Below are 48202 nucleotides of genomic sequence, written 5' to 3'. Positions count from 1 at the left end.
CACCTACGCAGGAAACCGCCAAGGGAGTCAAAGGCGATTTTTCGATAACCAGAGAGGAAACCGCTGCCATTTGCCATTCCCATCCGAAGGATAAACAATTTGAATCGATCCCAGGATATGGCGAACATGAAGCTGTTTTGCTTGGATATCCGAGCTACATAGTTAGAAACTCGGTTTATGGCGTACTTGAAATCGACAAAGGCCAGTTCCAGTACAGGATACTAAGAGGCACACTGCCCCTTAATGATCTTCGGAACATCCAGAGCCGTCTCAATCAATTTCAGAACCGACTAAGTCCGTAGAAGAGCCCGGAAACAAGCTAACGGAGGTCACATGAAAGCCGCTTTTATCATACTACTAGGCTTGTCCCTCTCCGGCGTAAACATAGCGAGCGCCGTCGCCGAAACCAATGAAGAAAGATTATCCACACAGATCCTTAGGGATCCCTCTCCAGCCATTGCGAGACGGGTATCGATTAGCGGGCGCCTGCAATGGAGCAACGAAGACAGGAATCTCTATCCGACTTGGGCGGGCACCCCGGCGCCTCGCGATTACTGCCTCCCAGTACTCATAAACCAGAAAGATGACTTGACGAGCGAGGCAGCCGAAAAACTTAGCGGGAAGAACGTTAAAATCTACGGAATAATTTCTTTCGTTTCTTCGGACGCAGATTCAATCTCGGTAAATTCCTGTAAGCAGTTGGGCATACATGTAATACACATGGAAGCTGTCAGCGATAAATAGAGCGGTAGCCGCAGAGCCTCAAAGGCGCCGGCAACGGGGTCTGAATCGCTCAGGAATCCATAGACATTTCGCAGCCATCTTTAAGGCCCCGGCAACGGGGCTTTTTTCTTGTAGGGCATCCCGGCAACAAAGCCAATATCGCGCCAACATTCGTTGCTGCCAGCAAGCATGTTGACCGGGAACACCTTGTCACCAGGGCAGTGCGATATAAAAACCGGGTCAGAGCACCTTTCCGTCTAGCCCCTGTCGGAAGCCCTCTGACCCGGTTCGCAACGCTGTCGGAAGCCACTCTGACCCGGTTCGCACGGTTCGCACGGTTCGCAGAATAGTTCGCTCATGACTCTCGGCATACTCAATGCTCGACTAAGCCCTCGGGAAGCAGCATGGGTAGGCTGAGCAAAGCCGGATGGTTGTTCCTTGCGATTATTTTGCTTTCGTTGTTTTACGGATCATGCCGCTCGGTAGCTGCCCTGGATAAGGGCTATTCGTGGAGCGACATGGATTGGAATCGGGACGGCAACACGAGCCTGTCCGAGTTTTTATCGGCCGGTGATGTCGGCATGCGGAAAACCAAACGCTACGATCGCGACTGCAAAGAGTATTTTTCCTACAAGGACGGCTTGCCGATCAAGACGGTTTGCCTGGACTAGCTATGGTTTCATGATCCCCATTGCGGACCGGGGGGCCGCGCAAACCTTGAGTGTCTCGACTGGTGTTCAACGCCGTAATTCGGCATCGAGCTCATTCAAGAGTTCGCTGAAGCGTCCGCGACCTTGAGCCGGAGACGGCAGGCGTCGCAGGACGTTACGTACCGCGGGCGATGCGAGGTTCGCGGCCCAGTGCAGTTGTTCGTTGCCGACATCCGTGTCGTTTCCGGCTTCGAGTTCGAGGGCGAGCGCTTGGTGGACCGCCGCGCCGAGGACATGTTTGACCTGGTGCGGGGAGGCGAGGGGATGCAGATAAGCGGCGGCTGCCGCGTGGCTGGCCGCATGCGCGGCGTTGGCTGCGGACGCATCCTTGGTTTCGCGAGCGGCCGCGTAAGCGGCCCAGGCGCAGGCGCGCAAGGTCGCCTTGCGTTTGTCGCCCGCGGCAAACGCTTCCGCTTCCGCTATGGCGTCGCGCGGGCGTAGATCGTTCGGGCGGGCGGCCTCGAAGATCGGCAGCACGCGTCGGGCGCAGGCCGCTGCGAACAGCGCGATCTGCCGGAGTTCGTCTTCGCTGAGCGGTATTTCGATTTTGCCTTTGGCGCTCACCGAGGACTTCTCCTGCCGCGTGCCGGCACGGGTGGCGCCGAGTCTTCGTTGTTCAAGCCTAAAGCTCATGCCGAGTCTCGATGCATCGAGGGACCGGGAACGCGGTGTGGATCTGTCGCTCAGGCAAAGCTCCAAGGGAGCCTTCACGCCGCCGCGCGGGCCTGGCGCAGGTGCGCGGGTCTTGCGACCCGCTGCCTCGGCGCTTCCCGGCTGCCAAGGACGAGTGTTGCCGGCGCCCCAAACGAAAAAGCCCCTGAGTTCGTCAGGGGCTGTTTCGTAATCTGGCGGAGAGAGGGGGATTCGAACCCCCGAAGCGCGGTTTAGACGCTTACACACTTTCCAGGCGTGCTCCTTCAACCACTCGGACACCTCTCCGGGATCTGTGCGGGCGCTATCGCGGGCCGTGCAGAGCCGGGAATTCTAGCCGCGGCGGGGCCCGGTAACAAGCCGAGGCTTCGGCCGCCGCCGCACAGGGGCGCCGAGGCTCGGGCGCGGGGGTGGGGCGTGGCACAATGTGGAGGTTCGTTCATGCTTCGCTCCCGGCTTCCGTCGCGAGCGCCCGGACGGCGTCGTGCGCACCGCGTCCGACCCGTCAGAACGCCTTATCGCAAAGGATCCGATGTCGTATCTTGTCCTCGCCCGCAAGTGGCGCCCGAAGCGTTTCGCCGAGTTGGTCGGGCAGGAGCACGTGGTGCGCGCGCTGACCAACGCGCTCGGCACCGGGCGCGTGCATCACGCCTTTCTGTTCACCGGTACCCGCGGCGTCGGCAAGACCACGATCGCGCGCATCTTCGCCAAGTCGCTGAACTGCGAGCGCGGCACCTCGGCCGACCCCTGCGGCGAGTGCAACGCCTGCCTGGACATCGACGCCGGCCGCTACATCGACCTGCTCGAGATCGACGCCGCCAGCAACACCGGCGTCGACGACGTGCGCGAGGTGATCGACAACGCCCAGTACATGCCGAGCCGCGGACGGGTCAAGGTCTACCTGATCGACGAAGTCCACATGCTGTCGAAGTCGGCGTTCAACGCGCTGCTGAAGACGCTCGAGGAGCCGCCGGGGCACGTCAAGTTCCTGCTCGCCACCACCGACCCGCAGAAATTGCCGGTGACGGTGTTGTCGCGCTGCCTGCAGTTCAACCTCAAGCGCCTGGACGAGCAGCAGATTTCCGGGCAGATGACCCGGATCCTAGCCGCCGAGGGCATCCCGGTCGACGAGGCCGCGATCCGCCAGCTCAGCAAGGCCGCCGACGGCAGCCTGCGCGACGGCCTGTCGCTGCTCGATCAGGCCATCGCCTACAGCGGCGCCGGCAGCGACGCGCGCCTGGAAGGGGCGGCGGTCGCGGCGATGCTCGGTACGGTCGACCGGACCCGGGTCGGTGCGGTCCTGGCCGCCCTGGCCGACGGCGACGGTCAGCGCCTGCTCGACGAGGTCGCGACCCTGGCCGAGTTCTCGCCCGACTGGGGCGGGGTGCTGGAAACCCTGGCCGATGCGCTGCACCGGATCCAGGTGCGCCAGCTCGTGCCCGAGGCCGCGGTCGAGGCCGACGGGGTCGATGTCGACACCCTGGCCGAGCAACTGCGGCCCGAAGTCGTGCAGCTGTGGTACCAGATGAGCGTCAACGGCCGCCGCGATCTACCGCTGGCGCCGAGCCCGCGGGCAGGTTTCGAGATGAGCGTGCTGCGGATGCTGGCGTTCCGTCCGGCCGGGGCCGGCGGCGATACCGGCCCGGCGCCGTCGTCGGGCGGCCGCAGCGAGCCGGCGCGCAGCGCCAGTGCCAGCGCGGCGGCCCAGGCCGCGGCGGCGATGCGCGAGATGGGCGGTGGGCGCCAAGCGGCGCCGAACCTCGAAGCGAGCAAGGCGCCGGCCTCGGAAGCGCCGGTGCAGGAGACCAAGGCGCGTCCGCAGCCGGAGCCGGTCGCGGCACCGGCTGCGAAGCCGGAACCCATGCCGGAACCTAAGCCGATCGTGGCCGCGCCCTCCGAACCGGCGCCGCGCGTGCAACCGGTCGTGGCCGCCAAGCCCCAGGCCGATGCCGAGCCGCAGGCCCGCCCTCCGCTGACTTGGCCGGACGAAGAGCTTTCGCCCCAGCCGAACAATCACCGAGTGTCGGACCGAACCGAAGCGCCGGCCCGGGCGGCGGCAGCGGTCGTCGAACGAGCGGCCGCGCCCGAGCGCGTCGAGCTGCGCCCGGAAGCGCCGGTTGCAGTACCGGCCCAGGCCGCGGCCGAGCCGGTGCGCGACATGGCGCCGCCGACGGCGCCTGTCGATCCGGGTCCGAGCCTGTTCGGCAGCCCCGGCCCCGACAGCGAAACTTCGGTCGTCGTGCCGAGGATGGAGACCGTCTCTGCACCCACAGCGCCGGCGCGTCCGTCCGAGCCGATCACGATGCCGGCCCGCGCCGCTTCGGCCTCGGCCGGGGCGATCGCCGACGACGACGCCTGGCATGCGCTGGTCGATGCCAGTGGCCTGCGCGGCCCGGCCCGCATCCTCGCCGAGCACGCCAGTTTCGTGGCTTACGGCGACGGCGTGCTGACCTTGTCCTTGCCGGCCGACGACGACCATCTGCGCGCACCGGCCTTGATCAAGATGGTCGCCGACGCCTTGGCGAGCCGCCTGGGTGCAGCGCCGCAGATCCGCTTCGAAGCGGCCAGCGCGGCCGGCGAATCGCTGCATGCGCGCAACCTGCGCGCGCGCGACGAGCGCCAGGCTTCGGCCGAGGAGCGCTTCATGAACGACCCCGACGTGCGCCGTCTGATCGACGTGCACGGCGCCAAGGTGGTGCCGGATTCGATCCGTCCCTTCGACGAGGCCTGACCGCAACCCTTGCGCCGCGCGGTTTGCGGCCCAACTACATCACCGACGACATGAGGCTGCGGCAGACTGCGGCCTCGATCCACCGATTACTTTCACGACCAAGAGGCAGGACCATCATGCGCGGCAACATCGCCCAACTCATGCAACAGGCGCAGAAGATGCAGGAAAACGTGCAGCGCGCCCAGGAAGAATTGGCCAAGATCGAAGTCACCGGCAGCGCCGGCGGCGGCATGGTCAGCGTGACCCTGACCGGCCGCATGGATTGCCGCAAAGTGCGCATCGACCCGAGCGTGCTGGCCGATCAGGAAATGGTCGAGGACTTGATCGCCGCGGCGTTCAACGATGCGGTCAACAAGATCAACAGCGAATCGCAGGCGAAGATGTCGGCCGCGACCGCCGGCATGCCGATGCCCCCGGGCATGAAGCTGCCGTTCTGATCGCCACCGCGGACGCTCATCGATGAATCTGCATATCGGCGTCACCACCGCATTGGTTGCGGCCGCGTTGCTCGGGCTGGATCTGTACGCGACCTGGACGGTCTGGCGCGAGCCCGACCTGACCGGCCTGCAGAAAGGCCTGCAGTCGGCGCTGGTGTGGATGATCCCGCTGCTCGGCGCGATCCTGTGCCTGAACGTCGTGCGCGCGATGAATCGCGAACCGATGGCGCGCAGCAGTTTTCCGACCTCCGAATAATCCGGCGAGCCGAAGCGACCGCGATGACGACCGTCCGTTCCGTTCCGTTGCCGCCGGCTGCTCAGGCATGAGCAGCCGCCTGCTCGAACAACTGATCGACGCCTTCCGGGTGTTGCCGGGCGTCGGTCAGAAGTCGGCCCAGCGCATGGCCTACCACGTGCTCGAACGCGAGCGCAGCGGCGGCCAGCGTTTATCGGACGCGCTCGCCGAGGCGATCGAGAAGATCGGCCATTGCGTGCGTTGCCGCGATTTCAGCGAGACCGAAGTCTGCGCGACCTGCGCCAGCGGTTCGCGCGATGCGCATCTGCTGTGCGCGGTCGAGTCGCCGGCCGACCGGCTGGCGATCGAACAGGCCACCGGTTATCGCGGCTTGTACTTCATCCTGCAGGGCCGCCTGAGCCCGCTCGACGGCATCGGCCCGCGCGAGCTCGGCCTGGACACCTTGGCCACGCGCCTGGCCGAGGGCGAGGTGCAGGAACTCATCATCGCCACCAACCCCACCGTCGAAGGCGAGGCCACCGCGCACTACCTCGCCCAGCTCGCGCGCCAGCACCAGGTGCGGCCGAGCCGGCTCGCCCATGGCGTACCGCTCGGCGGCGAACTCGAATACGTCGACCGCGGCACCCTCTCGCATGCCTTCGGCAGCCGCAGCGAAGTGCCGCAGTAGGGCGGGAATTGGGAGTCGGGAATTGGGAATCGGTTGAAGCGAAGCCTGGCGACTTGGTCGATTCGATGGCCTGCGAAGGTGGACGGCGAGAGGCCGGGAAACACGCGACTGCCCAAGTTTCGTCGTCGGCGGCGCGGTACGATTCCCGACTCCCCAATCTTGAATCCCGGCTCTCATGACCGACACCACCATCTTCGGCAAGATCATCCGTCGCGAGATTCCCGCCGACGTCGTCTACGAGGACGACGACCTGATCGCGTTTCGCGACATCGCGCCGCAGGCGCCGGTGCACGTGCTGTTCGTGCCGAAGACGCCGATCGCCACGCTTAACGATCTGCAGCCCGACCAGGCCGTGATTGTCGGCCGCCTGGCTCATGCCGCCGCGGCGTTCGCCCAGCGCGAAGGTTTCGCCGAGGACGGCTATCGCCTGGTCATGAACTGCAACGGCGACGGCGGCCAGACCGTGTTCCAGCTCCACCTGCACCTGCTCGCAGGCGCCCAGCTCGGCCGCTTCGGCACCCCGCGCTGATTCGACGCGGCAGGTACTGCTGCTCACATTAGTGGGCGCCGAGGTCGTTCACCGAGTCTTGCCGGCAGCACGTCGCCGAGCGCATCGTGTCGCGAACGCCTACGCATTTCCCCCTTTGAAAAAGGGGGGCAGGGGGGATTTGCTTCTGCTCTTGCTTCATCGCGCATGGTGCAGCCATGCCTTCGCGATCCCAAGTCCCCAAAACCAAAACCACGTCCCAAAACCAACGAAGGCGCCCACAGGCGCCTTCGTTCGTTACCGCAATCGCGAAACGATTGCGCGGTGCCTCACCACCAGCCCCACCACGGCCACGGCGCCGGGCGTTCGATTACGTCGACGCGCTCGCGCACCGGCCACAGATAGACCACGTCGGCATCTAGCTTCGGGAACCGGTAGTCGTATTCGCCGATGCGGCGCGACTCGTAACCGGAGATGCGGCCGGTGAAGGTCACTTCGCGGTTGCGCTCGAACAGGGCCGGGTCGTAGAAGCCGGCGCGGCAGGCGAGGAAGCGGCCGCCGGTGTCGTCGGTGGCCCAGTACGGCCGGCCGGAATCGCCCAGGCGGGTCGAGATCATCTCGAAACAGGTGCGGTTGGCCTGGGGTTCGACGTTGACGATGCGGCCGCCCCAGCGCACGACGGCGCCGGTGCTGTCCTGGGCCGCGGCGTCGGACGGGGTCAGGGCGGTGAATGCCCCCTGCAACGGTTTGGGCTGCGAGGCGCAGGCGCTGATCAGCGCGACGCCGGCAGCGAGTAAGGCAAGTCGGAGCTTCATCGACGTTCTCCAGTGGGGCCGGGGCGGTGTGCGCGTAGCGCCCGGACCAGTTCATTGCGCAGTTCTCGGGCCTCGCGCCGCCCGGGTTGGCCACCAGCGTACCGCCAATCGCTGAAATGTTGGCTGAGCCGGAGCAGGCTTTCGCCCAAATCCGGGCGGGCCTTGGTCACACGTTCAGCCCAGGCCAGCGCCGGCTCGTGCGCCTCGCGCTCCAGGCCGAGGCGGCGATAGCGGCGCGACAGCCGGTGCCAGGCGCGCAGGACCGGGTCGCGCTCGCGCTCGCCGCGGCTGCTGAGCCAGACCATCCACAGCAGGGTGAGGCTGGCGAACAGCACGAACAGGGCGATCAGTTTGCCGCTATCGAGGTTGTCGACGCCGAACGGCTGCAGCATGCGCTGCTGGCGGCTGGCATCGAAACCGAGCACGAAATCGTTCCAGCCGCGGCGCAGCCAGTCGCTGAGGTTGAACAACGGCGTCGCCCCGGCGATGCCGCCGAACAGCCCGCCGGCGCCGGGGCGGCGGTCGGCGAGGGTGTCGTAGATGCGTTCCGGCGCGACCGCGGCGGTCGGGTCCACCCGCACCCAGCCGCGCCCCTGCAGCCAGACCTCGGCCCAGGCGTGGGCATCGGAGCGGCGCACCAGCCAGTAGTTGCCGACCGGGTTGAAGTAGCCGCCGGCATAGCCGGTGACCACGCGGGCCGGAATGCCGGCGGCGCGCATCAGGACCACGAACGAAGAACTGAAGTGTTCGCAGAAACCGGCCTTGTGATCGAACAGGAACTCGTCGACCGAGTGCCGGCCGAGCAAGGGCGTGGCCAGGGTGTAGACGAATTCGCGGCGGATCATCGCCAGGGCGCGGTCGACGATGACGGCATCGTTGTTGCCGGCTTCGGCGCGCCAGCGCTGCGCCAGGGCGAGGGTGCGCGGGTTGTAGCCGCTGGGCAGGGACAGGGCGGCGCGGCGCAGGGTTTCGCGCAACTGCGGCTCGTACGACGCCGGCGGCGCCGATTGCAGGCGCCAGCGGCTCAACGAGGTCAGCGCACGGTCGGCGTAGATGCCGTGATCGATCGACAAGCGCGTGCCGGGCGGCGCTTCGCGCGGCAGATCGAGCGAGACGAACTGGCGCGTGTCGGTGGGTTCGACTTCGAGTTCGTAATCCCAACGGGTGCGCCCCGCGCGCATCGGGGCCGCCGGCAGGCCCTGGAACCAGCGCGGCTGGGTCCACTCGCGGCCGTCGAAATTCCACAGCACCGGCCCGCGCCAGTACATCTGCGAGGTCGGCGGCGCCGTGCCGCGAAAGCGTGCGCGCAGCGTCACGGTCTCGTCGTTCATCAGGTCGACCATCTCGCCCGGGCTCATCCGGTCGGACAGGCCGGGGCGGGCGAGGGCGCGCTCGGGCACACCCCATAACGGCGAGCTCAGGCGCGGGAACAACCAGAACACCGCCAGCGCCAGCGGCAATCCGATCGCCACCAGGCGGCCGATCGCGAGCAGGCGTTGCCAATGCGTTTGCGCCGGCTCGACCGCGCGCAGCGGGTCCGGGCGCGATTCGATTTCGGCCAGGCGTTGCAGGGTGGACAAGGCGAACATCGCCGCGGCCAGGCCGAGGGTGAGCGACAGCGGCCCCTGGTCGAGCAGGAAGGTCGCGAACGGACCGAACAGGGCGAAGCCGATCAGGCTGCGCGCGTCGCGCAGGGTATGGGTTTCGGACGGTTTCAGCGCGAACATCGCCGCGAGCAGGGCGCAACCGGTGTCGCGGCCGAGGGCGAAGCCGGTCATGATCAGCACGGTGCCGATCAGCGCCAACAACAGCACCAGGCGCAACGCGCTCGGCAAGGGGCGGCGCCACGACAACACGCCGATGCCGACGCCGGCCGCGGCGATCACCGCGGCGATCTGCAGCGGCAATTGCAGCAGTAACGGCAACAGACAACTTGCGCCGGCCAGCAAGGCCCAACGGCGGGTGACTGGCTCCAGCGCCGGAGCGGCGGGCTTAGCCATGAGGCATCAGCGCCAGTGCGCGCAGGCAGGCGTGGCGATGCGCCGGCCCGGTGCCAGGGCCGAGCGAGGGTTGGTTCGGCAGGCTCAGCCGATAACGGCAGCCGTCGCGTTCGGCCTCGTCGACCCAGCGCGCCAGGCGCGAAATCCTTGCCTCCTGGCCGAGACCGGTCAGACGATGCCATTCCAGTTCGACGTCGGCGCCGAGCGGTTGCTCGTACTCGCGCACCAGCAGGGTGTCGCGCCGTGCCGAATGCTTCCATGCGATGGCGCGCCGGGCATCGCCGAAACGGTAGGCGCGCAAGTGATGAACGTCGTCGCCGCTCGGATGCAATCGCGTCACCGCCTGATCGCCGCCGCCGACCGGCAGCGGCGGGCCATGCGCTTCCGGGGTCGGATAGACCAGCAGCGGCGCTTCCGGCCAGACGTGCGCCCAGGCGCGGGCCAGGCCGAGCGGCCGGGTCGTCGATATGCGCAAGCGCGGCAGGTCGAGCCAACCGCGTCGCTCGGTAGCGATGCGCAGTTCGGCTTCGCCGGCACCCTGCTCGAGATCGAGCACGACCGCGTCGATGCCGAGCGCGCCGTGATCGTCGACGCGCAGGCCGCGGCGCACCCGGTCGGGGGCGGCGCGCGCATGCACACGCACGGCCAGGGGCAGGCCGGCCGGCACCGGTTCGGCGTCGATCGCGACGATGCTCAAACCCGTCAGTTGCAACTGCGCCGCGATCAGGCTGGCGAGCCCGGCGCCGCCGAGCAACAGGGCGAGCAGAAAGGCCGGGTTGTTGTTGTAGTTCAACGCGCCCAGGGTCATGGTCGCGAGCAGGGCGCCGTAGAACAGGCCGAAACCGGTCGGTAGCACGTAGATGCGGCGGCGGTCGAAGCGCGCCGGCAAGGGCTCGGGCCGGCGCGGACGCGTCAGCGACATCATGCGCAGGCGCCATGCGTTCCAGCGCCGTGTCGCGGGCCGGACCGGGCCGTGGTCGAGATCGTCCTGCGCCTGCGTCGCCGCCATCGCTGCGTTCAATCCACCGTCACGGCGTAGAGGATGGACTTGGCGATGTCGGGCGCGGCGTCGGCCTCGGCGACCAGGCGGTGCGAGGCGACCGCGGCGAACAACGCCTGCACGTCCTCGGGCACGACGTGGGCGCGGCCCAGCAGCAGGGCGTAGGCGCGCGAGGCGCGCAGCAGGGCCAGTCCGGCGCGCGGCGACAGGCCTACGCGCACGCCGGGGTGCTTGCGGCTGCGTGCGAGCAGGGCCTGCACATAGTTGATCAGGCTGTCGCTGACGTAGACCGCGTCGACTGCGCGCCGGATCGCCAGCACGTCGTCGGTGCTCAACACCGGCTTGGTCTGGGCGATCAGGTTGCGGCGATCGGCGCCGGCGAGCAGGTCGCGTTCGGCGGCCTCGTCGGGATAGCCGAGTTGCAGGCGCAGCAGGAAGCGATCGAGCTGCGAATCCGGCAAGGGATAGGTGCCCGACAGATCGACCGGGTTCTGGGTGGCGATGACGAAGAACGGGTCGGGCAGCGGATGGGTACGGCCGTCGACGGTGACCTGGTGTTCGGCCATCGCTTCGAGCAATGCGCTCTGGGTGCGCGGCGGTGCGCGATTGATTTCGTCGGCGAGCAGGACCTGGGTGAATACCGGGCCGGGATGGAATTGGAACTGGCGCGATTGCGGGTCGAACACCGACACGCCGACCACGTCGGCCGGCAACAGGTCGGAGGTGAACTGCACGCGCTGGAATTCCAGACCAAGGGTCGCGGCCAGCGCATGGGCGAGCGTGGTCTTGCCGAGTCCGGGCAAATCCTCGATCAGCAGATGGCCGTCGGAGAGCAGGGCGACGAAGGCCAGGCGCACCGCTTGCGCCTTGCCGAGCACGAGGGCATTGACCTGGGCCTGTGCCTGTTCGAGGGCCAGGCGCAGGGCATCGGTTAGGATGGTCGCGTTATGGACAGCCGTCGTGCCTGCTGCTGTGATCTTGCCTGCCGTCATCGTGCGTCTGTCCTGTGTCTGTAGCGTCGTGTCCGCCGTCGACCCTTGCGGTCGCAGGCATCGCACGAGCGCGGATCGCGCCGGAGTGCGGGCGCCGAGCGCGGGTTCGCATCATCGCGTGCGAACCCCGTTTTTGCAGCAGCGGTCTCGAAGGCGTTCGGAGTATCTGGGATCGGCGTCAACAAACCGCGGCGAATAGGATCGGTTCGCCCGTTGCGGCCTCCAGCCCCTTGTTGTGCGAGCGTCGCGAATGAACCGGCGACGCCGCAGCGTGTCCAACCCCATCCAGAGTGTAGCGAGGTCGCGTGCCGATGCGGGATAAGGATGAAGCCCAGCCGATACGGCGCCTGTTCTGGGTGTTGTGGGCGGCGGTGCTGTTGCTCAAGTTCGGCGTGGTCGCCCAATTGCCGCTGTTCGTCGACGAAGCGTTCTACTGGCAGGAAGGCCGACATCCGGCCGCCGCTTATTCCGATCTGCCCGGCCTGACCGCCTGGTTGGCGCGACTCGGCGTCGAACTCGGCGGCGAGCATGCCTGGGCGCTGCGCGCACCGTTCCTGGCGATGTCGGCGCTGGTGCCGTGGTTGTTGGCGCGGATCACCGCGCGCGAATTCGGCGAACGCCAAGGCTGGGTGGCCGGTTGTTTCGGCGTCTTGCTGCCGCTGTCGGGCAGCCTGGGCTTGCTGGCGCTGCCCGACGCGATGATGGCCCTGGCGACCTTGCTGTGCCTGGACGCCGGTGCGCGTCTGCTGCGCGAGGTCGATGCGCGGGCCGCGGTCGAGCTGGCCGCTGGCCTCGCCCTCGGCGCCTTGAGTCACTACCGTTTCATCGCCGTGATCGCGGTCGGGGGCGTGGTCCTGCTGTGCCTGCCCGAAGGCCGCCGCGCCCTGCGCGACGTGCGCGTGGTGATCGCCGCGGCGATCGGCGCTTCGGCCTGGGCGCCTTTGGTCGCCTGGAACATGGACAACGCCGATGCCGGCCTGCGCTTCCAGTTGGTCGACCGGCATCCCTGGTCGTTTCATGCCGAAGGCCTGTGGTTCGTCGCGATCCAGGCCTTGTTGGTCACCCCGCCGTTGCTGATCGCCTTGGCCCTCGCCGGCGCCCGGGGCGCGCGCGCGGCGTCGCCGATCACCCGCTACTTCGCCTTGTTCGGCAGCTTGATCGTGCTCGGCTTCTTCGTCCTGGGTTTCTTCGCCGATACCGAGCGAGTCAGTTTCCACTGGCCGTTGCCGGGCTTCATGGCCTTGTTGCCGTTGCTGCCGGGCGTACTGGCGGGATGGCCGCGATGGGCGCGCCGGCTCACTGCAGCGGTCGCCTGCGTGGCGCTGCTGGCGATACTCGCCTACTACCTGGTCGTTTCGGTGCCCGGCCTGCGCGCGCGCAGCGCCGGCGAGAAGTGGTATCCGTCGAACTTTGCCGGTTGGGGCGAACTCGCCGATGCGGTGCGGCAACGCCAGCGCTCGATGCCGCCGGGCACGCGCATCGTCGCCGACAACTTCAAGGTCGGCGCCGAACTCGGTTTCGCGCTCGGCGATCCGAGCATCGCCGTGCTCGACCACCCGATCAACCACAAGCACGGGCGCGCGCCGCAGCTGAGGTTGTGGGGCTTGCAAAGCGCCGGACGCGCCGAGTGGGGCACCGCGCCGGTGCTGCTCGTGGTCGGCGCCACCGAGGTCGAATACAAGAACCTGTTGCGCCGCTATCACCAACTGTGCGCGATGGTCGGCCCCTTGCCGCCGCCGCAGATGCTCAATGTCGATCACGGCCGCCAGCGTTTCGCCCTGTTCGCGCTCGACGGCGCCAAGCGCGAAGGCGATTGCACGACGCCGGCGATGGCGTGGGTCGATGCACCGTTGCCGGGTCGCAAGGTCGGTCGCGAGTTCGACGTCAGCGGTTGGGCGTTCAAGGACGGCGTCGGCCTGGCGCGCGTGGACATCATGCTCGACGGCCGCGTCGTCGCTCAGGCGAGTTACGGCCGCGAATTGCCCGGCGTGCGCAGTTACTGGCAGGTGTCGAACGATCCGCAGCATCCGCGGGTCGGCTTCGATGCCAAGGTGCGCCTCGACGCCGAACCGCCCGGCCGGCATTGGCTGGGCCTGCGCCTGCACGGGCGCGACGGCAGCGTCGAGGATTGGGCCGAGCAGCTGATCGAGGTGCGCCGCTGAGTCGGCGCCGGTCTTTAGCGGATCCGATGCGCTCGCGAGCCGTCGCCGGCGAGCGCAGCGATCTCAGGGCAGCCGATAGCCCGCTTCGCGCAGCAGGCGCGCGGTGGCGATCAGCGGCAGCCCGATAAGCGCGGTCGGGTCCTGCGATTCGATCGCGTCGAACAGGGCGATGCCGAGGCCTTCGGACTTGAAGCTGCCGGCGCAGTCGTAGGGTTGCTCGGCGTCGACGTAGCGCGCGATCTCCTCCGCGCTCAGTTCGCGGAAGCGCACCGTAGTCACGTCGAGCGCGGTCTTCGGTGCCTCGCCGTGGCGCAGCAGGCACAGCCCGGTCAGGAAACGCACCTCGCGGCCGGACATCGCGCCGAGCTGGGCGAGGGCGCCGTCGCGGCCGCCGGGCTTGCCGATCGGACGGCCGTCGAACTCGGCGACCTGGTCCGAGCCGATCACCCAGGCCCCGGGCTGCAGCGCGGCGACCGCGGCGGCCTTGGCCACCGCCAGTCGGCCGGCCAGGGCGAGCGGAGCCTCGCCGGGCTGCGGGGTCTCGTCGGTCTCGGGACGGGCGCTGTCGAAAGGCAGGCCGAGCCGGGTCAGCAGCTCGCGGCGATAGACGGAGGTGGAGGCCAGGATCAGTCGCGCGGACATCGGAGACCCGAAAGAAGGAGAGATTAGGCGGCCCGGATCGAGCCGGGCTGGCGGGCCGGGCAGAGGCGACGGCCGGCCGGTTCAGGCCAGCGGCGCGCGCGCCTGTTCGATCTGGTTCAGCTGCTGATCGATCCGGCTGCGGGCCTCGTCGATCGAGGTCCGCACCTCGGCCAACTGGGCGACGCTGGCCTGGCGGCCGTGGTCGCGCAGCCACAGGCGCTGGCGCAGCATCTCGCGCATGGCATCGGCGACCGGGTCGCGGCCCTCGTCGCCGGCGACCGCTTCGATTTCGGCCCGGGCCAGGCGCAGCCTGGCTTCCAGGGCGTCGGCGGCGTCCAGCAGTTCGCGCACCGCGCGCTCGCGGCGGCTCGGGAAGTAGCGCATGCCCAGCGAAACCGCCAAGGCCGCCAGTGCGGCCAGGCTCAGCAGCAGGAGGGTCGTCAAGGTCGGGCTCGGTGCACGGGCGGGGCCGGCAGTCTGCACGCCCGGGCCGGCCGACGGCAAATCCCTGCGCCGGCCTGGGGTTACGGTTTGACAGCGGGGGGCTGCGTCTCTAACATTCCGCGGCTTATGTCAGCCGATGTGCCATCTGGGCGGGTGCCCGAAGTTCTGGATGCCTGGCGCCTGGTGGCGGCACGGCGCGGCGTGGAAGGTCGTTTGCCGTTGTCGGCGCTGACCCGGTTGCAGGGCAGTCTGCTCGATACCGAGGGCGAAGTCCGGTTTTCCCTGGACTTCGACACCGACGAACTGCAGGTGCCCTATGTCGAGTTGAAGATCGACACGCAGTTGCCGCTGTTGTGCCAGCGCACCCTGGAGCGTTTCCTGCTGCCGGTGCAGATGGTCCAACGGCTCGGCCTGATCCGCGAAGAGGCGGACGAAGCCGCGCTGCCGCCGGGCTACGAGCCGCTGCTGATGCCCGAAGACGGCATGTTGCGCGCCTCCGAGCTGGTCGAGGACGAACTGATCCTCGCCGTACCGGTGGTGCCGATCGCGCCCGGCAGCGAGTCGGTCGAGCGCGACTGGCCGGCCCCGCAGGAAGAGCTCGACAGCGCGAACCCGTTTTCCTCGCTGTCGGCGCTGAAGAAGAATTGAGCAAGACCCGGTTTTACCCTTAGCACCACCATTCAGATCCACTCCGACCTGCAGGCGAATCGCAAGCCGCTCCTGCTAATCGGGCTTACGCTATCCACCTCAGGTTTCCACCGCTTTTCCGGAGCAAGACCATGGCTGTTCAGAAGTCCCGCGTTTCCCCGTCCCGCCGCGGCCAGCGCCGCGCCCACGACGCGCTGACCAGCAAGCAGCTGGCCACCGACCCGACCACCGGCGAGACCCACATCCGCCACCACGTCACCGCCGACGGTTACTACCGTGGCAAGAAGGTGATCGAGACCAAGACCCGCATCGCCGACGAAGAATAAGCTTCGTCCGCATGCCGCGCCGCGCGCCTGGATGAAGGCGCGCGCTGCCGTCGGCACGCCGACGGTCATCGCGCTATCGTTCTACCGCCAGCCCGTGCTGGCGGTCCTTGCTTCTGAGAAGCCATGCTTCCAAGAGGCCATGCTTCCAAAAAGCACGTTAGCTTTTATGAAGCACATTCCGGCGGCCTGCGTTCCATAACGCTATCGCGGCGTTCGGAGCGTCATCGGTCCTCCGGTACGTATACGGCAACGCCGCGGAGTGGTGATGACAGATCGGATTTACGCCCGCATCGCGGGTACCGGCAGCTACCTGCCGGAAAAGGTGCTGACCAATCAGGACCTGGCCAAGCTGGTCGATACCAGCGACGAATGGATCGTCAGCCGCACCGGCATCCGCGAGCGCCATATCGCCGCCGAAGGCGAGACGACCTGCGACCTGGCCTATCACGCTTCCGTGCGCGCGCTCGAAGCTGCCGGCGTATCGGCCCAGGAGATCGACCTGATCGTGGTCGGCACGACCACGCCGGACCTCATCTTCCCGTCCACCGCTTGCCTGTTGCAGCACCGTCTCGGCGCCAACGGCTGCGCGGCGTTCGACGTCAATGCCGCCTGCTCGGGCTTCGTCTATGCGCTGACCATCGCCGACAAGTTCGTGCAGTCGGGCGCGGCCAAGACCGTGCTCGTGGTCGGTTCGGAAACCCTGACCCGGATGCTCGACTGGAACGATCGCGGCACCTGCGTGCTGTTCGGCGACGGCGCCGGCGCGGTGGTGCTGAAGGCCGACAGCGAGACCGGCATCCTCAGCACCCACATGCACGCCGACGGCGGCAAGAAGGAACTGCTGTGGAACCCGGTCGGCGTTTCGGTCGGCTTCAAGCCCGAAGAGCACAACGCCGGCGTCAAGGTGCTGATGACCGGCAACGAAGTGTTCAAGTACGCGGTCAAGGCGCTGGACTCGGTGGTCGAGGAGACCCTCGAAGCCAACGGCCTGGATCGCCACGAGATCGACTGGCTGATTCCGCACCAGGCCAACCTGCGCATCATCGAAGCCACGGCCAAGCGCCTGGACATGCCGATGGATCGCGTGATTGTGACCGTCGACCGTCACGGCAACACTTCCTCGGGTTCGGTGCCGTTGGCGCTGGACGAGGCGGTGCGTTCGGGCAAGGTGCAGCGCGGTCAGCTGCTGCTGCTCGAAGCCTTCGGTGGTGGTTTCACCTGGGGTTCGGCGCTGCTGCGCTACTGAGTCATCGGCGGCGCATTCGCGACCACTGGGCCGGCCACGACTTCGTCGTAGGCCGGCCTTCGTGTTTCCGGGGTTCGGTTTTTTCGTGACCGGCCTGTAGGAGCGGCGTGAGCCGCGACCTCTTTCATGTGGCGACGCAGGCTCATCATTGTCGTGGTCGCGGCTTGCGCCGCTCCTACCCAAGAGCGGCGACGGCGGTTGCCGTAAAGGCTCAGCCGTTGCCGTTGCCCTTGCTGGTGCTGTTGCTGTGCGCGGCTTGACACTCGCGAAGGCAATCGAAGACCCGGAGGGCGGCCTGCATGGATGCAGGCCGTTTTTCATCGGGACAAGGATGTCCCGTATGAAAAATCCCCGCGGATGCATCGCTCGTGCGGGCCTGTGATTCAAAGAAAAGCATTTTTCTTTGGTTAGCTTTCTTTTGTTGCTTTAGACAAAAGAAAGTAACCCGCCGCTTTAGTGGCGGAAGCTCTTATCGTTTGATCTTGCTTCTGAAAATCCCAAGCAAGTTCAGAGCTGTCATACCTGTAGGAGCGACGTGAGTCGCGACCTAGGGACGTGCAGGAGCCGCACCGCCGATACTATTCATCGAAGCGGCGTGCCGTCGCGAGGGTAGGAGCGGCGCGAGCCGCGACCACGTCCTGCCGGCCTACGGCGTTCCCTTGAAGCAAGAGCAGAGCTTCCGTCCGCTAAAGCGGCCGGGTTACTTTCTTTTGCGGAGCCCAAAAGTCCGTCTGGATTCCCTTCGGTCAAAGGTAACCAAAGAAAAGGGCTCTCCTTGCAAGGGCACAGGCCACGAGTGCGATGCGCGCGCCGGGATTTTCCGATAAGACGTCCCTGTCTTATCGGAAAACGCCGCACGTCCTGTGCGGCGCCCTCTGGGTCTCCAGGCGTTCTCGCGAGTTCGCTACTGCGCCAAGCTTTCACGGCAACGGCAACGGCAACGGCAACGGCAAAGGCGAAGAACGGTCAAGCCAGGCGTCCCAGGGCGCCCGGTGCGGCCGCGCCGCGTTTCCCTTCGGATCGCGACCTTCTGCGACGCGATGTGACGCCGTACCGCCGAGTACAGACGATCCCGGCGGTTCGCCCGTATCATTCCGCATCCTTACCGATCCGGCAGCACGCGTGACCGATCAGCAGCTTTCTTTCGTCTTCCCGGGCCAGGGCTCGCAATCGCTCGGCATGCTCGCCGAGTTGTCGGAACTGCATGCGCAGGTCCGCGAAACCTTCGCCGAGGCCAGCGAGGGCGCCGGCGTCGATCTTTGGGCCATGAGCCAGGCCGGCCCCGAGGAAATGCTCAACCGCACCGAATACACCCAGCCGGCGCTGTTGGCCGCGGGCGTGGCGGTGTGGCGGGTATGGCAGACGCAGGGCGGAGCGCAGCCGGCGGTGTTGGCCGGGCACAGCCTCGGCGAGTACAGCGCGCTGGTCGCAGCCGGCGCCTTGTCGCTGCGCGACGGCGCGCATCTGGTCCGTCTGCGCGGACAATTCATGCAGGACGCCGCACCCGCCGGCACCGGCGCGATGGCGGCCGTGCTCGGCGCCGAAGACGCCTTGGTCGAAGAGATCTGCGCGGCAGTGTCGGGCGCCCAGGTCGTGGTGCCGGCCAATTACAACTCGCCGGGCCAGATCGTCATCGGCGGTCATGCCGACGCGGTCGACAAGGCGCTCACGCGCCTGGCCGAAGCCGGCGTGCGCAAGGCGGTCAAGCTCGCGGTCAGTGTGCCTTCGCACACGCCGTTGATGCGCGAGGCCGCCAATCGTCTCGCCGAGGCGATGACCGGCATCCAGTGGCAGGCGCCGTCGCTGCCGGTGGTGCAGAACGTCGATGCGCAGGTCCACGAAGGCGTCGATGCGATCCGCGACGCCCTGGTGCAGCAGCTGTACCTGCCGGTGCGTTGGACCGGTTGCGTGCAGGCGCTGGCCGCGCGCGGCGTGGTCCGCATCGCCGAATGCGGCCCCGGCAAAGTCCTCGCCGGCCTGGTCAAGCGCATCGACAAGTCCCTCGAGGGTCGCGCCATCGGCACGCCGGCGGATTTCGCGACCGCCCTGGCCGACTGGCGCTGAACCCACGACCGCGTCCCGACTGTCACCGATTCGCGCTACTCAACCTCGACCCCAGCCTGTAGGCTTGGCCGCGCAAAATCGCGGTGCGAGCGCGAGGCGGCGGGGTCGTGCGACGAGACGGCCGCGGCATCGGATGCGTCGCAACCCACCCGCCAGCACCCCATGAGCCAGCGGCAATACGGAGTGAAGCAAGCATGAGCACGTCCCCGCTTTCGGGCGAGATCGCCCTGGTCACCGGCGCCAGCCGCGGCATCGGTGCGGCCATCGCCGACGAACTGGCTGCCCAGGGCGCCACCGTCGTCGGCACCGCGACCAGCGAAGCCGGCGCCCAGGCCATCGCCGCGCGCCTGGCCGCCAGCGGCGGTCACGGCCGCGTCGTCGATGTCGCCGACGCGGCCTCGATCGAGGCCCTGATCGACGGCGTGTCCAAGGAAATCGGCGCGATCTCGATCCTGGTCAACAACGCCGGCATTACCCGCGACAACCTGCTGATGCGCATGAAGGACGAGGACTGGCAGGCCATCCTCGACACCAACCTCACCAGCGTGTTCCGCACCAGCAAGGCGGTGATGCGCTCGATGATGAAGGCGCGCAAGGGCCGCATCATCAACATCGCCTCGGTGATCGGCGTGACCGGCAACGCCGGCCAGGCCAACTACGCGGCGGCCAAGGCCGGCATCATCGCGTTCAGCAAGTCGATGGCGCGCGAGATCGGCAGCCGCGGCATTACCGTGAACGTGGTCGCCCCCGGTTTCATCGATACCGACATGACCCGCGAGCTGCCCGAAGAGGCGAAGAAGGGCATGCTCGACCAGATCGCGCTGGGCCGCTTCGGCGAACCGGCCGACATCGCCCGTGCGGTGGCGTTCCTGGCCGGCCCCGGCGCGGCCTACATCACCGGCGAAACACTGCACGTCAATGGCGGCATGTACATGCCCTGAGCCTTTGGCGTAGGCTGTAAGCGATTGAACCCAAAGGAGTTTCGTCGAAAGGCCGGCGGCCCTCGCGAAACCTCCCGATTCCATTAGACTATTCCATCGAAAAACCCCTCACGGGAGGAGCAGCATCCATGAGCAGCATCGAAGAACGCGTCAAGAAAATCGTCGTCGAACAGCTTGGCGTCAAGGAAGAAGAAGTCACCAACAACGCTTCGTTCGTCGACGATCTCGGCGCTGATTCGCTCGACACCGTCGAGCTGGTGATGGCGCTCGAAGAAGAGTTCGAGTGCGAGATTCCGGACGAAGAAGCCGAGAAGATCACCTCGGTGCAGCAGGCGATCGATTACGTCAAGGCGCACGTCAAGTCGTAAGGCGCCTGAGGCATGCCGCCCGTGCTTCGGCGCTTGCGGCATGCGTGCAGTACGCGAATCAGGTGACAACTCGGGGCCGCATTGCGGCCCCGTGCTTTTCAGGCCGGTGGATACGCCGGCGTAGGTCCGAAGACGGATTCCACAGAGGTAGCGTTGCATGTCCAACCGTTCCTTCAACCGCCGTGTGGTCGTCACCGGCCTCGGTCTCGTCTCCCCGCTCGGCAACGACGTCGCCAGCAGCTGGGACGGCATCGTCAACGGCCGCTCGGGCATCGGCCCGATCACTCATTTCGATCCCGCTTTGTTCACCACCCGCATCGCCGGCGAGGTGCGCGACTTCGACATCACCAAATGGGTGGGGCCGAAGGACGCGAAGAAGATGGAAGAGTTCATCCATTACGGGGTCGCCGCGTCGTTCATGGCGCTGGAAGACGCCGGCATCGTCGTCGACGACTCCAACGCCGAGCGCATCGGCGCGCTGATCGGCTCGGGCATCGGCGGCCTGCTCGGCATCGAAGAGCAGACCATCAAGTACCACGAGGGCGGCCCGCGCAAGATCTCGCCGTTCTACGTGCCCAGCACCATCATCAACATGCTGCCCGGCCAGGTCTCGCTGCTGACCGGCATCAAGGGCCCGAATTTCTCCGCCGTGTCGGCCTGCGCGACTTCGAACCATTCGATCGGCATGGCGATGCGCATGATCCAGTACGGCGATGCCGACGTGATTCTCGCCGGCGGCGCCGAGCGCGGTTCCTCGCCGACCTCGGTCGGCGGCTTCTGCTCGATGAAGGCGATGTCGACCCGCAACGACGATCCGATCCACGCCTCGCGGCCGTGGGACAAGGACCGCGACGGCTTCGTCCTCGGCGACGGCGCCGGCATCCTGGTGCTGGAGGAATACGAACGCGCCAAGGCGCGCGGCGCCCGCATTTACTGCGAACTGGCCGGCTTCGGCGCCAGCTCGGATGCCTTCCACATGACCGCACCGAGCGAGAATGGCGAAGGCCCGGCGCGCTGCATGGCCGCCGCGTTCAAGGATGCCGGCATCAATCCCGACCAGGTCGGTTACCTCAACGCCCACGGCACCTCGACGCCGCTCGGCGACCTGGCCGAGACCCTGGCGATCAAGCGCGCGCTCGGCGACCACGCCTACAAGACCATGGTCAGCTCGACCAAGTCGATGACCGGCCATCTGCTCGGCGCGGCCGGCGGTGCCGAGGCGATCTTCTCGGTGCTCGCCCTGCATCACAACATCATCCCGCCGACGATCAATCTCGACGAGCCGGGCGAGGGTTGCGACCTGGACTACGTGCCGAACACCGCCCGCGACGCCAAGGTCGACATCGCCGTCTCCAACGGCTTCGGTTTCGGCGGCACCAACGGCACCCTGGTGTTCAAGCGCATCTGATTGCGGCGATGCAAGCGAAGGCCCGCGACGACTTCGGTGGTCGCGGGCTTTCTGTTTTTCCGGGAGTCGCGATCGCGATCGCACCGTTCCCATCAGGGCTGCGCCGGACATTCGCCGCGCGTACGATGCCGGCATGACGACCACTGCATCCGCTGCGCCAAGTAACGATGCCCGGGTATTCCTCGGCACGCGACGGGTCGATGCGCTCTCGCCGTACGACCGCGGACATGCCTATGGCGACGGCCTGTTCGAAACCCTGCTGGCGCATCGCGGCGAACTGCCGTGGTGGGACGCGCATTGGGCGCGGCTGGCGCGCGGTGCGCAGCGTTTGCGGCTGCCCTTGCCCGATCCGGCGCAGGTCCGTTCGGAAGCCGCGCAACTGCTCGAAGGCCTGGACGCGGTGCTCAAGCTGATCCTGACCCGCGGCGAAGGCGGCCGCGGTTACGCGCCATCGGCGCAGGCCGAGCCGGTCTGGACGATCTCGCGCCATCCGCTGCCGCCCGCGCCGCCGACCGGCGGTTTGACCCTGCGCTGGTGCGATCTGCAACTGTCCGAACAGCCGGCCCTGGCCGGCCTGAAGCACTGCAACCGGCTCGAACAGGTGCTGGCACGCGCCGAATGGGACGATCCGGCGATCGACGAAGGCCTGCTGCGCGATGCCTCCGGCGCGGTGGTCTGCGCTACCGCCGCCAATCTCTTCGTGTTGCAGGGCGATGCCTGGCTGACCCCGCCGGTGGATCGCAGCGGGGTCGCCGGCGTGTGCCGGCAGGCGCTGATGGAACTGGCCGAGGTTCGGGTGCAACGCCTGAACGCCGATGACGTGCTGGGCGCCGACGCGGTTTTCCTGTGCAACGCCGCGCGCGGTATCCTGCCCGTGGCGCGGCTCGGCGAGCGGCATTGGGCGCCGCATCCGGCCGTGGCCGGGCTGCGGCACCGGCTCGGCGCGACGCATCCCGCCTTCGTTCCGTCCCAGGGCTGAGCCGCCGCACCCGCGGCCGCGCGGTCGTGGCGGCGCGCGGCGGGTCGGATCGAACAACGGAGGTTTCGTGGCTGAAAAGAAACGCAAGCGCGGCTGCGGTTGCCTGATCGTGATCCTGCTGCTGTTGGCCTCCCTGGCCGCGGCCGGCGCCTGGCTGTGGCAGCGCTACGACGGCTTCGCCGCCTCGCCGATGAGCGGGCTGGAGAAAGGCGAAAGCCTGGTCGTCGAACGCGGCGATTCCTTGCCCGCGGTGGTGCGCAAGCTGCGCCAGGCCGGTGTCGTCGAGGGCCAGCAACTCGAATGGCGTTTGCTGGCCAAGCAGCTCGGCGCGGCCGGGCGCCTGCAGGTCGGCGAATACGCGCTGGAGCCTGGCACCACGCCGCGCGAGCTGTTGATCGCGATGCGCGACGGCAAGGTCATCAGCCATCGTTTCACTATCGTCGAAGGCTGGAACATGCGCGACGTGCGCGCCGCGCTGGCGCGTGCCGCCTTGCTCAAGCAGGACGCCGCGCAACTCGACGATGCCGCCCTGATGAAAGCGATCGGCCACCCCGGCCAGCATCCGGAAGGGCGCTTCCTGCCCGAGACCTACCTCTACACCGGCGGCGACAGCGATCTCGACGTGCTCAAGCGCGCCTACGAGGCGATGGACCGCGCCGTCGCCGCAGCCTGGAAGGGCCGCGACAAGGACAGCGTGCTGAAGACGCCGGCCGAGCTGCTGATCATGGCCTCGATCGTCGAGAAGGAAACCGGGATCGCCTCGGAACGGCCGCAGATCGCCGGGCTGTTCGAGCGCCGGCTCAAGCTCGGCATGAAACTGGAGACCGACCCGACCGTGATCTACGGCATCGGCCCGAGCTACGACGGCAACATCCGCAAGCGCGATCTGCTGACCGACACGCCCTACAACACCTATACCCGCGCCGGTCTGCCGCCGACCCCGATCGCGATGCCGGGCGTCGGCGCGCTCAAGGCCAGCGCGAACCCGGCGCCGGGCAATGCGCTGTTCTTCGTCGCGTCCGGCGACGGCAGCGGCGGCAGCCTGTTCGCGGCGACCTACGCCGAGCACCAGGCCAACGTGCGTCTGTACCTGCAGCGTTATCGCCAGCAACGCCGCAGCGACCAGCCCGAGGAAGGCAAGGCTGTGCTCGAGGAAGCGCGCCAGGAAGAGGCCGGGCAGGCGACGCCGTCGGCCCCGGGGAGCGCGCGATGAGCCTGCCCACGCACGCGCGTTTCGTCACCCTCGAGGGCGGCGAGGGCGCCGGCAAGTCGACCGTGCTCGCGGCCCTGCGCGGCGCCTTCGAGGCCGCCGGCATCGAGGCGGTATACACGCGCGAACCCGGCGGCACCCCGCTGGCCGAACAGATCCGCGGGCTGATGCTCGATACCCATCACGAACCCGCGGCGCCGGCGACCGAGTTGTTGCTCGCCTTCGCCGCGCGCGCCCAGCATGTCGCGACCGCGATCCTGCCGGCGCTCGAACGCGGCGCCTGGGTGGTCAGCGATCGCTTCACCGATGCCAGCTATGCCTACCAGGGCGCCGGACGCGGGCTCGACCCGGCGTTCATCGCCGAGCTGGAGCGGCGCGTGGTCGGCATTCGTCCGGCCCTGACTCTGCTGCTCGACGTGCCGGTCGAGATCGGTCTGCAGCGCGTACGCGGACGCGGCGCGGCCGACCGCATCGAGAGCGAGCGCAACGATTTCTTCGAGCGCGTGCGCCAGGCCTATCGCGAGCGCGCCGCCGCCGAGCCGGAGCGCTTCGGCTTGATCGACGCCAGCCAGCCCGCCGACACGGTCGCCGCACAGGCGGTGGAGCGTCTGCGCCGCACCATCGCGGCGGCGCCGGCGTTCGAGGCGGCACGATGAGCGTCGCCACCTTCGCCCCCTGGCAGCGCCGCATCTACGACCAGGCCAAGGCCTCGATCGACGCCGGGCGCCTGGGGCATGGACTGTTGTTTTGCGGCCCGGCCCAACTCGGCAAGCGCGCCGTCGCCGAACGCCTCGCGCACGGCTTGCTGTGCCGCGAACGCGATGCCGACGGCGAGCCCTGCGGCACCTGCCGCAGTTGCCTGTTGCTGGCGGCCGGCACTCATCCCGACTACCAGTTCGTCAGCTTCATCCCGAACAAGGAAGGCACCCGGCTGCGCACCGAGATCGTCATCGAGCAGATCCGCAATCTGTCCGAGCGCCTCGCGCTGACCCCGCAGTACGGCGGCGCCCAGATCATCCTGCTCGACCCCGCCGACGCCATCAACACCGCTGCCTGCAACGCCTTGCTGAAGACCTTGGAAGAGCCGGTGCCGGGGCGTTATCTGTGGCTGGTCAGTTCGCATCCGGCGCGTTTGCCGGCGACCATCCGCAGTCGCTGCCAGCGCCTGGAGTTCCGCCTGCCGCCGCAGGACGAATCGTTGGCCTGGTTGAAGGCGCAGGGGCACAGCGAGGCGGCCGCAAGCGAAGCCTTCGATGCCGCGCGCGGCCACCCCGGCCTGGCCCATGAGTGGCTGACCGGCGACGGGCTCAAGCTGCGCCGCGAAGTCGCCGCCGACCTGGCCAAGCTCGGCCGCGGCGAGACCTCGGCGCAGGAAGTCGCGCAACGCTGGGTCGGCGACGAACAGGCGGTGCTGCGTCTGCGACACGCGTCCGACATCGCGCTTGCCGAGGCCGCCAACGGCTTGACCGACCCCGCCCGCGCGCGCAGTCTTGCGGCTTGGTTCGATCGCGCCAACCGCACCCGCGACCTGTTGCGGACCACGGTCCGCGCCGATCTGGCCGTGATCGAATTGTTGATGGCGTGGCGCAACGACGAAGCCCGTCGCGCCGCAGGAGGAAGCAAGGCATGAATGCAACGGCAGGCGCAGCGCGACAGGGCATCCTGTCGTTGACGATCAAGGACAAGGCGGCGCTGTACAGCGCCTACATGCCGTTCCTGAAGTTCGGCGGCATCTTCGTCGCCACGCCCAAGCGTTATTTCCTCGGCGACGAAGTGTTCCTGTTGTTGACCCTGCCCGAATCCAGCGAACGCATGCCGGTCGCCGGCAAAGTGGTGTGGGTGACCCCGACCGGCGCCCAGGGCCATCGCGCCGCCGGCATCGGCATCCAGTTCGCCGAGACCGCCGAGGGCGATGCGGTCAAGGGCAAGATCGAGGCGCTGCTGGCGGGTACGCTCAATTCGGAGCGGCCGACGCATACGATGTAATCGGGGCGATCGTTTTGCATTAGTTTGATGAGTAGCCAGTGCTCGGACTCCACCCCCTGTAGGAGCGGCGTGAGCCGCGACTGCGGGACGCGCAGAGTCCACAACGCTTTGGTGATTGATCGAAGGCGTGCGCCGTCGCGGGGGTAGGAGCGGCGCGAGCCGCGACCGCGGTGCATCAATCTCGCGCCGATGCCGGCCGTGGCCCGTCAGGGCAGGAGCGGCGCGAGCCGCGACCAAGGGACGCGCAGAGTCTGCAACGCTTTAGTGGTCGATCGAAGGAGTGCACCGTCGCCGGGTAGGAGCGGCGCGAGCCGCGACCGCGCTGCGATGGCCTAGCGACGCATCGGTCAAGCAAGCTCAAGATCAGGATCAAACGCCAAAAGCTTCCGCCACTAAAGCGGCGGGTTACTTTCTTTTGTCATAAGCAACAAAAGAAAGGTAACCAAAGAAAAATGCTTCTCTTTGAATCACAGGCCCGCATGTTCGATGCCAACGCAGGGATTTTTCATACGGGACATCCCTGTCCCGATGAAAAACGGCCCGCATCCATGCGGGCCGCCCTCCGGGTCTTCGATTGCCTTCGCTAGTTCTAAACGTCGCACAGCCACGGCTACAGCAAAATCTTTACGGCAACGGCAACGGCAACGGCAACGGCTGGCGCGTGGTGCGTAAACGAAGAAGCCGCGCGTTGCGCGGCTTCTTCGTTTGCAGGATCGCTTGCGCTTACTTGCGCAACAGCGGCGAATCCCAACCGGGGCGGGGCGCGAAACGGTCGCCGTAGCGGGCCTGCAATTGCTTGAGACGCGCGAGCACGGCGTCGGGGCCGTTTTCGCGAACGTACTGGATCGGGCCGCCGCGGAACGGGGCGAAGCCGGTGCCGAAGATGACGCCGGCGTCGAGCAGGTCGCCGTCGCTGACCACGCCGTCGTGCAGGCAGGCCACGGCTTCGTTGATCAAGGGCAGGATCAGGCGGTCTTCGAGATCGTTCGGCGCTTTGTAGTCTTTCGACAGCTCCGGCTTCTGGGCGCGGCCGTTCTCCCATTTGTACAGGCCCTGGCCGTCCTTCTTGCCGCGCTTGCCCGGCTCGACGTTGCTCAGCGCCGGGGGCACGCTCAGGCCGAGGAAGGGCGCGAGTTCGGCGCCGACGCCGGCGGCGACGTCCAGGCCGACGGTGTCGATCAGCTCGATCGGGCCCATCGGCATGCCGAACTTGACCGCGGCCTTGTCGATCGCCGGGCCCGGGATGCCCTCGGCGAAGGCGGTTCCGGCTTCGAGCATGTACGGGAACAGCACGCGGTTGACCAGGAAGCCCGGCGTGCCGGCGACCGGCACCGGCAGCTTGTCGATGGCCTTGCAGAACGCGGCCAGGCGTTGTTCGGTCTCCGGCGCCATGCGGTCGTGGCGGATGATCTCCACCAACGGCATCAAGGCGACCGGGTTGAAGTAATGCAGGCCGCCGAACTGGGCCGGGCGGCGGATGTGCTCGCGCAGTTCGTCGAGAGGAATCGACGAGGTGTTGGTGGTCAGCAGCGCATCGGGTTTCATGCGCGGTTCGATCTGGTCGTACAACTCGCGCTTGGCTTCGGGCTTCTCGATGATCGCCTCGATCACCAGGTCGGCGAGGTCGGCGCCTTCGCCGCCCAGGTCGCCCTTGAGGCGCGCGGCCACGGCCGGGCGCTTGGCCTCGTCCTTGACCTTCTTGGCGAACAGCTCCTGGGCGCGTTCGAGCGCGCCGTCGATGAAGCGTTGTTCGCGATCGGACAGCGTGACCTCGAAGCCCTTGTAGGCCGACCACGCCGCGATGTCGCCGCCCATCACGCCGGCGCCGACCACGTGCACGTGCTTGATGCCGTGCTCCTTGCCGCCCTGGCCCTTGAGCCGTTCCTGCAGGAAGAACACGCGGATCAGGTTGCGCGCGGTCGGGGTGGAGGACAGCTTGACCACGGACTTGCGTTCGGCGGCGAGCTTGGCCTGTACGCCGCCGCCGGTCCGCTCCCAGGTCGAGATCAGGGCGTAGGGCGCCGGGTAGTGCTCCTTGCGCGCTTTGCGGGCGACCTGCTTGACCAGCATCGGCGCGAGGATCTTGCGCGCCGGCCAGGTGTTGCTGGCCCAGCCCATGAAGCGTTGTTTGAACGGACGTTCGGCGCCGCGCAGGGCGATGCCGGCGGCGGTGTCGACCAGCACCGCGGGCTCGGCGATCTTGTCGACCAGGCCGATCGCGCGCGCGGCCGAGGCCGACAGGGTGCGGCCGGTCAGCATCATGTCGAACGCGGCCGGTGCGCCGACCAGCGGCGGCAGGCGCACGCTGCCGCCCCAGCCCGGGTAGATGCCGAGCTTCACTTCGGGCAGGCCGATGCGGGTCGAGGCGTCGCTGCTGGCGACGCGGTAACGGCAAGCCAAGGCGATCTCGGTGCCGCCGCCCATGCAGAAGCCGTGGATGGCCGCGACCGTAGGGCAGGGCAGTTCCGCCAGGCGCTGGAACACCTGCTGGCCGCGACGGATGGCGTCGCCGACCGTGCCTTTCTCGTCGAAGCTCTGGAATTCCTTGATGTCGGCACCGGCGACGAAGCCGCTGCTCTTGGCCGAGCGCAGCACCAGGCCCTTGGGCGGGTCCAGGGCGAGGCGCTCCAGCAGGCCGTCGAGTTCGATCAGCACTTCCTGGGCGAAGGTGTTGACCGGCGATCCTTCGCGGTCGAACGAGAGCACCAGTACGCCGTCCTCGCGCAATTCGGTGTGCCAATGGCGGGCGCGGAGCCCGTCAAAAGCGGGGAGTCCGTCGAGGGCTGCAGTCATGCCGCACCATCCGTTCAGGTATGGGAAGCCGCTATCATCCCGATCTTGTTTCACTGCCGTCAAATCGCCCGTGTCGACAGGCCCCCGGGCCCTCATGTGACACTTGGCGGTTGCGGGCGACCGCCGGCGGCCCCATTAATGCCGCGATTGAACTTTTCCCCCGACAGGGTTGTCCCATTGTTCGGCTATTGCCGAGCTGACAGGAGTGCCGGCGCGGCATGGCCGAGAATGAGTTGGACCAGGAGCTGGTCAGGCGTGTCCAGCGTGGCGACAGCGCAGCGTTCGATGCCTTGGTGCGCAAGTACCAGCATCGGATCACCGCGCTGATCGGGCGCTACATCCCCGACTGGAGCGAATGCCAGGACGTGGCCCAGGAAACCTTCATCCGCGCTTACCGCGCGATGGCGAATTTCCGCGGCGACGCCCAGTTCTATACGTGGTTGCACCGGATCGCCGTGAATACCGCCAAAAACTATCTGGTTGCCCAGAACCGCAGGCCGCCCACCGACGACATCGACGCCGGCGACGCCGAGCAGTTCGATACGGGCATCCGCCTGCGCGACACCGATACCCCGGAGCACGAGCTGCTGCGCCAGGAGATCGAGCGCACGGTGATGCGGGTGGTGGATTCGTTGCCGGAAGAATTGCGGGCCGCCATCACCTTGCGCGAGGTGGACGGCCTGAGCTACGAGGAAATCGCGCAGAAGATGGCTTGCCCGATCGGCACCGTGCGTTCGCGGATTTTCCGCGCCCGCGAGGCCATCGACACCGAACTTCGGCCTTTGCTGGACAATCAAGACACCCGGGAGCGCGCCCACTGATGACGTCTACTACTCTCCATGGCGATGATCGCGAGAACCTGAGCGCGCTGTTCGACGGCGAGCTCGATGGCGACGCCGCGCGCTTCGCGCTGAAGCGGCTCGGTCACGATGTGCAGTGGCGCGACACCTGCGGCCGCTGGCAGCTGTGCGGCGACGTGCTGCGCGGCAAGGTCAGCGGCGCTGCCGGGCACGATTTCGCCGGGCGCGTGGCCGCGGCGGTCGCCGCCGAAGCGGCGATGCTGCGTTCACAGGAAGCCTCGCTGGCGGGCAAGGCCGAGGCCGGTATCACCCCGCGTCGGGCCGGCGGCTCGCGTCGCGGCTGGATCGGCGGCGCCCTGGCGGCTTCGGTCGCAGTGGCGGCCTTGTTCGTGGCGCGTCCGTTCTCCGACGATTCGACCGGCGTTGCGGCCGACCCGGCCCAGGTCGCGGCGCAGAGCGCTCCGGCCAGCCAGGCACCGGCACCGACGCCCGTTCCGGCACCGGCCGAGCAGGCACTGGCAGCCCTGGCTGCGGCGCCGGTCCGGTCCGACCCCGCCCAGCCCGAGGCCGCGCTGACCTCCGGCGACGCCTCGGCGCTGGCCGGTGCGGTCGCGGTGGCCGAAATCCCGCGCCGTCTGGCCGAACGCCGTTCGCGCGGCCAAAGCCAGCGTGCCGCCCTGCGCGCCTCCGAGCGTGCGGCCGAGGCACCGGTGCAAGTCGTCGCGGTCGCCAGCGCCTCCCCGCTGCCGGCCGATGCCGTCCACGCCAACCCGTTCCGGCCGCAGCCGAGCGAATCGCCCGCGGCGCGCCCGTGGCCGCGCGCGGTCCTGCCCAATTATTCTGGCGGCAGCAGCTATACCGCCGGTTACGGCAGCGTCGGCAACGGCGGCAGCGCCTCGCAATCGTTCTACCCCTTCGAGCCCGCAACCCAGGCCGAAGAGGCCAGGGCACGGTCGCAAGCCACGCAACGGCCGCAGCCGCAGCCCTGATCCCTCCTTGCCTGCCGCGGCCGCCGGCCGGGCAGTCCCCCTTCGTCGAATGCGCGGCTCCGCCGCGCCAGGCGACCTGTTGTCTTTTTTCCGGAAAATCCACGTCGTTTCGAGGCCGCTCCCCATGATCCGTCCCCTGATGAACAGCCTTCCGAAGAGCACCGCAGCCGGCAGCCGCCCGCTGCATTCCCTGGCCCTGGTCGGCGCGATCATCGCCGCGCTGCCGGTGGCCTGCACGGCGCAGGCGCCGACCACCCCGATCGCGCCGCCGCCGTCGGCGACACCCGCGGCTCCCCTGGTCGCCGGTCTGCCCGATTTCACCAATCTGGTGCAGCGGGTCGGCCCGGCGGTGGTCAACATCAGCGCCGAGGTCACCCCCAAGCGGGTGGCGCGTAATAACGGCATGCCGGACGAGGAGCAGATTCCCGAGTTCTTCCGCCGCTTCTTCGGCCCGGAAGGCATGCCGGGCATGCCCGGGCCGGGCCAGCAGGGCCCGCGCCAGCCGCGCGGCGGCGGTCGTTCGATCGGCAGCGGCTTCCTGATTTCGCAGGACGGCTATGTGCTGACCAACCATCACGTCGTCGACGGCGCCGACACGGTCACGGTCAAGCTGACCGACCGTCGCGAGCTCAAGGCCAAGGTGATCGGCAGCGATGAGCAGTCCGACGTGGCCTTGCTCAAGATCGACGCCAAGGGCCTGCCGTTCCTGCGCGCCGCCGGCGCCGGCCAGACCAAGGCCGGGCAGTGGGTGGTCGCGATCGGTTCGCCGTTCGGCCTGGACCATTCGGTTACCGCCGGCATCGTCAGCGCGGTCGGGCGCAGCAACCCCTATGCCGATCAGCGCTATGTGCCCTTCATCCAGACCGACGTCGCGATCAACCAGGGTAACTCGGGCGGCCCGCTGCTCAACACCAGCGGCGAAGTGGTCGGCATCAATTCGCAGATCTTCTCGAACTCCGGCGGCTACATGGGCGTGAGCTTCGCGATCCCGATCGACGTGGCGATGAATTCGGCCGAGCAGTTGCGTGCCAAGGGCAAGGTCAGTCGCGGCCAGTTGGGCGTGGTGGTCGAGCCTCTCACCAGCGAAAAGGTCGCCGGGTTCGGCTTGCCCGACAGCAGCGGCGCGCTCGTCAACCAGGTGCTCGAAGGCGGCCCCGCGGCCAAGGCCGGTCTGGTGCCGGGCGACGTCATTCGTTCGGTCAATGGCACGCCGGTGCACGAGTCCAGCGACCTGCCGCCGCTCATCGGTAACCTGCCTCCCGGTTCCAAGGCGAAGTTGGGCGTATTCCGCGACGGCAAGAATGTCGAACTCACCGTGGCCGTCAGCGAATTGGACGTTGGCGCAGCGGCAGGTCTGACGGGTGGGGACAAGCCGGCCCGACCGGGCGACTCGGCCGCCCCGCGCAGCAGCGGCAATCCGCTCGGCCTGGTCACCCAGGAGGTCGATGCGGCGACCCGCCAGCGTCTCGGCATCAAGGCCGGCGAGGGCGTGGTGGTCCGCGATCCGGGCGACGCCGCCGGCGAAGCCGGGGTGCGTCCGGGCGATGTCGTCCTCTCGGTCGGCCGGGTCCAGGTCGGCAGCGCCGCGGCCCTGGATCGCGCTCTGGCCGGCACCAAGCCGGGCCAGACGGTAATGCTGCTGATTCGCCGCGGCGCCGCGACCCAGTTCATTGCGGTCCAGGCCAGCGAGGAAAAATAAGCCTCGGCCCGCGTTCCAGCCCGAGGCGCCTGCCGGCGTCGCCGGGCTGTAACCGTGCCGGGCCAGCCGATGAGCGCCCGCCTGTCTACGGCGGGCTCCGCATTGGTTTGGGCCGGCTGCACGGTCCCGGTGTGCCTCCGGCGGGCTTTCTGAGCGGCGTCCGCCGGGGCAGCGCGGGAACTGCCGTCAGTGCCGGGGCCTATGCGATAATCTCCCGTTAATTTTCCTGGAACCGGCGAGCTCCGCGTCGCCTCGCATGCAACACATCAGAAACTTCTCGATCATCGCCCACGTCGACCATGGCAAGTCGACGCTCGCCGACCGCATCATCCAGCTGTGCGGAGGTCTCGAAGCGCGCGAGATGGAAGCGCAGGTGCTCGATTCCAATCCGATCGAGCGCGAACGCGGCATCACCATCAAGGCCCAGTCCGTGTCCTTGCCCTACAAGGCCAAGGACGGGCAGGTCTACCAGCTCAATTTCATCGACACCCCCGGGCACGTCGACTTCAGCTATGAGGTCAGCCGTTCGCTGGCCGCCTGCGAAGGCGCCCTGCTGGTCGTCGACGCCGCCCAGGGCGTGGAAGCGCAGTCGGTGGCCAACTGCTACACCGCGGTGGAGCAGGGCCTGGAAGTCGTGCCGGTGCTCAACAAGATCGACCTGCCGACCGCCGATATCGAGCGCGCCAAGGCCGAGATCGAAGCGGTGATCGGCATCGACGCCGAGGACGCGGTCGCGATCAGCGCCAAGACCGGCCTCAACGTCGACCTGGTGCTGGAGGCGATCGTCAAGCGCATCCCGCCGCCGAAGCCGCGCGATACCGACAAGTTGCAGGCGTTGATCATCGACTCGTGGTTCGACAACTACCTCGGCGTGGTCTCGCTGGTGCGGGTCATGCAGGGCGAGATCGTCCCGGGCAGCAAGATCCTGGTCATGTCGACCGGCCGCACCCACCTGGTCGACAAGGTCGGCGTGTTCACGCCCAAGCGCAAAGACCTGGCCAAGCTCGGCGCCGGCGAAGTGGGCTGGATCAACGCCAGCATCAAGGACGTCCACGGCGCGCCGGTCGGCGACACCCTGACCCTGGCCAGCGACCCCGCGCCCAAGCCGCTGCCGGGCTTCCAGGAAATGCAGCCGCGCGTGTTCGCCGGCCTGTTCCCGGTCGATGCCGAGGACTATCCGGCGCTGCGCGAAGCCCTGGAAAAGCTGCGCCTCAACGACGCCGCCCTGCGTTTCGAGCCGGAAAGCTCCGAGGCCATGGGCTTCGGCTTCCGCTGCGGCTTCCTCGGCATGCTGCACATGGAGATCGTGCAGGAGCGCCTGGAGCGCGAATACGATCTCAACCTGATCAGCACCGCGCCGACGGTGATCTACGAAGTGCTCAAGACCGACGGCACCGTGATCCCGATGGACAACCCGGCCAAGCTGCCGCAGTTGAACCTGGTGCAGGAAATCCGCGAGCCGGTGATCCGCGCCAACATCCTCACGCCGCCCGATTACATCGGCAACGTGATCAAGCTGTGCGAGGAAAAGCGCGGCGTGCAGATCGGCATCACCTACATGGCCAGCCAGGTGCAGATCAGCTACGAGCTGCCGATGGCCGAAGTGGTGCTGGACTTCTTCGACAAGCTCAAGTCGGTCTCGCGCGGCTATGCCTCGCTGGACTATCACTTCCTGCGTTTCCAGGATGGCCCGTTCGTGCGCGTGGACACGTTGATCAACGGCGACAAGGTCGATGCGCTGTCGATCATCGTCCACCGCAGCCATGCCGACCGGCGCGGCCGCGACTTGTGCGAGAAGATGAAGGAGTTGATCCCGCGGCAGATGTTCGACGTCGCGATCCAGGCCGCGATCGGCTCGCAGATCATCGCCCGCAGCACGGTCAAGGCCATGCGCAAGAACGTTTTGGCCAAATGTTATGGTGGCGACATCAGCCGTAAGAAGAAGCTCCTCGAAAAGCAGAAAGAGGGCAAGAAGCGGATGAAGCAGGTCGGTCGGGTGGAGATTCCGCAGGAAGCCTTCCTCGCGGTGCTCTCCACCGGCGACAAGTAAGCGAACGGCGGAAATAGGGATGGGGGGTTGAGGAACCGCGGCTGCGCCCGATCCGGCGCAAAGCGGTTGCGATGATCGCCCAGGAGTTTCCGTAACATCATCGGACGGCGAGGGTAGGCAGGGGGTGGGACAGGCGCAACGCAATCGAGCCGTCATGGCCGGTCGCGCACGACGTTCGGCCCGCTGGCTGCGTTTCTCGGCTCCGGCTCACAACACCGCAAGGAAACGGCAATGCGTTGGTTCGAAATCGCACTGGTGTCGCTGACGATATTCACCGGCGTCGTCTGGTTGCTCGACAAGCTGGTCCTGGCCAAGCGCCGCGCCGCGCGCGAGGGCCTGCTCGACGACGGCAAGGAGCCGATCGTCGTCGACTATTCGAAGGCGTTCTTCCCGGTGCTGTTCGTGGTGCTGATCCTGCGCAGCTTCATCGCCGAGCCGTTCCGGATCCCCTCGAACTCGATGATGCCGACCCTGTTGACCGGCGACTTCATCCTGGTCAACAAGTTCACCTACGGCCTGCGCCTGCCGATCACCAATCGCAAGATCCTGGCGATGGGCGAGCCGGCGCGCGGCGACGTGGTCGTGTTCCGCCCGCCGCACCACCCCGAGCAGGACTGGATCAAGCGCGTCATCGGCCTGCCGGGCGACAAGATCAGCTACCGCGACGGCCGCCTGACCGTGAACGGCGAGCCGATCCTCTACGCTCCGATCGGGACCTACCAGGGCCGCGGCAACGGCACCGAGATGACCGGCGCCCAGGAGCTGCGCGAGCAGGTCGGCAACCACGCCCATCGCATCCTGCTGCGCGCCGAGTCGCCGCTGCTGGACCAGGGCGAGGGCGAGTGGGTCGTGCCGCAGGGCGAGTATTTTGTGATGGGCGACAATCGCGACAATAGCGAGGACAGCCGATACTGGGGCTTCCTGCCGGAACAGAACCTGCGCGGCAAGGCGTTCCTGATCTGGATGAACTTCGATGGGGGCGTGGATTTCTCGCGCATCGGCAGCAGCATTCCGTAACGGCGCTACGCCGTTGCGGATGGGGACGAGGTTTGCGAGTGCATCGGGCACGCGCTAACCCGGCACATTGATCAATTGGGGATCGAAGGTATGAAGCGTAACCAGAGCGGCATCACCCTGATCGGGTTCATTCTCCTGCTGGCCGTGGTCGGCGTATTCGCTTACATGGGCATGAAGCTGGTGCCGATGTACTCGGAGTTCTATTCGGTCAAGCGTTCGTTGGCGGACCTCGCCAAGGAGCCAGGTGCCGGGCAGATGACCAGCGCCAAGGCCCGCGATCTGTTCTTCCGCCGCATGGACATGAGCTATGTCGAGAGCGTGAAGCCGACCGACTTCAAGATCGTGCGCAACGACCTGGGCATGGAAATTACCGTGGACTACGAAGTGCGCCGTCCGCTGATCGCCAACCTCGATGTCGTCGGTCACTTCAATGCGGTGCAGCAGTTGCGCACGAAAGACGGTGACTGATTCGTTCACGCATCGTTTCGCGAACCCGGGATTGCTGGAGCAAGCCCTGACGCATCGAAGCGCCGGGGCCCCGCATAACGAGCGTCTCGAGTTTCTCGGCGATGCATTGGTAAACCTGATGGTGGCGGAAGCGCTGTACCAGCGCTGGCCGCAGGCCGACGAGGGGGCGCTGACCCGCGCCCGCGCCGAGCTGGTGCGCGAGTCGGCGCTGGCGCCGATCGCGCGCACGCTCGAACTCGGCGCGAAACTGACCCTCGGCCCCGGCGAAATGAAGTCCGGCGGACACCGCCGTGACTCGATCCTCGCCGATGCCCTCGAAGCAGTGGTCGCGGCGATCTACCTGGATGCAGGCTTCGAGGCCTGCCGCACCCAGGTCCTGCCCTGGTTCGCCGCGGCGATGGAAGCTCTGCCGCCGCCGCACAAGGTCGGTAAGGACGCCAAGACCCGCCTGCAGGAATGGCTGCAGGGGCGGCAGAAGCCGCTGCCGGTGTATACCCTGATCGCCGAAAGCGGCGAAGACCACGCCAAGACCTTCCAGGTCAGCTGTGTATTGACCCAGCCGCCGCTCAGCGCGGTGGGCGAAGCCGGCTCGCGCCGCGCCGCCGAGCAGATCGCCGCCGAGGACGTGCTGCGCCAACTCAAGGCGGATTGACTGCCTGGGTGGGGCGGGGCGGGAGTCGGGAGTCGGGAGTCGGGAATCGTAAAAGCCGGAACCGTCGGGGTCCTGGTTTCTCGGCGCATGCGCCAGTTCGCGATGTAGCGCTCGCCGATTCTCTATTCCCCATTCCCGATTCCCAGCCGATTTGCTGTTCCCGCCGCCCAGGCGGACAATTCCCCCATGACTTCCTCTTCGCATCGCGCCGGCCACGTCGCCGTCATCGGCCGTCCCAACGTCGGCAAATCCACCCTCGTCAACGCCCTGGTCGGAGCCAAGGTCAGCATCGTCTCGCCGCGCCCGCAGACCACGCGCCATCGCCTGCTCGGCATCGCCACCTTTCCCGAAGGCCAACTGCTGCTGGTCGATACCCCCGGCATCCACCGCGAACAAAAGCGGGCGATGAACCGGATGATGAACCGCGCCGCCCGTGGCGCCCTCGAAGGCGTCGATGCGGCCCTGCTCGTCGTGCGCGCCGGGCAGTGGGACGACGAGGACACCCTCGCGTTCGACGCCCTGCGCGGCGCCGGCTTGCCGGTGGTGCTGGTGGTCAACCAGGTCGACCGCATCACCGACAAGACCGTGCTGCTGCCGTATCTGGCGAAAGTCAGCGAAGGCCGCGACTTCGCCAGTGTGCATCCGATTTCCGCGCTCAAGGGCAAGGGCCTGGACGCGCTGGTCAAGACGGTGTTGTCGCTGCTGCCCGAGCAGGAAGCGCTGTACGGCGAAGACGAGATCACCGACAAGAGCCAGCGCTTTCTCGCCGGCGAAATGGTCCGCGAACAACTCATGCGCCAGCTCGGCGAAGAGCTGCCGTACGCGACCACGGTCGAGATCGAGCGTTTCGTCGTCGACGGCGAATTGCTGCGCATCGGCGCGGTGATCTGGGTCGAACGCGAAGGCCAGAAAGCGATCGTGATCGGCAAGGCCGGTTCGCGTTTGCGCGAGATCGGCGCCAAGTCGCGCGTGCAGATGGAGCGCCTGTTCGGTTCCAAGGTGTTCCTGGAAACCTGGGTGCGCGTGCGCGAAGGCTGGTCCGACAACGAAGCAGCCTTGCGCCAGCTGGGATACGAGTGAGGAGCCGGGATTCGGGGTTTGGGATTAGGGATTAATAAACACAGCCGCCAACTGGCGGGGCCCGATCGCCGCGCATCGCATTGACGAATCCCCAATCCCGAATCCCCACTCCCGGCTCTCATGCACCTCGTCGCCGAATCCGCCTATGTGCTGCACACGCGCCCCTGGCGCGAGACCAGCCTGTTGGTCGAGGTACTCAGCGAGCATCACGGGCGCATCGGTCTGGTCGCACGCGGGGTGCAGGGACCGAAACGGCAGGTGCTGCGCGCGGCCTTGCAGCCGTTCCAGCACATCCGCCTGGATGCCTTGGCGCGCGGCGAACTGGCCCGGCTGATCTCGGCCGAAGCCCTCGACGCGGCCCCGCGCTTCGACGGCGAAGTCGCGCTGGCCGGTTTCTACATCAACGAACTGCTGCTGCGCCTGCTGCAGCGCAACGACCCGTTCCCGGAGCTGTACGAGCTGTACGGCCGCACCCGCGCGCGTCTGCAGGACGAGGGACTGGCCTGGACCTTGCGCTGTTTCGAGCGCGATCTGCTCGATGCGCTCGGCTCGGGCTTCGATTGGAGCGTCGACGCCGAGGGCGTCGCGATCGACCCCGCCGCGCGCTATCGCCTCGACCCCGAGCAGGGGCCACGGCGCATGCTCAGCGATCGCGGCCATGGCGAGCGCAGCGCAGCGGCGACTGGACGGGCCTTGCTCGCACTCGCTGACGACAGCGCGCCGGAGGCGGCCGATCTGCCGGGCCTGCGTCAGGCCATGCGTTCGGTGCTCGCGCACCATCTGGGGCCACGCGGCTTGAAGTCCTGGGAGTTGTTGGCCGATCTGGCGCGGGTGGCGCCGAAGCGCGAGATCCGGCGCGACGACGACGGCAGCTGAGCGTATCGGTTTGGCCGGAACAAACGGCTGCGCATACGCAGTCGCTCGCCCCATTGCTGATTGGAACCAGCCGCAAACCCGAAGCGAAGGATTCAGCCCAGCATCGGCTGAGCGATGGTGTCCTGCGCGGCCTGATCGAAACGCGTCAGCAGCAAGGACGAATCCGGTCGCGCCTGCAGCTCCTGCACTGCCTGCGCCAGGCGTGCGGCGCCGACGAAGCCGCAACTCGCACGCAGCTTGTGCAGCTCGCCGCGCAAGGCGTCGAGGTTGCCCAGTTCGGCTGCGCTGGAGATCGAGCGCCGTGCGTTCGGCAGTTCCTGGGTGAACAGCTCGCGCAGGGTCGCGATATGGGCGCGATTGCCATTGAGTGCGCGCGCGGCGACCTCGTCGTCCCAGATCGGCGCATCGGCGTCGTCGATCGACGACAGCGCGATCGCGACATCGTGCTCGGGCAGGCCGAGCAAGCGACGGACCGCGGCGCGCACCGCGGACGCGGGCAATGGTTTGACCAGCACTTCGGCGAAGCCCGAGGCGATCAGCCGGTCGCGGACTTCGGTTTCGCCGGTTGCGGTATGAGCGACCGCGAGCGTGCTCGGATGACGCTCGCGCAGACGCTTGAGCAGATCGATGCCGCTGCCGTCGGGCAGGTGGGCATCGAACAGCCAGAGTTGGTAGTCCTCGGCATTGCCGAGCGCCATCGCCGCGGCGAGACTGTCGACGCCGTCGACTTCGGCCGGCACGGCCTCGACCGCGGCGGTCAGGAAGGCGCGGCTGGTCGGGTCGTCCTCGACCAGCAAGATGCGTGGGACTTGGGATGTCTTCATTGCCGGTTCGCTTCCGCCCGCTATCCTGCTTCCATGCTGCGGACCATGTTACGCCTCCTGATCGGTTTGTCGCTGCCCGCTTGCTGGGCGGTGTCGGCCGATGTTGGGGCGGCGACACTGAACGCCAGGATCGCGCGGGTCGGCACCGCCGTGGCCACGCTCGAAGACGTGCGGGTGCGCTTGTCCTGGCCGGCGCAAGCCCGACAGGGCGAGCTGCAATTGCAGGCCGGGCGGGTCGTGGCGCCGGACCTGGGCTACCGCTTCCGCGATGTGGTCTGGCGATGTCCGCTGCAGCGCGACGGCCATGGCGGTTGGCGCTGCGACGGCGAGCTGCGCGGCGGCACGGGCAAACCCCTGCGGTTGGCGCTGGACCTCGGTGTCGCCACGACCGATGCGCGCTTGAGGCAGGGCGCGAGCTTGCTGTCGCTGCACCGCGACGCGGCGGCGCCCGACCTGACCCGGATCGATCTCGCCCGCGTGCCGCTGATCTGGGCCCAGGCCCTGGTGGCCCAGGCCTGGCCGGATGGGCGGATCAAGGGCGGCCGCCTCGACGGTCGTCTCGACATCGACGCGCCGGCGCGGCAACCGCTGCGCATCGCCGGTCCTCTGCAATTGAGCGGTGGGGCGCTGGATACGCCGGACGGCTCGATCGCCGCCGAGAATCTCGGCGCGCGACTGCGGATCGACAGTGAACTCGACAGCCGCGACCGCGTCCTCGTCGACGGTCATCTGGAAGGCGGCGAGCTGCTGTTCGGCAATGCCTATGTTTCTTTGCAGCGCCGGCCGGTCGCGCTGCACATCGAAGCGACGCAACAAGCCGGGGAGGGCTGGCGCCTGCCGCGTTTGTCGTGGCGCGACGACGGCATCCTCGCGCTCGACGGCAGCGCCGCGCTGACACCGGACGCGGGGCTGGCCGAACTCGATCTGAACCTGCGCAGCGCCGACCTCGCGCCGCTGCGCGACGGTTATCTGTCCGGTTTCCTCGGTCTTGCCGGCCTGGCCAAACTCGAACTGAGCGGTGCGGCGCAGGTGCGCTTGCGCATGAGCGGCGAGGAGTTGCGGATGGCCGAAGCGACCCTGATCGACGCGTCGATGAACGATGCCCAGGGGCGATTCCGTTTCGACGGCCTCGACGGCACGGTCAGTTACTCCGCCGACGCCGCGGTCGACAGCGAATTGGGTTGGCGCAGCGGCGAGCTGTACGGGCTGGATTTCGGCGCGGTGCGGTTGCCGTTTTCCAGCGGCGACGGCGAGTTGCGCCTGAACCGAGCGGTGTCGTTGCCGATGCTCGGCGGCCGCGCCGGTTTCGACGGCCTGCGCCTGCGCCCGCCGTCCGGCGGCAAGGGCCTGGACGTGCGTTTCGGCCTCACCCTGGACCGGCTCGATGTCGCCCAACTGTCCAAGGCCCTGGATTGGCCCGCGTTCACCGGCGAGCTGAGCGGTCGCCTGCCCGAAGCGCACTATGCCGACGACCGGCTCGAACTCGCCGGCGGCCTGACCATGCAATTGTTCGGCGGCACCGTCGCGGTGTCCTCCTTGGCGATGGAACGCCCGTTCGGCGTCGCGCCGACCTTGAGTTCCGACCTTGCCCTGGAGAACCTCGACCTGGAATCGCTGACGGGCGTATTCGGTTTCGGCAGCATCACCGGCCGGCTCCACGGGCGCATCGACCACCTGCGTCTGGTCGACTGGCAGCCGGTGGCGTTCGACGCCGAGTTGCATACGCGCAAGGCCCGCGGTGTGCGCCAGCGCATCAGCCAGCGCGCGGTCCAGGACCTGTCCAGCGTCGGCGATTCGTCATTCGTCGGCAGCCTGCAGGACCGCCTGATCGGGTTCTTCGACGACTTCGGCTATGCCCGGATCGGCATTTCCTGCCGCCTCGCCGACGAGGTCTGCAACATGGGCGGCCTGGGGCCGGCCAAGAATCAGGGCTTCACCATCGTCCAGGGGGCGGGCGTGCCGCACCTGGACGTGGTCGGCTACAACCGCCGGGTCGACTGGCCGACCCTGCTCGAACGCCTGGAGGCGGTGAGCAAGGGCGAGGTCAAACCCGTCGTTCAGTGAAGCCATGCCAGCCTTGTCCTATCACGGCGTCGTGCTTCAATAGGCGCCAATCGTTCAGCCCGCGCCGGATGCGCGGGACGCCGCGCAGGACGCGCATAACCGAAAGGACCCGCTCATGCGCCGTTGGATGGGAATACCGGTCGCCGCCGTGATGTTGACGGCTTGCGTCACGATCAACGTTTACTTCCCGGCCGCCGAGGCCAAGGAAGCCGCCAAGGAATTCGTCGAGAAGGTGATCGGCGAGATGCCGGCCGAACCCAAGGCCGAGCCCGGCAAGCCCGGCGGCAGCGCTTCGCTCGAGCGTCCGGCCTTGCAACTGGACCGGCTGGCCGGCCGGGTCGATTGGTGGTCGCTGGTCGGCATCGGCAGCGCCCAGGCGCAGTCGCCGGATATCTCGATCAAGACCCCGGCGATCCAGGCGATCCAGTCGCGCATGGCCTCGCGTTTCGACGGCCAGTTGCGCGCGCATTTCGACTCCGGCGCGCTGGGCTTCACCAACAGCGGCACCGTCAGCGTGCGCGACGCCTCCAAGATCCCGCTCGCCGAGCGCGTCGCCGTCAATCAGGCGGTGGCCGACCAGGGCCGCGATTCGGCCGCGGTGTATCGCGAAATCGCCGTCGCCAACGGCCACCCGGAATGGGAAGCGCAGATCCGCCAGGTGTTCGCCCGTCAGTGGATCGACAGCGCCAAAGGCGGCTGGTGGTACCAGGACGCCGGCGGCGGCTGGAAGCAGAAGTAGCTTTAAAGGCCGGGATTCGGGAATAGGGATTCGGGATTCGGTTTAGAGCAAAAGGCCCGCCGTCAGGCGGGCTTTTTGCTTTCTCGGGGAAGGGGTCTTGCTCTCGACGAATCCCGAATCCCGGCTCCCCAATCCCGAATCTGCGACAATAGCCGGCCTTGATTCCTGCCAGCAGCTGTGGCCCGCATCGATCAAACCCCCTTCGAAGTCGCGATCACCGACTTCACTCATGACGGCCGCGGCGTCGCCCGGCGTCCCGACGGCAAAGCCGTGTTCGTCGCCGGCGCCTTGCCGGGCGAACGCGTCATGGCCAAGCAGACCGCGCGTTCGCGCAGCTTCGACGAGGCGGTGACGCTGGAAGTGCTGGAAGCCGCGCCCGACCGGGTCGCGCCGCGTTGCGCTCATTTCGGCGTCTGCGGCGGTTGCGCCTTGCAGCACCTGGCCGAAGACAAGCAGATCGTCGCCAAGCAGCGTGTGCTGATGGACAACCTGGAACGCATCGGCCACGTCGTGCCCGAGCGCGTGCTGCCGGCGCTGACCGATGCGGCCTGGGGTTATCGCCGCAAGGGCCGGTTCTCGGTGCGTCGGGTCGAGAAGAAGGACAAGACGCTGGTCGGCTTCCGCGAGAACGACCCGCGCTTCGTCGCCGACATTGCCCGTTGCGAGACCGTGATTCCGCTGATCGGCGACAGGATCTCGGCCTTGGCGAATCTCATCGACGGCCTGCAGGCGCGTCGCGAGATTCCGCAGGTCGAGTTCATCGCCGGCGATCCCACGCCCGACTACACCGGCGTGGCGCTGACCTTCCGCCATCTTGCGCCGCTGTCCGAACCCGATCGCGGGGCCATCGTCGCCTTCGCCCAGGCCCACGGTTTCGCCGTGTTCCTGCAGCCCGGCGGCATCGACAGCGTGCACGCGCTGTGGCCGGCCGAGCCGAAGCTCGCGTTCTCGCTGCCGCAGTGGAACCTCGAACTCAAGTTCCGTCCGCTCGATTTCATCCAGGTCAATGCCGGCCTCAACGGCCACATGATCCAGCACGCGATCGACCTGCTCGAACCGCAGCCGCAGGATCGCGTGCTCGATCTGTTCGCGGGCCTGGGCAATTTCACCCTGCCTTTGGCGCGCACGGTGCGCGAAGTGGTCGGCGTCGAAGGCGAAGCCGGTCTGGTGCGTCGCGCTCGCGAGAATGCCGAACACAACGGCCTGGCCAATGCGCAATTCCATGCCGCCGATCTGAGCAAAGACCTCAGCGGCGAATCGTGGATGCGCGAAGGCTTCGACCGTCTGTTGCTCGATCCGCCGCGTTCGGGCGCCGATTTCGTCCTGACCCAACTGCCGCTGAAGCAGTTCAAGCGGATCGTCTACGTGAGCTGCCACCCGGCTTCGCTCGCCCGCGATGCCGGCTATCTGGTGCGCGAGAAGGGTTGGAAACTGCGCGCCGCCGGGGTGATGGACATGTTCCCGCACACCGCCCACGTCGAATCGATCGCGATGTTCGAGCCGCGCTGAGGCCGAAGCCGGGTTGCCTGGAATCTGCGAGATCGCGCCGCTGCCCTAAGGGTAGGAGCAGCGCAAGCCGCGACCGCCATCTCTCAAGAATCTGCGCGCTGCCATTGAGGCCTGTGCCGCGCGCACTCGCCGGATCACTCCGGCAGCAGCGACCAATCGGCACCCTGCAGGCGGAAGCGCAGCGGCTTGGAGCCTTTGCCCTGGCTCGGCGTATCCAGCTCGGCATGGCACTCCACCGCATCGTTATCGCGCTCCAGCTCGCACGACTCCAACGCGGTGACGGTAAGAGTGGCGGCGAATTCCTTGAATTGCGCCGCGGTCTTCGGGTCCTGTTCCTGGCCGCCGAGATGGGCCAGGTGCTCGCGCACCAGTTCCTGCGCCCGCGCCAGCGTCGGTTGCGGCGCATCGATGTCCTTCTCTTCGACCACGCGCCACTGCGCGCCGTCGCGGCGGAAACGAAGGGCCGTGTAGTTGTCGCCGATGCTGCCTTCCATCCTGAGGATGCAGGTGGTCTGGGCCGCGTCCAAGGGCTGGCAGCCTTGCACCGCGGCGATCTTCATCGATTCCAGCATGGTCGCGACCAGCAGCGAAGGCGATGGCTTGCTCGCTTGCTTACTGATTTCGGCATCGATGGCGAGGCGGAAGGCGGCCTTGGCTTCATCCAGGCTGAGCGCGGCGTCGGCGGCGAACGCAGCGCCGGGAGCGGACAGCAGGGCGAGACACAACAGGCGGGACGTGAGCGCGATGATAGGCATCCGTGCGGAACTCGGGAGTGGCGGGCGGCGCCCGCGGACCGCGCAGTGTACGCAAGCGCGCGACCGCATCCAGCGGCTGCGTCATAATGGCGCATGGCTATAGAAATCGAACGCAAATTCCTGGTGGTCGGCGACGCTTGGCGCACGGCTGCGCACAAAGTCGTGCCGATGGCGCAGGGCTATCTCAACGATCTGGCGGCGATGGATGCGCCGGTCGCGGGCGCCGCAGCGATGAAGGCCTCGGTGCGCGTGCGCATCGCCGGCGACGAGGCGTTCTTGAACCTCAAGTCGCGCGAGCTCGGCCACACGCGGCAGGAGTTCGACTATCCGATCCCGGTCGAGGACGCACGCAGCCTGCTTGCGCTCTGCGTCGGCGGCATGATCGACAAGCGCCGTCACTACGTCGAACACCAGGGGCACCTGTGGGAAGTCGACGAGTTCCTCGGCGACAACGCCGGCCTGGTGGTGGCCGAGATCGAGCTGGAGCACGCCGAGGCCGACTTCGCCCGGCCCGATTGGGCCGGCGCTGAGGTCACCGATTCGGCGCGCTACTACAACCTGGCCCTGGCGACCCGGCCGTACGCGCGCTGGAGCCCGGCCGAGCGCGACGGCAGCGCCGCCTGAGCCCCGCGCCTGGCGCCTGGCGCCGCCTGAAGGGCCGGAGACGGGCGGGGTACGCCTGTCGCGCCATCTGCGAGACAATGGCCGCGGCGCAGCCAGCGCCGCCTTCTTTCCTGGAGTTCCGCATGCTCGTGATCGGCGTCGCCGGTACCGAACTCACCGCGCAGGAGCGCGACTGGTTGCAGCACGATGCCTGCGCCGGCGTCATCCTGTTCAGCCGCAACTTCGCCTCCCGGGCCCAGGTCGCCGAGCTGTCGGCGGCGATCCGCGAGGCCGCGCCGCGTCCGCAGCTGATCTGCGTCGACCAGGAAGGCGGGCGCGTGCAGCGCTTCCGCGAGGGCTATAGCGCGCTGCCACCGCTCGACGTGTTCGGCCGGCTCTATGTCAGCGACCGCGAGGCGGCGCTCAAGTTGGCCGAGGAACATGCCCAGCTGATGGCCAGCGAGGTGCAGGCCAGCGGCGTCGACCTGAGCTTCGCCCCGGTGGTCGACCTGGGCCGCGGCAATCTGGCGATCGGCAACCGTGCCTTCGACGCCGACCCGCAGGTCGTGTCCGAATTCACCGCCGCCTACGTCCGCGGCATGCACGCGCGCGGCATGGCCGCGACGCTCAAGCATTTCCCCGGCCACGGTTCGGTGCTGGCCGATACCCATTTCGACGAGGCGATCGATCCGCGCACCCTCGAGGAACTGCGTGCGACCGACCTGATTCCGTTCGTCGCCGGCATCGAGGCCAAGGCCGATGCGGTGATGATGGCGCATGTGTCGTATCCGGCGGTCGCGCCGGAACCGGCCGGCTATTCGCGGCGCTGGATCGAGGAGATCCTGCGCGGCGAGATGCAGTTCCGCGGCGTCGTCTTCAGCGACGACATCGGCATGGCCGCCGCGTTCTCGGTCGGCGGCATCAAGGCGCGCATCGATGCGCACTTGGACGCCGGTTGCGACGTGGTCCTGGTCTGCCACCCGCAACTGGTCGAAGAATCGCTGGCGGCGGTCGCAGGCCGTCGCCTCAACACCGCGGCGCTGACCGGCCTGATCGGTCGCGGCGCCATGGGCTGGGACGGCCTGATCGCCGATGCCCGCTACGGCGAAACCCGCCACCGTCTGGAAGGATTGGCTTGATGACCTCGCACGACCTGGCCGCGGCGCTCGCCGATGCCGAGCTGATTTTCGATCGCGGCACCCTGGAGCGCGAAATTGCCCGCATGGCCGGCAAGATCCGCAACGACTATGCCGGCAGCGTGCCGGTGTACCTGACGATCATGCACGGCGGCCTGCCGTTCGCCGCGCAGCTGGCGATGGAGATCGGCGCACGCGGGCTCGATCTGGAATTCGATTACCTGCATGCGACGCGCTATCGCGGCGCGACCTCCGGCGGCGAGCTGGTCTGGAAGCATCGTCCGGCGACGCCGTTGCGCGGCCGTCGCGTGCTGCTCGCCGACGACATCGTCGACGAAGGCCACACCCTGCATGCGATCCGTGAGTGGTGCCTGCAACAGGGGGCGGTCGAGGTGCGCATCGCCGCGCTCGCGGTCAAGGCGCACGACCGTTGCGTCGAGGGCCTGCGCGCGGATTACGTAGGAGTGGAAGTGCCGGACCGCTACGTATTCGGCTACGGCATGGATTTCCACGAGCAGGGCCGCAACCTGCCCGCGATCTACGCACTGAAGGATTGAGATGAGCGATCTGGCAATCGACCTGGCGGTCATCGGCGGTACCGGCCTGTACCGCATCGCCGAGCTGCAGGATGTCGAGTCGCACCAGCCGGTGACGCACTACGGCGCGCCGTCCGGCCCGATCCGGGTGGGCCTGCTCGGCGGCCGCCGTGTGGCCTTTCTGGCGCGCCATGGCGAAGGCCATTCGCTGCCGCCGCACCAGGTCAATTACCGCGCCAATCTCGCCGCGTTGCAGGCCCTCGGCGCGCAGCGCGTGCTTGCGGTCAATACGGTCGGCGGCATTACCGAACGGTTCGGGCCGCGCGTGCTGGCTTGCCCGGATCAGTTGATCGACTACACCTGGGGCCGCATTTCGACGATCTGCGAAGAACCGGGCACCGAAGTGCTGCACGTCGATTTCGGCGAGCCCTACACCCGCAGCTTGCGCCAGGCCGTCATCGCCGCCGCGCAGAGCGCCGGCGTGGCCTTGGTCGACGGCGGTTGTTACGGCGCCACCCAGGGCCCGCGTCTGGAGACTCGCGCCGAAATCGTGCGCATGCGCCGCGACGGCTGCGACCTGGTCGGCATGACCGGCATGCCCGAAGCCGGCCTCGCGCGCGAACTCGGCCTCGACTACGCCTGCCTGGCCATCGTCGCCAACTGGGCCGCCGGCGCGGGGCCCGATCCGGACGAAGTGATCACCCTGCAGGACGTGCTCGACAACGTCGCGGCGGCCTCCGCCGGGCTGCCGGCGCTGCTGAGCGCCGTGCTCGATAGGTGATAGGAGTCGCATAAACCGAATCCCGCCGATAGGGCGTGGCCGGTTTTCCCTGCGGACTACGTGATGGATGTGGTCACGCTGAGCCGTTGTCATCCACCGGCACAGTTTGCATACTCGCAATGCGTCTCGTGGCACACATAGCGACGACGCACGTCAACGCATCCAGCATGAGGTCAATAAGGATATGCAGTACGGCACCGTGAAGTGGTTCAACGACGCCAAGGGCTTCGGTTTCATTTCTCCCGAAGATGGCAGCGCGGATGTATTCGTGCACTTCTCCGCGATCAACGCAAAAGGCTTTCGCAGTCTGCAGGAAGGTCAGCGCGTCAGCTACCAGCTGACCCAGGGTCCGAAGGGCGCGCAAGCGTCCGAAGTGGCTCCGGTGGTTTGATTGCGTTGCCCCTCGAGGGCAATGGCTGGCCCGATCGAATCGGACAGTTTCCAAGGCCTCGCTCCGGCGGGGCCTTTTTTCTTTGTGCGGCCGTCGCGTTCGGTTGTGGCTGTAACAGTTGCTGTTGCTGTTGCTGTTGCCGTTGCCGTTGCCGTTGCCGAGATTTTGATCTGCTTTGCCGCTTTGCCGGTCAAGCGTAGACCCGGAGGGCGGCGCACAGGACGTGCGCCGTTTTCCGATAAGACAAGGATGTCTTATCGGAAAATCCCGGCGACAGCATTGCACTCGTGGCTTGTGCCCTTGCAAGGAGAGCCCTTTTCTTTGGTTACTTTTCTTTTGGGCTTAGCAAAAGAAAGTAACCCGGCCGCGTGAGCGGACGGAAGCTTTGCTCTTGATTGAAGTAAACGCCGGGGCCCGGCAGGACGTGGTCGCGACTTGCGTCGCTCCTACCCCGGCGACGACACGCCACTTCGATGGATGGCCTCGGCCCTGCTGCCTTTACGCGTCCCGCGGTCGCGACTCACGTCGCTCCTACAGGGATGGATTC

48 protein-coding genes and 1 tRNA gene are annotated in these 48202 nt (G+C 67.5%); 38 read left to right on the top strand and 11 right to left on the bottom strand.

Going from position 1 to position 48202, the window contains the following annotated elements; translation table 11 throughout:
• A partial coding sequence (locus tag ACTJJK_RS19505) for a hypothetical protein (RefSeq protein WP_440731007.1) occupies positions 1–302 on the top strand: 302 nt, incomplete at its 5' end.
• 825 nt (positions 303–1127) lie between these two features.
• A complete protein-coding gene (locus ACTJJK_RS19500; RefSeq protein WP_440731006.1) occupies positions 1128–1394 on the top strand; it encodes a hypothetical protein in 267 nt (88 codons plus the stop codon).
• Positions 1395–1460: 66 nt separating this feature from the next.
• Here the strand turns inward: ACTJJK_RS19500 and ACTJJK_RS19495 are convergent, their stop codons facing one another.
• Positions 1461–2066 (bottom strand): putative immunity protein, encoded by a 606-nt coding sequence (locus tag ACTJJK_RS19495; RefSeq protein WP_440731005.1) that lies wholly within the window; start codon positions 2064–2066, stop codon positions 1461–1463.
• Between the two features lie 213 nt (positions 2067–2279).
• Positions 2280–2372, bottom strand: a tRNA-Ser gene (locus ACTJJK_RS19490).
• Between the two features lie 244 nt (positions 2373–2616).
• Between ACTJJK_RS19490 and dnaX the strand changes: the two genes are divergently transcribed.
• The 5 genes from dnaX to ACTJJK_RS19465 all read left to right on the top strand — a co-directional run bounded on the left by dnaX (position 2617) and on the right by ACTJJK_RS19465 (position 6704).
• A complete protein-coding gene (gene dnaX / locus ACTJJK_RS19485) occupies positions 2617–4815 on the top strand; it encodes a DNA polymerase III subunit gamma/tau (protein WP_440731004.1) in 2199 nt (732 codons plus the stop codon).
• A gap of 116 nt (positions 4816–4931) precedes the next feature.
• The gene (locus ACTJJK_RS19480) at positions 4932–5252 is read left to right on the top strand and encodes a YbaB/EbfC family nucleoid-associated protein (RefSeq protein ID WP_031373708.1); all 321 of its coding nucleotides are present in this window, start codon (positions 4932–4934) and stop codon (positions 5250–5252) included.
• Between the two features lie 22 nt (positions 5253–5274).
• Positions 5275–5508, top strand: a complete 234-nt coding sequence (locus tag ACTJJK_RS19475; RefSeq protein WP_440731003.1) for a hypothetical protein — start codon at positions 5275–5277, stop codon at positions 5506–5508.
• A 67-nt stretch (positions 5509–5575) separates the two neighbouring features.
• Entirely contained in the window at positions 5576–6175 is a 600-nt protein-coding gene (gene recR / locus ACTJJK_RS19470; RefSeq protein ID WP_031373706.1) for a recombination mediator RecR, read from the top strand.
• A gap of 175 nt (positions 6176–6350) precedes the next feature.
• Positions 6351–6704, top strand: coding sequence for a histidine triad nucleotide-binding protein (locus ACTJJK_RS19465; protein WP_031373705.1), 354 nt, complete (start codon positions 6351–6353; stop codon positions 6702–6704).
• A 287-nt stretch (positions 6705–6991) separates the two neighbouring features.
• On the opposite strand, the gene ACTJJK_RS19460 is transcribed toward ACTJJK_RS19465, so the two are convergent.
• The 4 genes from ACTJJK_RS19460 to ACTJJK_RS19445 form a co-directional block, all read right to left on the bottom strand.
• Entirely contained in the window at positions 6992–7477 is a 486-nt protein-coding gene (locus ACTJJK_RS19460) for a Slp family lipoprotein (protein ID WP_031373704.1), read from the bottom strand.
• Positions 7474–9477, bottom strand: coding sequence for a transglutaminase TgpA family protein (locus ACTJJK_RS19455; RefSeq protein ID WP_440731002.1), 2004 nt, complete (start codon positions 9475–9477; stop codon positions 7474–7476). The genes ACTJJK_RS19460 and ACTJJK_RS19455 overlap by 4 nt, the downstream gene beginning before the upstream one ends.
• A complete protein-coding gene (locus ACTJJK_RS19450) occupies positions 9470–10402 on the bottom strand; it encodes a DUF58 domain-containing protein (protein WP_031373702.1) in 933 nt (310 codons plus the stop codon). Before ACTJJK_RS19450 ends, ACTJJK_RS19455 begins: the two co-directional genes overlap by 8 nt.
• Before the next feature lie 92 nt (positions 10403–10494).
• Positions 10495–11469 carry an AAA family ATPase gene (locus tag ACTJJK_RS19445; protein ID WP_223621681.1) on the bottom strand — a complete coding sequence of 325 codons (975 nt, stop codon included), beginning with the start codon at positions 11467–11469 and terminating at the stop codon, positions 10495–10497.
• 311 nt (positions 11470–11780) lie between these two features.
• Between ACTJJK_RS19445 and ACTJJK_RS19440 the strand changes: the two genes are divergently transcribed.
• Positions 11781–13631 carry an ArnT family glycosyltransferase gene (locus ACTJJK_RS19440; protein WP_440731001.1) on the top strand — a complete coding sequence of 617 codons (1851 nt, stop codon included), beginning with the start codon at positions 11781–11783 and terminating at the stop codon, positions 13629–13631.
• 63 nt (positions 13632–13694) lie between these two features.
• On the opposite strand, the gene ACTJJK_RS19435 is transcribed toward ACTJJK_RS19440, so the two are convergent.
• Together ACTJJK_RS19435 and ACTJJK_RS19430 are read right to left on the bottom strand one after the other, a co-directional pair.
• A complete protein-coding gene (locus ACTJJK_RS19435) occupies positions 13695–14273 on the bottom strand; it encodes a Maf family protein (protein WP_223621682.1) in 579 nt (192 codons plus the stop codon).
• Between the two features lie 81 nt (positions 14274–14354).
• On the bottom strand, positions 14355–14717 hold the full coding sequence (locus tag ACTJJK_RS19430) for a hypothetical protein (protein WP_440731000.1): 363 nt from the start codon (positions 14715–14717) through the stop codon (positions 14355–14357).
• A gap of 126 nt (positions 14718–14843) precedes the next feature.
• Here ACTJJK_RS19430 and ACTJJK_RS19425 point away from each other — a divergent pair, with 126 nt between their 5' ends.
• The 12 genes from ACTJJK_RS19425 to ACTJJK_RS19370 all read left to right on the top strand — a co-directional run bounded on the left by ACTJJK_RS19425 (position 14844) and on the right by ACTJJK_RS19370 (position 25893).
• Positions 14844–15365, top strand: a complete 522-nt coding sequence (locus tag ACTJJK_RS19425; RefSeq protein WP_031373697.1) for a YceD family protein — start codon at positions 14844–14846, stop codon at positions 15363–15365.
• 131 nt (positions 15366–15496) lie between these two features.
• Positions 15497–15691, top strand: coding sequence for a 50S ribosomal protein L32 (rpmF, locus tag ACTJJK_RS19420; RefSeq protein ID WP_031373696.1), 195 nt, complete (start codon positions 15497–15499; stop codon positions 15689–15691).
• Positions 15692–15956: 265 nt separating this feature from the next.
• On the top strand, positions 15957–16937 hold the full coding sequence (locus ACTJJK_RS19415; RefSeq protein ID WP_223621683.1) for a beta-ketoacyl-ACP synthase III: 981 nt from the start codon (positions 15957–15959) through the stop codon (positions 16935–16937).
• Between the two features lie 1122 nt (positions 16938–18059).
• Positions 18060–19001: an ACP S-malonyltransferase gene (gene fabD / locus ACTJJK_RS19410; RefSeq protein ID WP_440730999.1), complete on the top strand. Its 942-nt coding sequence runs from the start codon at positions 18060–18062 to the stop codon at positions 18999–19001.
• A gap of 194 nt (positions 19002–19195) precedes the next feature.
• Positions 19196–19942, top strand: coding sequence for a 3-oxoacyl-ACP reductase FabG (gene fabG / locus ACTJJK_RS19405; protein ID WP_031373651.1), 747 nt, complete (start codon positions 19196–19198; stop codon positions 19940–19942).
• A gap of 128 nt (positions 19943–20070) precedes the next feature.
• Positions 20071–20310: an acyl carrier protein gene (gene acpP, locus ACTJJK_RS19400; protein ID WP_031373652.1), complete on the top strand. Its 240-nt coding sequence runs from the start codon at positions 20071–20073 to the stop codon at positions 20308–20310.
• Between the two features lie 157 nt (positions 20311–20467).
• The gene (gene fabF / locus ACTJJK_RS19395) at positions 20468–21718 is read left to right on the top strand and encodes a beta-ketoacyl-ACP synthase II (RefSeq protein ID WP_031373653.1); all 1251 of its coding nucleotides are present in this window, start codon (positions 20468–20470) and stop codon (positions 21716–21718) included.
• Between the two features lie 133 nt (positions 21719–21851).
• Positions 21852–22697 carry an aminodeoxychorismate lyase gene (gene pabC, locus ACTJJK_RS19390; RefSeq protein WP_440730998.1) on the top strand — a complete coding sequence of 282 codons (846 nt, stop codon included), beginning with the start codon at positions 21852–21854 and terminating at the stop codon, positions 22695–22697.
• A gap of 67 nt (positions 22698–22764) precedes the next feature.
• The gene (mltG, locus tag ACTJJK_RS19385) at positions 22765–23910 is read left to right on the top strand and encodes an endolytic transglycosylase MltG (protein ID WP_440730997.1); all 1146 of its coding nucleotides are present in this window, start codon (positions 22765–22767) and stop codon (positions 23908–23910) included.
• Positions 23907–24563: a dTMP kinase gene (tmk, locus tag ACTJJK_RS19380; RefSeq protein ID WP_031373656.1), complete on the top strand. Its 657-nt coding sequence runs from the start codon at positions 23907–23909 to the stop codon at positions 24561–24563. Before mltG ends, tmk begins: the two co-directional genes overlap by 4 nt.
• Positions 24560–25537: a DNA polymerase III subunit delta' gene (locus ACTJJK_RS19375; protein ID WP_440730996.1), complete on the top strand. Its 978-nt coding sequence runs from the start codon at positions 24560–24562 to the stop codon at positions 25535–25537. The genes tmk and ACTJJK_RS19375 overlap by 4 nt, the downstream gene beginning before the upstream one ends.
• Positions 25534–25893 (top strand): PilZ domain-containing protein, encoded by a 360-nt coding sequence (locus ACTJJK_RS19370; RefSeq protein WP_031373658.1) that lies wholly within the window; start codon positions 25534–25536, stop codon positions 25891–25893. The genes ACTJJK_RS19375 and ACTJJK_RS19370 overlap by 4 nt, the downstream gene beginning before the upstream one ends.
• 723 nt (positions 25894–26616) lie before the next feature.
• Here ACTJJK_RS19370 and ACTJJK_RS19365 read toward each other — a convergent pair.
• Positions 26617–28686, bottom strand: a complete 2070-nt coding sequence (locus tag ACTJJK_RS19365) for a 3-hydroxyacyl-CoA dehydrogenase NAD-binding domain-containing protein (RefSeq protein WP_440730995.1) — start codon at positions 28684–28686, stop codon at positions 26617–26619.
• 218 nt (positions 28687–28904) lie between these two features.
• Between ACTJJK_RS19365 and rpoE the strand changes: the two genes are divergently transcribed.
• From rpoE to recO, 9 genes are all read left to right on the top strand, one after another.
• The gene (gene rpoE, locus ACTJJK_RS19360; RefSeq protein ID WP_031373660.1) at positions 28905–29507 is read left to right on the top strand and encodes an RNA polymerase sigma factor RpoE; all 603 of its coding nucleotides are present in this window, start codon (positions 28905–28907) and stop codon (positions 29505–29507) included.
• On the top strand, positions 29507–30475 hold the full coding sequence (locus ACTJJK_RS19355) for an RseA family anti-sigma factor (RefSeq protein WP_440730994.1): 969 nt from the start codon (positions 29507–29509) through the stop codon (positions 30473–30475). Before rpoE ends, ACTJJK_RS19355 begins: the two co-directional genes overlap by 1 nt.
• Positions 30476–30614: 139 nt before the next feature.
• Positions 30615–32174: a Do family serine endopeptidase gene (locus ACTJJK_RS19350; RefSeq protein ID WP_081931255.1), complete on the top strand. Its 1560-nt coding sequence runs from the start codon at positions 30615–30617 to the stop codon at positions 32172–32174.
• A gap of 256 nt (positions 32175–32430) precedes the next feature.
• The gene (gene lepA / locus ACTJJK_RS19345; RefSeq protein WP_031373663.1) at positions 32431–34224 is read left to right on the top strand and encodes a translation elongation factor 4; all 1794 of its coding nucleotides are present in this window, start codon (positions 32431–32433) and stop codon (positions 34222–34224) included.
• Positions 34225–34455: 231 nt separating this feature from the next.
• Positions 34456–35241, top strand: coding sequence for a signal peptidase I (gene lepB / locus ACTJJK_RS19340; protein WP_440730993.1), 786 nt, complete (start codon positions 34456–34458; stop codon positions 35239–35241).
• A gap of 90 nt (positions 35242–35331) precedes the next feature.
• Positions 35332–35709 (top strand): DUF4845 domain-containing protein, encoded by a 378-nt coding sequence (locus ACTJJK_RS19335; RefSeq protein ID WP_031373665.1) that lies wholly within the window; start codon positions 35332–35334, stop codon positions 35707–35709.
• Complete coding sequence (gene rnc / locus ACTJJK_RS19330; protein ID WP_051885335.1) at positions 35672–36361, top strand: ribonuclease III; 690 nt, start codon at positions 35672–35674, stop codon at positions 36359–36361. The genes ACTJJK_RS19335 and rnc overlap by 38 nt, the downstream gene beginning before the upstream one ends.
• Positions 36362–36547: 186 nt before the next feature.
• The gene (gene era / locus ACTJJK_RS19325; protein WP_031373667.1) at positions 36548–37441 is read left to right on the top strand and encodes a GTPase Era; all 894 of its coding nucleotides are present in this window, start codon (positions 36548–36550) and stop codon (positions 37439–37441) included.
• 120 nt (positions 37442–37561) lie between these two features.
• A complete protein-coding gene (gene recO, locus ACTJJK_RS19320) occupies positions 37562–38317 on the top strand; it encodes a DNA repair protein RecO (protein ID WP_036149542.1) in 756 nt (251 codons plus the stop codon).
• A gap of 92 nt (positions 38318–38409) precedes the next feature.
• Here recO and ACTJJK_RS19315 read toward each other — a convergent pair whose 3' ends face one another.
• On the bottom strand, positions 38410–39141 hold the full coding sequence (locus ACTJJK_RS19315) for an Hpt domain-containing response regulator (protein WP_036149544.1): 732 nt from the start codon (positions 39139–39141) through the stop codon (positions 38410–38412).
• Positions 39142–39186: 45 nt separating this feature from the next.
• Between ACTJJK_RS19315 and ACTJJK_RS19310 the strand changes: the two genes are divergently transcribed.
• The 3 genes from ACTJJK_RS19310 (at position 39187) to rlmD (ending at position 43453) form a co-directional block, all read left to right on the top strand.
• Complete coding sequence (locus tag ACTJJK_RS19310) at positions 39187–41205, top strand: hypothetical protein (RefSeq protein WP_223621693.1); 2019 nt, start codon at positions 39187–39189, stop codon at positions 41203–41205.
• Positions 41206–41320: 115 nt separating this feature from the next.
• Positions 41321–41944 (top strand): YdbL family protein, encoded by a 624-nt coding sequence (locus ACTJJK_RS19305; RefSeq protein WP_031373671.1) that lies wholly within the window; start codon positions 41321–41323, stop codon positions 41942–41944.
• A gap of 165 nt (positions 41945–42109) precedes the next feature.
• The gene (gene rlmD / locus ACTJJK_RS19300) at positions 42110–43453 is read left to right on the top strand and encodes a 23S rRNA (uracil(1939)-C(5))-methyltransferase RlmD (RefSeq protein ID WP_440731008.1); all 1344 of its coding nucleotides are present in this window, start codon (positions 42110–42112) and stop codon (positions 43451–43453) included.
• Between the two features lie 134 nt (positions 43454–43587).
• Here rlmD and ACTJJK_RS19295 read toward each other — a convergent pair whose 3' ends face one another.
• Positions 43588–44208, bottom strand: a complete 621-nt coding sequence (locus ACTJJK_RS19295; RefSeq protein ID WP_440730992.1) for a hypothetical protein — start codon at positions 44206–44208, stop codon at positions 43588–43590.
• Between the two features lie 93 nt (positions 44209–44301).
• Here ACTJJK_RS19295 and ACTJJK_RS19290 point away from each other — a divergent pair, with 93 nt between their 5' ends.
• From ACTJJK_RS19290 to ACTJJK_RS19265, 6 genes are all read left to right on the top strand, one after another.
• Positions 44302–44832 (top strand): CYTH domain-containing protein, encoded by a 531-nt coding sequence (locus ACTJJK_RS19290; protein WP_031373674.1) that lies wholly within the window; start codon positions 44302–44304, stop codon positions 44830–44832.
• A gap of 122 nt (positions 44833–44954) precedes the next feature.
• Positions 44955–45950 carry a beta-N-acetylhexosaminidase gene (gene nagZ, locus ACTJJK_RS19285; RefSeq protein WP_031373675.1) on the top strand — a complete coding sequence of 332 codons (996 nt, stop codon included), beginning with the start codon at positions 44955–44957 and terminating at the stop codon, positions 45948–45950.
• Entirely contained in the window at positions 45950–46504 is a 555-nt protein-coding gene (locus tag ACTJJK_RS19280; RefSeq protein WP_031373676.1) for a hypoxanthine-guanine phosphoribosyltransferase, read from the top strand. Before nagZ ends, ACTJJK_RS19280 begins: the two co-directional genes overlap by 1 nt.
• Position 46505: 1 nt before the next feature.
• Positions 46506–47264 carry an S-methyl-5'-thioinosine phosphorylase gene (locus tag ACTJJK_RS19275; RefSeq protein ID WP_440730991.1) on the top strand — a complete coding sequence of 253 codons (759 nt, stop codon included), beginning with the start codon at positions 46506–46508 and terminating at the stop codon, positions 47262–47264.
• A 184-nt stretch (positions 47265–47448) separates the two neighbouring features.
• The gene (locus tag ACTJJK_RS19270) at positions 47449–47655 is read left to right on the top strand and encodes a cold-shock protein (RefSeq protein ID WP_031373678.1); all 207 of its coding nucleotides are present in this window, start codon (positions 47449–47451) and stop codon (positions 47653–47655) included.
• 21 nt (positions 47656–47676) lie between these two features.
• Positions 47677–48027, top strand: coding sequence for a hypothetical protein (locus tag ACTJJK_RS19265; RefSeq protein ID WP_440730990.1), 351 nt, complete (start codon positions 47677–47679; stop codon positions 48025–48027).
• Positions 48028–48202: the final 175 nt, after the last annotated feature.

Source organism: Lysobacter sp. 22409, assembly GCF_052045105.1.
In the GTDB taxonomy this organism is placed as follows: domain Bacteria; phylum Pseudomonadota; class Gammaproteobacteria; order Xanthomonadales; family Xanthomonadaceae; genus Lysobacter; species Lysobacter antibioticus_B.
The sequence above is the reverse complement of the archived record's forward strand: the minus strand, read 5'-3'. Positions and strand labels throughout refer to the sequence as shown.

Excerpts from the sequence above, each read along its gene's own strand:
- ACTJJK_RS19500 (WP_440731006.1), top strand. The coding sequence starts at position 1,128 with ATGGGTAGGCTGAGCAAAGCCGGATGGTTGTTCCTTGCGATTATTTTG.
- ACTJJK_RS19495 (WP_440731005.1), bottom strand. The coding sequence starts at position 2,066 with ATGAGCTTTAGGCTTGAACAACGAAGACTCGGCGCCACCCGTGCCGGC.
- dnaX (WP_440731004.1), top strand. The coding sequence starts at position 2,617 with ATGTCGTATCTTGTCCTCGCCCGCAAGTGGCGCCCGAAGCGTTTCGCC.
- ACTJJK_RS19480 (WP_031373708.1), top strand. The coding sequence starts at position 4,932 with ATGCGCGGCAACATCGCCCAACTCATGCAACAGGCGCAGAAGATGCAG.
- ACTJJK_RS19475 (WP_440731003.1), top strand. The coding sequence starts at position 5,275 with ATGAATCTGCATATCGGCGTCACCACCGCATTGGTTGCGGCCGCGTTG.
- recR (WP_031373706.1), top strand. The coding sequence starts at position 5,576 with ATGAGCAGCCGCCTGCTCGAACAACTGATCGACGCCTTCCGGGTGTTG.
- ACTJJK_RS19465 (WP_031373705.1), top strand. The coding sequence starts at position 6,351 with ATGACCGACACCACCATCTTCGGCAAGATCATCCGTCGCGAGATTCCC.
- ACTJJK_RS19460 (WP_031373704.1), bottom strand. The coding sequence starts at position 7,477 with ATGAAGCTCCGACTTGCCTTACTCGCTGCCGGCGTCGCGCTGATCAGC.
- ACTJJK_RS19455 (WP_440731002.1), bottom strand. The coding sequence starts at position 9,477 with ATGGCTAAGCCCGCCGCTCCGGCGCTGGAGCCAGTCACCCGCCGTTGG.
- ACTJJK_RS19450 (WP_031373702.1), bottom strand. The coding sequence starts at position 10,402 with ATGATGTCGCTGACGCGTCCGCGCCGGCCCGAGCCCTTGCCGGCGCGC.
- ACTJJK_RS19445 (WP_223621681.1), bottom strand. The coding sequence starts at position 11,469 with ATGACGGCAGGCAAGATCACAGCAGCAGGCACGACGGCTGTCCATAAC.
- ACTJJK_RS19440 (WP_440731001.1), top strand. The coding sequence starts at position 11,781 with ATGCGGGATAAGGATGAAGCCCAGCCGATACGGCGCCTGTTCTGGGTG.
- ACTJJK_RS19435 (WP_223621682.1), bottom strand. The coding sequence starts at position 14,273 with ATGTCCGCGCGACTGATCCTGGCCTCCACCTCCGTCTATCGCCGCGAG.
- ACTJJK_RS19425 (WP_031373697.1), top strand. The coding sequence starts at position 14,844 with ATGTCAGCCGATGTGCCATCTGGGCGGGTGCCCGAAGTTCTGGATGCC.
- rpmF (WP_031373696.1), top strand. The coding sequence starts at position 15,497 with ATGGCTGTTCAGAAGTCCCGCGTTTCCCCGTCCCGCCGCGGCCAGCGC.
- ACTJJK_RS19415 (WP_223621683.1), top strand. The coding sequence starts at position 15,957 with ATGACAGATCGGATTTACGCCCGCATCGCGGGTACCGGCAGCTACCTG.
- fabG (WP_031373651.1), top strand. The coding sequence starts at position 19,196 with ATGAGCACGTCCCCGCTTTCGGGCGAGATCGCCCTGGTCACCGGCGCC.
- acpP (WP_031373652.1), top strand. The coding sequence starts at position 20,071 with ATGAGCAGCATCGAAGAACGCGTCAAGAAAATCGTCGTCGAACAGCTT.
- fabF (WP_031373653.1), top strand. The coding sequence starts at position 20,468 with ATGTCCAACCGTTCCTTCAACCGCCGTGTGGTCGTCACCGGCCTCGGT.
- pabC (WP_440730998.1), top strand. The coding sequence starts at position 21,852 with ATGACGACCACTGCATCCGCTGCGCCAAGTAACGATGCCCGGGTATTC.
- tmk (WP_031373656.1), top strand. The coding sequence starts at position 23,907 with ATGAGCCTGCCCACGCACGCGCGTTTCGTCACCCTCGAGGGCGGCGAG.
- ACTJJK_RS19375 (WP_440730996.1), top strand. The coding sequence starts at position 24,560 with ATGAGCGTCGCCACCTTCGCCCCCTGGCAGCGCCGCATCTACGACCAG.
- ACTJJK_RS19370 (WP_031373658.1), top strand. The coding sequence starts at position 25,534 with ATGAATGCAACGGCAGGCGCAGCGCGACAGGGCATCCTGTCGTTGACG.
- ACTJJK_RS19365 (WP_440730995.1), bottom strand. The coding sequence starts at position 28,686 with ATGACTGCAGCCCTCGACGGACTCCCCGCTTTTGACGGGCTCCGCGCC.
- rpoE (WP_031373660.1), top strand. The coding sequence starts at position 28,905 with ATGGCCGAGAATGAGTTGGACCAGGAGCTGGTCAGGCGTGTCCAGCGT.
- ACTJJK_RS19355 (WP_440730994.1), top strand. The coding sequence starts at position 29,507 with ATGACGTCTACTACTCTCCATGGCGATGATCGCGAGAACCTGAGCGCG.
- ACTJJK_RS19350 (WP_081931255.1), top strand. The coding sequence starts at position 30,615 with ATGAACAGCCTTCCGAAGAGCACCGCAGCCGGCAGCCGCCCGCTGCAT.
- lepA (WP_031373663.1), top strand. The coding sequence starts at position 32,431 with ATGCAACACATCAGAAACTTCTCGATCATCGCCCACGTCGACCATGGC.
- lepB (WP_440730993.1), top strand. The coding sequence starts at position 34,456 with ATGCGTTGGTTCGAAATCGCACTGGTGTCGCTGACGATATTCACCGGC.
- ACTJJK_RS19335 (WP_031373665.1), top strand. The coding sequence starts at position 35,332 with ATGAAGCGTAACCAGAGCGGCATCACCCTGATCGGGTTCATTCTCCTG.
- rnc (WP_051885335.1), top strand. The coding sequence starts at position 35,672 with ATGCGGTGCAGCAGTTGCGCACGAAAGACGGTGACTGATTCGTTCACG.
- era (WP_031373667.1), top strand. The coding sequence starts at position 36,548 with ATGACTTCCTCTTCGCATCGCGCCGGCCACGTCGCCGTCATCGGCCGT.
- recO (WP_036149542.1), top strand. The coding sequence starts at position 37,562 with ATGCACCTCGTCGCCGAATCCGCCTATGTGCTGCACACGCGCCCCTGG.
- ACTJJK_RS19315 (WP_036149544.1), bottom strand. The coding sequence starts at position 39,141 with ATGAAGACATCCCAAGTCCCACGCATCTTGCTGGTCGAGGACGACCCG.
- ACTJJK_RS19310 (WP_223621693.1), top strand. The coding sequence starts at position 39,187 with ATGTTACGCCTCCTGATCGGTTTGTCGCTGCCCGCTTGCTGGGCGGTG.
- ACTJJK_RS19305 (WP_031373671.1), top strand. The coding sequence starts at position 41,321 with ATGCGCCGTTGGATGGGAATACCGGTCGCCGCCGTGATGTTGACGGCT.
- ACTJJK_RS19295 (WP_440730992.1), bottom strand. The coding sequence starts at position 44,208 with ATGCCTATCATCGCGCTCACGTCCCGCCTGTTGTGTCTCGCCCTGCTG.
- ACTJJK_RS19290 (WP_031373674.1), top strand. The coding sequence starts at position 44,302 with ATGGCTATAGAAATCGAACGCAAATTCCTGGTGGTCGGCGACGCTTGG.
- nagZ (WP_031373675.1), top strand. The coding sequence starts at position 44,955 with ATGCTCGTGATCGGCGTCGCCGGTACCGAACTCACCGCGCAGGAGCGC.
- ACTJJK_RS19280 (WP_031373676.1), top strand. The coding sequence starts at position 45,950 with ATGACCTCGCACGACCTGGCCGCGGCGCTCGCCGATGCCGAGCTGATT.
- ACTJJK_RS19275 (WP_440730991.1), top strand. The coding sequence starts at position 46,506 with ATGAGCGATCTGGCAATCGACCTGGCGGTCATCGGCGGTACCGGCCTG.
- ACTJJK_RS19270 (WP_031373678.1), top strand. The coding sequence starts at position 47,449 with ATGCAGTACGGCACCGTGAAGTGGTTCAACGACGCCAAGGGCTTCGGT.
- ACTJJK_RS19265 (WP_440730990.1), top strand. The coding sequence starts at position 47,677 with ATGGCTGGCCCGATCGAATCGGACAGTTTCCAAGGCCTCGCTCCGGCG.